This window comes from Streptomyces sp. NPDC087787, assembly GCF_044743035.1.
GTDB lineage: Bacteria > Actinomycetota > Actinomycetes > Streptomycetales > Streptomycetaceae > Streptomyces.
The window spans coordinates 1-57671 of sequence record NZ_JBIUVQ010000023.1; the positions used below are offsets into that span (position 1 = coordinate 1).

42 protein-coding genes and 2 pseudogenes (1 of these 44 running past the window's edge) are annotated in these 57671 nt (G+C 71.7%); 8 read left to right on the top strand and 36 right to left on the bottom strand.

What is annotated here, in order from left to right; genetic code table 11:
• Window positions 1-197 precede the first annotated feature (197 nt).
• The 3 genes from ACIOWN_RS29310 to ACIOWN_RS29320 all read right to left on the bottom strand — a co-directional run bounded on the left by ACIOWN_RS29310 (window position 198) and on the right by ACIOWN_RS29320 (window position 2835).
• Complete coding sequence (locus ACIOWN_RS29310) at window positions 198-395, bottom strand: acyl-CoA carboxylase epsilon subunit (RefSeq protein ID WP_401983788.1); 198 nt, start codon at window positions 393-395, stop codon at window positions 198-200.
• Between the two features lie 57 nt (window positions 396-452).
• Window positions 453-2036 carry an acyl-CoA carboxylase subunit beta gene (locus ACIOWN_RS29315; protein ID WP_362353557.1) on the bottom strand — a complete coding sequence of 528 codons (1584 nt, stop codon included), beginning with the start codon at window positions 2034-2036 and terminating at the stop codon, window positions 453-455.
• A 274-nt stretch (window positions 2037-2310) separates the two neighbouring features.
• Window positions 2311-2835, bottom strand: a complete 525-nt coding sequence (locus ACIOWN_RS29320; RefSeq protein WP_362353559.1) for a hypothetical protein — start codon at window positions 2833-2835, stop codon at window positions 2311-2313.
• Window positions 2836-3092: 257 nt separating this feature from the next.
• Between ACIOWN_RS29320 and ACIOWN_RS29325 the strand changes: the two genes are divergently transcribed.
• Complete coding sequence (locus ACIOWN_RS29325; protein ID WP_362353561.1) at window positions 3093-3701, top strand: YceI family protein; 609 nt, start codon at window positions 3093-3095, stop codon at window positions 3699-3701.
• 7 nt (window positions 3702-3708) lie between these two features.
• Here the strand turns inward: ACIOWN_RS29325 and ACIOWN_RS29330 are convergent, their stop codons facing one another.
• Both ACIOWN_RS29330 and ACIOWN_RS29335 read right to left on the bottom strand, forming a co-directional pair.
• Window positions 3709-5178, bottom strand: coding sequence for a hypothetical protein (locus tag ACIOWN_RS29330; RefSeq protein WP_401983791.1), 1470 nt, complete (start codon window positions 5176-5178; stop codon window positions 3709-3711).
• A 90-nt stretch (window positions 5179-5268) separates the two neighbouring features.
• Complete coding sequence (locus tag ACIOWN_RS29335) at window positions 5269-8286, bottom strand: glycoside hydrolase family 3 protein (RefSeq protein WP_401983793.1); 3018 nt, start codon at window positions 8284-8286, stop codon at window positions 5269-5271.
• 259 nt (window positions 8287-8545) lie between these two features.
• Between ACIOWN_RS29335 and ACIOWN_RS29340 the strand changes: the two genes are divergently transcribed.
• On the top strand, window positions 8546-10426 hold the full coding sequence (locus ACIOWN_RS29340) for a ricin-type beta-trefoil lectin domain protein (protein WP_362354177.1): 1881 nt from the start codon (window positions 8546-8548) through the stop codon (window positions 10424-10426).
• A 133-nt stretch (window positions 10427-10559) separates the two neighbouring features.
• The gene (locus ACIOWN_RS29345; protein ID WP_362354179.1) at window positions 10560-11165 is read left to right on the top strand and encodes a GPP34 family phosphoprotein; all 606 of its coding nucleotides are present in this window, start codon (window positions 10560-10562) and stop codon (window positions 11163-11165) included.
• Between the two features lie 173 nt (window positions 11166-11338).
• On the opposite strand, the gene cimA is transcribed toward ACIOWN_RS29345, so the two are convergent.
• From cimA to ureA, 6 genes are all read right to left on the bottom strand, one after another.
• Window positions 11339-12943 carry a citramalate synthase gene (cimA, locus tag ACIOWN_RS29350; protein ID WP_362354181.1) on the bottom strand — a complete coding sequence of 535 codons (1605 nt, stop codon included), beginning with the start codon at window positions 12941-12943 and terminating at the stop codon, window positions 11339-11341.
• Window positions 12944-13208: 265 nt separating this feature from the next.
• A complete protein-coding gene (locus ACIOWN_RS29355) occupies window positions 13209-14126 on the bottom strand; it encodes a hypothetical protein (RefSeq protein ID WP_362354183.1) in 918 nt (305 codons plus the stop codon).
• A 70-nt stretch (window positions 14127-14196) separates the two neighbouring features.
• Complete coding sequence (locus tag ACIOWN_RS29360; RefSeq protein ID WP_401983796.1) at window positions 14197-14823, bottom strand: TetR/AcrR family transcriptional regulator; 627 nt, start codon at window positions 14821-14823, stop codon at window positions 14197-14199.
• 110 nt (window positions 14824-14933) lie between these two features.
• Complete coding sequence (locus ACIOWN_RS29365) at window positions 14934-15983, bottom strand: agmatine deiminase family protein (protein WP_362354186.1); 1050 nt, start codon at window positions 15981-15983, stop codon at window positions 14934-14936.
• A gap of 29 nt (window positions 15984-16012) precedes the next feature.
• On the bottom strand, window positions 16013-17701 hold the full coding sequence (locus ACIOWN_RS29370) for an urease subunit alpha (RefSeq protein ID WP_362354188.1): 1689 nt from the start codon (window positions 17699-17701) through the stop codon (window positions 16013-16015).
• Window positions 17698-18381, bottom strand: a complete 684-nt coding sequence (gene ureA / locus ACIOWN_RS29375; protein ID WP_362354190.1) for an urease subunit gamma — start codon at window positions 18379-18381, stop codon at window positions 17698-17700. The genes ACIOWN_RS29370 and ureA overlap by 4 nt, the downstream gene beginning before the upstream one ends.
• 165 nt (window positions 18382-18546) lie before the next feature.
• Here ureA and ACIOWN_RS29380 point away from each other — a divergent pair.
• Window positions 18547-18803 (top strand): annotated as a pseudogene (locus ACIOWN_RS29380) (cytosine permease); the annotation flags it as partial.
• Between the two features lie 135 nt (window positions 18804-18938).
• On the opposite strand, the gene ACIOWN_RS29385 reads toward ACIOWN_RS29380, so the two are convergent.
• The 6 genes from ACIOWN_RS29385 to ACIOWN_RS29410 all read right to left on the bottom strand — a co-directional run bounded on the left by ACIOWN_RS29385 (window position 18939) and on the right by ACIOWN_RS29410 (window position 25397).
• Entirely contained in the window at window positions 18939-20027 is a 1089-nt protein-coding gene (locus tag ACIOWN_RS29385) for a branched-chain amino acid aminotransferase (RefSeq protein WP_362354192.1), read from the bottom strand.
• 281 nt (window positions 20028-20308) lie between these two features.
• A complete protein-coding gene (locus ACIOWN_RS29390; RefSeq protein WP_362354194.1) occupies window positions 20309-21352 on the bottom strand; it encodes a 3-isopropylmalate dehydrogenase in 1044 nt (347 codons plus the stop codon).
• Between the two features lie 79 nt (window positions 21353-21431).
• Window positions 21432-21563 carry a hypothetical protein gene (locus ACIOWN_RS29395; protein WP_100572114.1) on the bottom strand — a complete coding sequence of 44 codons (132 nt, stop codon included), beginning with the start codon at window positions 21561-21563 and terminating at the stop codon, window positions 21432-21434.
• Between the two features lie 260 nt (window positions 21564-21823).
• Window positions 21824-22687 carry an alpha/beta hydrolase gene (locus ACIOWN_RS29400; RefSeq protein ID WP_362354196.1) on the bottom strand — a complete coding sequence of 288 codons (864 nt, stop codon included), beginning with the start codon at window positions 22685-22687 and terminating at the stop codon, window positions 21824-21826.
• A 92-nt stretch (window positions 22688-22779) separates the two neighbouring features.
• Window positions 22780-24420, bottom strand: a complete 1641-nt coding sequence (gene pruA / locus ACIOWN_RS29405) for an L-glutamate gamma-semialdehyde dehydrogenase (protein ID WP_362354198.1) — start codon at window positions 24418-24420, stop codon at window positions 22780-22782.
• A 50-nt stretch (window positions 24421-24470) separates the two neighbouring features.
• The gene (locus ACIOWN_RS29410) at window positions 24471-25397 is read right to left on the bottom strand and encodes a proline dehydrogenase family protein (protein WP_100572117.1); all 927 of its coding nucleotides are present in this window, start codon (window positions 25395-25397) and stop codon (window positions 24471-24473) included.
• Window positions 25398-25560: 163 nt separating this feature from the next.
• Between ACIOWN_RS29410 and ACIOWN_RS29415 the strand changes: the two genes are divergently transcribed.
• The gene (locus tag ACIOWN_RS29415) at window positions 25561-26961 is read left to right on the top strand and encodes a helix-turn-helix domain-containing protein (protein ID WP_362354200.1); all 1401 of its coding nucleotides are present in this window, start codon (window positions 25561-25563) and stop codon (window positions 26959-26961) included.
• Here ACIOWN_RS29415 and ACIOWN_RS29420 read toward each other — a convergent pair.
• The gene (locus ACIOWN_RS29420; RefSeq protein WP_362354202.1) at window positions 26958-27551 is read right to left on the bottom strand and encodes a TetR/AcrR family transcriptional regulator; all 594 of its coding nucleotides are present in this window, start codon (window positions 27549-27551) and stop codon (window positions 26958-26960) included. The genes ACIOWN_RS29415 and ACIOWN_RS29420 overlap by 4 nt on opposite strands.
• Before the next feature lie 97 nt (window positions 27552-27648).
• On the opposite strand from ACIOWN_RS29420, the gene ACIOWN_RS29425 reads away from it, so the two are divergent.
• Window positions 27649-29220, top strand: coding sequence for an MFS transporter (locus ACIOWN_RS29425; RefSeq protein WP_401983800.1), 1572 nt, complete (start codon window positions 27649-27651; stop codon window positions 29218-29220).
• 101 nt (window positions 29221-29321) lie between these two features.
• On the opposite strand, the gene serA is transcribed toward ACIOWN_RS29425, so the two are convergent.
• The 6 genes from serA to ACIOWN_RS29455 all read right to left on the bottom strand — a co-directional run bounded on the left by serA (window position 29322) and on the right by ACIOWN_RS29455 (window position 39466).
• On the bottom strand, window positions 29322-30911 hold the full coding sequence (gene serA / locus ACIOWN_RS29430) for a phosphoglycerate dehydrogenase (RefSeq protein WP_362354206.1): 1590 nt from the start codon (window positions 30909-30911) through the stop codon (window positions 29322-29324).
• Between the two features lie 315 nt (window positions 30912-31226).
• Window positions 31227-32225 carry a ketol-acid reductoisomerase gene (ilvC, locus tag ACIOWN_RS29435; RefSeq protein ID WP_362354208.1) on the bottom strand — a complete coding sequence of 333 codons (999 nt, stop codon included), beginning with the start codon at window positions 32223-32225 and terminating at the stop codon, window positions 31227-31229.
• 118 nt (window positions 32226-32343) lie between these two features.
• The gene (gene ilvN, locus ACIOWN_RS29440; RefSeq protein WP_100572122.1) at window positions 32344-32868 is read right to left on the bottom strand and encodes an acetolactate synthase small subunit; all 525 of its coding nucleotides are present in this window, start codon (window positions 32866-32868) and stop codon (window positions 32344-32346) included.
• Between the two features lie 20 nt (window positions 32869-32888).
• Entirely contained in the window at window positions 32889-34736 is a 1848-nt protein-coding gene (locus ACIOWN_RS29445) for an acetolactate synthase large subunit (protein ID WP_362354210.1), read from the bottom strand.
• A 242-nt stretch (window positions 34737-34978) separates the two neighbouring features.
• Window positions 34979-38116, bottom strand: a complete 3138-nt coding sequence (locus tag ACIOWN_RS29450) for an EAL domain-containing protein (protein WP_401983802.1) — start codon at window positions 38114-38116, stop codon at window positions 34979-34981.
• A gap of 399 nt (window positions 38117-38515) precedes the next feature.
• Complete coding sequence (locus ACIOWN_RS29455; RefSeq protein WP_362354214.1) at window positions 38516-39466, bottom strand: 2-hydroxyacid dehydrogenase; 951 nt, start codon at window positions 39464-39466, stop codon at window positions 38516-38518.
• A gap of 78 nt (window positions 39467-39544) precedes the next feature.
• On the opposite strand from ACIOWN_RS29455, the gene ACIOWN_RS29460 reads away from it, so the two are divergent.
• Complete coding sequence (locus tag ACIOWN_RS29460; protein ID WP_401983804.1) at window positions 39545-40543, top strand: aldo/keto reductase; 999 nt, start codon at window positions 39545-39547, stop codon at window positions 40541-40543.
• Window positions 40544-40651: 108 nt separating this feature from the next.
• Window positions 40652-41809, top strand: a complete 1158-nt coding sequence (locus ACIOWN_RS29465) for a PQQ-dependent sugar dehydrogenase (RefSeq protein ID WP_362354218.1) — start codon at window positions 40652-40654, stop codon at window positions 41807-41809.
• A 147-nt stretch (window positions 41810-41956) separates the two neighbouring features.
• Here ACIOWN_RS29465 and ACIOWN_RS29470 read toward each other — a convergent pair.
• From ACIOWN_RS29470 to ACIOWN_RS29525, 12 genes and pseudogenes are all read right to left on the bottom strand, one after another.
• Window positions 41957-42157 (bottom strand): annotated as a pseudogene (locus ACIOWN_RS29470) (DUF6191 domain-containing protein); the annotation flags it as partial.
• On the bottom strand, window positions 42069-45119 hold the full coding sequence (locus ACIOWN_RS29475; protein ID WP_401983806.1) for an AAA family ATPase: 3051 nt from the start codon (window positions 45117-45119) through the stop codon (window positions 42069-42071). The pseudogene ACIOWN_RS29470 and the gene ACIOWN_RS29475, both read right to left, overlap by 89 nt.
• A 113-nt stretch (window positions 45120-45232) precedes the next feature.
• Window positions 45233-45418 (bottom strand): hypothetical protein, encoded by a 186-nt coding sequence (locus ACIOWN_RS29480; RefSeq protein WP_401983808.1) that lies wholly within the window; start codon window positions 45416-45418, stop codon window positions 45233-45235.
• Window positions 45419-45740: 322 nt separating this feature from the next.
• A complete protein-coding gene (locus ACIOWN_RS29485) occupies window positions 45741-47978 on the bottom strand; it encodes an MMPL family transporter (RefSeq protein ID WP_362354226.1) in 2238 nt (745 codons plus the stop codon).
• A gap of 266 nt (window positions 47979-48244) precedes the next feature.
• Window positions 48245-48688: a hypothetical protein gene (locus ACIOWN_RS29490; protein WP_362354228.1), complete on the bottom strand. Its 444-nt coding sequence runs from the start codon at window positions 48686-48688 to the stop codon at window positions 48245-48247.
• Window positions 48689-48808: 120 nt separating this feature from the next.
• Window positions 48809-50320 carry an Asp-tRNA(Asn)/Glu-tRNA(Gln) amidotransferase subunit GatB gene (gene gatB / locus ACIOWN_RS29495; RefSeq protein ID WP_362354230.1) on the bottom strand — a complete coding sequence of 504 codons (1512 nt, stop codon included), beginning with the start codon at window positions 50318-50320 and terminating at the stop codon, window positions 48809-48811.
• A 16-nt stretch (window positions 50321-50336) separates the two neighbouring features.
• Window positions 50337-50579: a hypothetical protein gene (locus ACIOWN_RS29500; protein ID WP_100572134.1), complete on the bottom strand. Its 243-nt coding sequence runs from the start codon at window positions 50577-50579 to the stop codon at window positions 50337-50339.
• Window positions 50576-52078, bottom strand: a complete 1503-nt coding sequence (gatA, locus tag ACIOWN_RS29505) for an Asp-tRNA(Asn)/Glu-tRNA(Gln) amidotransferase subunit GatA (RefSeq protein ID WP_326804222.1) — start codon at window positions 52076-52078, stop codon at window positions 50576-50578. Before gatA ends, ACIOWN_RS29500 begins: the two co-directional genes overlap by 4 nt.
• A 5-nt stretch (window positions 52079-52083) precedes the next feature.
• On the bottom strand, window positions 52084-52380 hold the full coding sequence (gatC, locus tag ACIOWN_RS29510) for an Asp-tRNA(Asn)/Glu-tRNA(Gln) amidotransferase subunit GatC (protein ID WP_100572135.1): 297 nt from the start codon (window positions 52378-52380) through the stop codon (window positions 52084-52086).
• 260 nt (window positions 52381-52640) lie between these two features.
• Window positions 52641-54887, bottom strand: coding sequence for a bifunctional diguanylate cyclase/phosphodiesterase (locus tag ACIOWN_RS29515; RefSeq protein ID WP_362354232.1), 2247 nt, complete (start codon window positions 54885-54887; stop codon window positions 52641-52643).
• A 261-nt stretch (window positions 54888-55148) separates the two neighbouring features.
• Window positions 55149-57344, bottom strand: coding sequence for an NAD-dependent DNA ligase LigA (ligA, locus tag ACIOWN_RS29520; protein WP_401983809.1), 2196 nt, complete (start codon window positions 57342-57344; stop codon window positions 55149-55151).
• Between the two features lie 15 nt (window positions 57345-57359).
• A protein-coding gene (locus ACIOWN_RS29525; protein WP_362354236.1) for a methionine synthase crosses the window boundary here: on the bottom strand, window positions 57360-57671 show its end. It continues 696 nt past the right edge of the window; 312 of the gene's 1008 nt are visible here — the last part of the coding sequence; the start codon falls outside the window, past its right edge; it ends in the stop codon at window positions 57360-57362.

The following is a 57671-nucleotide window of genomic DNA, read 5'->3' on the forward strand; positions in this document are numbered from 1 at the left end:
CCCGGCCGGGCCCCCCCCGGGGGGGGGGGGGCCCGCGGGGGGGGGGGGGGGGCCCCCCCCCCCGGGCCGCCCCCCCCCCCCGGGGGGGGGCCCCCCCCCCCCCCCCCCCGCGGCCGGTCCGGCCGGCGGCGTGCCTAGGGCCTCTCGTCTGGACCATGCCGGGCTCGCGGGGTCCGGCCTGATCCAAACGAAAGACCCTAGCCGTGCCAGCTGTGCGGGGCGCGGAAGCCGTTCTCGCGCTCCAGGCGGCGCCAGCCGGCCTTGGGGCGGCCGCGGTGGGCCGGGGTCGTGTCGCCGGGGCGGGCCGCGGCGCGGGCCAGGAGGAGGGCCGTGATGGCGGCCACTTCCTCGGGCTCGGCGTGGCCCTTCTCGACGCGGATGTCAACGTGGTCCATGGGTGTCAGTCTCCGTGGCTGAGGGGTCCGCGGGGTGGCCGCGGCACGTCCGCTGGGTTACTGCGGGGGGTTGCCGTGCTTGCGGGAGGGCAGGTCGGCGTGCTTGGAGTGCAGCATCGCCAGGGACTTGGCCAGGACCTCGCGGGTTTCCGCCGGGTCGATGACGTCGTCGACCAGGCCGCGCTCGGCCGCGTAGTAGGGGTGCATCAGCTCGGCCTTGTACTCCTTGACCATCTTCTGCCGCATGGCCTCGGGGTCCTCGGCCCCGGCGATCTGGCGGCGGAAGATGACGTTGGCCGCGCCCTCGGCGCCCATCACGGCGATCTCGTTCGTCGGCCAGGCGTAGGTGAGGTCGGCGCCGATCGACTGGCTGTCCATGACGATGTAGGCACCTCCGTACGCCTTGCGCAGGATCAGCGAGATCCTCGGCACGGTGGCGTTGCAGTAGGCGTAGAGCAGCTTGGCGCCGTGCCGGATGATTCCACCGTGCTCCTGGTCGACGCCGGGCAGGAAGCCGGGTACGTCCAGAAGAGTGACGATCGGGATGTTGAAGGCGTCGCACATCTGCACGAAGCGGGCGGCCTTCTCGCTGGCCTCGATGTCCAGGACACCGGCCAGGACCTGCGGCTGGTTGGCGATGATGCCGACGACCTGGCCGTCCAGTCGGGCCATCGCGCAGATGATGTTCCGCGCCCAGCGCTCGTGGACCTCCAGGTACTCGCCGTCGTCGACGATCTCCTCGATGACCTTGGTCATGTCATAGGGCCGGTTGCCGTCGGCCGGGACCAGGTCCAGCAGGACGTCGGAGCGGCGGTCGACCGGGTCGGCCGACTCCGCCCGCGGCGGGTTCTCCCGGTTGTTCTGCGGGAGCAGGGACAGGAGGTAGCGCACCTCGGCGATGCACGTCTCCTCGTCGTCGTAGGCGAAGTGACACACACCGGAGGTCTCGGCGTGCACGTCCGCGCCGCCCAGGCCGTTCTGGGTGATCTCCTCGCCGGTGACCGCCTTGACGACGTCCGGGCCGGTGATGAACATCTGCGAGGTCTCGCGGACCATGAAGACGAAGTCCGTGAGCGCCGGGCTGTAGGCGGCGCCGCCGGCGCACGGGCCCAGCATCACGCTGATCTGTGGGATGACCCCGGACGCCTTGGTGTTGCGCTGGAAGATGCCGCCGTAGCCGGCGAGGGCGGAGACGCCCTCCTGGATCCGGGCGCCGGCGCCGTCGTTGAGGGAGACCAGCGGGGCACCGGCCGCGATGGCCATGTCCATGATCTTGTGGATCTTCGTGGCGTGGGCCTCGCCCAGCGCGCCGCCGAAGATGCGGAAGTCGTGGGCGTAGACGAAGACCGTCCTGCCCTCCACCGTGCCCCAGCCGGTGATGACACCGTCGGTGTACGGCTTCTTGGCCTCGAGGCCGAATCCGCTCGCCCGGTGCCGGCGCAGCTGCTCGACCTCCTGGAAGGAGCCCGGGTCCAGGAGCAGTTCGATACGCTCCCGCGCGGTCAGCTTGCCCTTGGCGTGCTGTGCCGCGGTCGCCTTCTCGCTGGGGCCCGCCACCGCCTGCGCACGGATCCCGTGCAGTTCGGCGACCCGGCCGCGCGCGTCCGCCGGCTCACCCGTCGTCTCTTCCAAAACGGTCATGTAGCGACCTTACGAAGGACACCCGGGAAAGCGGGCCGTCGACTCCGTACAGTCTCCGACCCGTTTTCCTGGTGCGACTGAACAGAACCTTGGCGGCTTGCAGCCCTTCCAACTGCTCAGGGGGCTTCCGCGTTGTGGAGATGCCACAAAGTCAGGGCGTGCGAGCCTGCTCACATTCGGATGCGGCACATGCCCTCACTGGAGTGACGCGCAGACCCGGACGGCGGCGTCCCACGCAGAGCGTAGCCGCCGTCCGGGGTACAGCGGCGCCGGGTCAGCAGCCGCCGCAGTTGTAGTACAGGACGTCCCAGTGGTTGCCCTCGTCGGCGTAGATGTTGCCGGAGCCCGACTGGTACTGGGGGGCGCCGTCGCCGCGCAGGCCGATGTAGGTGAAGTAGTTCTTGATGTAGTTGGTCACGCAGGTGTTCTTGCCGTAGTCGAGCTTGTAGCCGTTCCAGTGGGAGTAGGTTCCGGAGGCATGGCCGGTCTCCGTGCCGCCGGTGATGTTGAGGGCGCAGCCGCTGGCCTTCTTGAGGGTCTGCGCCCCTTTCGCCGTGTCCAGGTTGAGCTGGTCGAAGGACGTACAGGTGGAGACGTTGCGGTCGGAGCAGTTGCCGGAGGAGGACCAGGTGACGCCCACGTCGCGGAACATCTGGGTCGCGGTGGCGTGGCTGATCTTGGTGGCGGCGGAGGCCTCGGTGGCCGTGCCGATGACCGCGACGCCGGGGGCGACGACGAGCGCGAGGGCGGTGACCGCCGCGCGGGCCTTGGTGAGCTTGCCGACCTTCGTGATCTTCATGGGGAACCCTTCCTGCTGTCGGCCGTGCGTCCTGTGGGGCGGCTGTGCAGGTGGTGCAGGGAGATAGTGCCCGAGGTCTACGCGCGTCCGCCAGAGGGCGTAAGCGATTACTGTCCGCCTCCCCGCGAACACGCACCGGATGATGTTGAAAGTCGAACGGAATAGGTCTACGGTCGTAACCGTTCACCTCGTTGAATCTTCAACTTACTCGGCTCTGCCTCAGCGCCGGGCGAACCCACCATCCCAAGGAGCACCTCATGGGCATCTTCGGCCGCAAGAACGACGCCACCGGCACCCCCGCCGCCCCCGCCGCCGTGAACCCGGCTCTGGCCGCGCTCACCGGCGAGTACACGATCGACCCGTCGCACACCACGCTCGGCTTCGTCGCGCGGCACGCCATGGTCACGAACGTCAAGGGCAAGTTCAACGACTTCACCGGTGCCCTGCACCTGGACGGCACCGACCCGGCCGCCTCGACCGCGTCCATCGACGTCAGGATGGACAGCATCGACACGGGCTCCGCGGACCGCGACGGCCACCTGAAGAGCGCGGACTTCTTCAGGACCGAGGAGTTCCCGCAGATGACCTTCCGCTCCACCAAGGCGGAGGCCCTGGGCGGCGACGACTACCGCATCACCGGTGACCTGACCATCCTCGGTGTCACCAAGCCGCTCACCATCGACCTCGAGTTCAACGGCGCCGCGAAGGACCCGTTCGGCAACGAGCGCGTCGGTTTCGAGGGCAAGGCCGAGATCCTGCGCTCGGAGTGGGGCCTGACCTGGAACGCGGCCCTGGAGACCGGCGGTGTCCTGGTGTCCGACAAGATCAAGCTGACCTTCGACATCTCGGCCGTCAAGAACGCCTGAGCCGGGCTCAGAACCCGCCCCCGAAGTCACCGCCTCCCCCACCGAAGTCGCCCCCGCCGTCGCCGAAGCCGCCGCTGAAGTCACCGGGGTCGAAGTCCGCGCCCGACAGGTCGCCGCCCTGGTGGCCGCCGTACGCGCCGAAGTCGCCGTAGCCGGTGCCGTAGTCGGCCGCGTACGACGGGGTGGCCATCATGCTGCCGAGCAGCGTGCCGACCAGAAGGCCGGGCAGGAGGCCGCCGCCGAAGTAGCCGCCCGCCCAGGGGCCGTACGCGGGGCCGGCGTCCCAGTAGGGGCGGCGGCCCCATTCGGTGTCGACCTCGCGCACACGCGGGTCGCGCCCGTCGGCAAGGCGGGCCTGGTCGGCCGCACACACGGGGACCTCGCGGGGTGAGCCGCCCGTGGGCCTCCAGGTGGCGTCGGTGACCGACGGGCCGTGGCGCGGGTCGAAGAAGCAGGGCGGACGGCGCTCGGGCAGCGGACGGCCCTCCCGGCGCGCGGCGAGCTGGGCGAGCGAGAACCGCCCGTCCTCCAGGGCCTGGGTCACCGCCCGCACGTCCTCCGGCCTGCGGGCGGCGGCCATGTACTGCTTGGCCTGTTCGTAGGCGTCCAGCGCGCGCTCGTAGTCGGCGCGCATGGCGTCGTCCGCGCCGGCCTCCGCCGGATGGAAGTCGAGGCGGTCCAGCTCCTCGCCGAAGGCGGTGATGTCCTCGTCGACCACGACGCGCAGCTTCTCCAGCGCGGCTCGCTGCTCCGCCTCCCGGCGGCTCCTGCCACGCCTGACCAGGGCGTACGCTCCCACGCCGCCCGCCACCAGGACCGCGGCGGCGGTGATCAGCGCCGTGTTCGGGACCGTGCCGCGGTGCCCGGTGTCACCCCAGGTGCGGGGCGCCGAGCCGCCCATGCCGGCCAGGGCACGGTCGGTGAAGTCGGTGAGCTGGGTCCTGGCGCTCTCCCCCTGGACGCTGGTGACCAGGTTGCCCACGGCCGTGCGCGACAGCACCGAGGAGTCGGCGCGGGCGTCGAACCTGTCGCCGAGGCGTACGGCGTAGGCGCCGGTGATGCCGGTGGCCGTGCGCAGCTCCGTGAACAGGTTCCGCGTCGGGTAGTCCGCCGGCAGTACGGCGATGAACAGGGGTTTTCCGGCGTCCTTGATCCGCCGGGTGAGCGCGGCGGCGTCGGCGCGCGAGAGTTGTGCGGACGCGGCCGGATCGACGTAGACCGGACTCCTGCGAAGCGCCTGGGCGATCGCGGAGACACTGGTCACCGCCGCGACCCGCGGCACACCGCCCGGCACCGCGACCGCGTCGGGCCGGACGTTCACGACCGGGACCGCCATAGGCCCGGCGGCAGCGGGCGGCGCTGTCCTCGCGCTCGCCGGGGCCTCTGCCGCGACGGCCGCCGGGGCCGCGACCATCACGGCGGCCGCGAGGGCGAGGAGAGGGCGGAGAAGGGCTCGGGTGGGGGCGGCGGCCTTCATGTTTCGAAGTTACCGGAATACGGACAAACCGGCCGCCATGAGCACAGGGGGCGTCCCGCGCACCCGCGCGGGACGCCCCCTGCTTTCGGCTCACGCGGCCGAGTAGGCCTTCGTGAGCTGATCCACCGCCGCTCCGTACCGTCCCGTCAGCAGCAGATGATCCGCGTCGGCGAAGGGCTTCGCCACCGCCGCGCTCATCCGCCCGTCCGCCTTCTGCTGAACGATCAGCCGGGCCTTGGTGACCAGCTCGCGGCCCACCGTGTCGGCGCCCACCCGTTCGGCCGCCCGCGCCGCCAGGCCCAGCGCCTTGAGCGTCGCCGTGCCGCCCGCCGGGACGGTGCTGAGCGTGGTCAGGCCCCAGCCGTACGGGAACTGCGGGTCGTACGCCGTGTCGCCCACGTTGATCGGGAGCTGCTCCTGCGACTTCGGCCAGGTCACCGGGAGCTGCCCGGTGAAGGGCCGGGTGCCGTAGAGCACGTCGGCCACGCCGTCGCCCTCGGTTCCCGGCAGCCAGGAGGCCACGAGGGCGTCGATCTTCCCGAGCCGGTCGCCGATGAGCTGCGGGCGCCCGGAGACGACCAGCACCACGCACTTCATGGTCCCGCACACCTTGTCCACGGCGGCCCGGTCGGCGGCCGAGAGCTGGAGGTCGTGGCCGTTGCCGACATCGCCCACGCCCTCGGCGTACGGGGTCTCGCCGACGACGACCACACCCACGTCGTGACCGGAGGTGGGCGCCGAGGCGTCCTTGGAGTAGGTGACGCTCCCGCCCGCCTTGCGCATGGCCTGGAGGATCGTCGTGCCCTGGGTGTGGGTGCCGGACTCGCCCTGCCAGCTGATGGTCCAGCCGCCGGTCTGGTTGCCGAGGTCATCGGCGTTGGACCCGGCCACGTAGACCTTGGCCTTCTTCTTCAGCGGCAGCAGGCCGCCCTTGTTCTTCAGCAGCACCTGGGACTCGGCGGCGGCCTGCCGGGCGACGGCGCGGTGGTCGGCGGAGCCGATCCGGGAGGCGCCGGAGGTGTCGGCGTAAGGGTGCTCGAAGAGGCCCAGTTCGAACTTCTTGGTGAGGATCCGGGAGACCGCGTCGTCGACCCGCGCGACGCCGATCCGGCCCGCCTTCACCTCGGCGATCAGGTTCGCCCGGAAGTCCTGGTACGCGTACGGCACCATGATCATGTCCAGGCCGGCGTTGACCGACGTGCGGACCTGCGTGGCGGCGTCGCCGGGGAGCTGGTCGATGGCGGCCCAGTCGCTGATGACGAAGCCGTCGAAGCCCATGCGGTCCTTCAGCACGCCGTTGATCATGTCGCCGCGGGCGTGCATCTTCACCGGGCCCTGCCCGTCGCCGGCGATGTCCAGCGAGGAGTACGACGGCATGACCGAGCCGATGCCCCGGGCGACGGCCGTCCGGTACGGCGCCAGGTGGATGTCCTCCAACTGCTGCCGGGTGACCTTGGTGACGCCCTGGTCGATGGGGTAGGAGCCGGTGGTGGAGGAGCCGTACAGGGTGCCGCCGTCGCCGACGAAGTGCTTGGCGGTGGCCAGCACCTTGTCGCCCCGGCTCAGGTCACGCCCGTCGGCGCGTCCCTGAAGGCCCTGGATGACGGTCTCCATGGAGTCCACCAGGGCCGGGTCCTCGCCGAAGGACTCGTAGGACCGGCCCCAGCGTTCGTCGCGGGTGACGCACAGGCAGGGCGCGAAGTCCCACTGGATCCCGGTGGCGCGGACCTCGCTCGCCGTCACCGCGCCGGTCTTCTCGGCCAGCCGCGGGTCGCGGGCGGCGCCGATGCCGATGTTGTGCGGCACGACCGTGGCGCCGGCCAGGTTGTTGTGCCCGTGCACCGCGTCCACGCCGTAGATGAGCGGGATCTGGAAGCGGGTGGCCCGGGTGCGCAGCTGGAAGTCGTCGATCATCTTCGCCCAGGCCTGCGGCGTGTTGGGCGTCGGGGTCGAGCCGCCGCCGGACAGCAGGGAGCCGAGGTCGTAGGCGGCGATGTCGCCGGGCGCGGTCATCGCCCCGCGCTCGGCCTGGGTCATCTGCCCGGCCTTCTCCTCCAGGGACATCCTGGAGAGCAGGTCCGCGACCCGCTTGCGCACCGGCAGCCTGCTGTCGAGGTACGGCAGCCCGTGCGCGTCGACGACGATCTGCGGGGCCTCGGCGGAGGCCTTGGCGCCGGTGACGGTGAGCTGGAGCGGGATCGTCCCGGCGGCCTTCGCGGCCCTGGCCTTGACGGTGGTGACCTTGAGGGTGCGGGAGGTGCCGGAGGCGGTGCCCGCGGGGAAGGTGAGGGTGCCGGAGACCGGGGTGTAGTCCTTGCCGGACTCGGCGGTGCCGGTGCCGGTGCGGTAGGCGACCGTCACCGGCTCGTCGAGCGGAGCTGCGCCGGTGGTGGCGACGGTGACCTTCACGGCCGCCGTGCCGCCCGCGGTGACCGGGTAGACCGGGGCGTCGGTGGTGACGGAGGCGCGCGCCGACTGGTCGGCCCTGCCGTACAACTGCACGTCGTCCATGGCGAACCGGCCCTTGACGCCGGTCGGCAGGGTGACGGCGTACCCCCACATCGCGGTGAGGCCGAGGACATGGTCGATGCCGCCGACCGGCTGGTAGTCCGTGCGATAGGTGAAGTCGGCGAAGGGCAGCTCGATCTGCTTCCAGCCGCTGAAGTCGTCGGTGAAGGAGGTCGTCCACAGCTCGGACGCCTCGCCGTGCGCGCCGCCGTCCTTGATCTCGAAGGCGATCTTCCTGCCGTTGTTCTGGCCCTCCCACCAGAACCGGATGCCCTGGTGGGCGGACCAGTCGTGGGCCGGCAGGGCGGCCGCGAAGTCGTGGGTGAAGCCGCCGTAGCCGCTGATGTCGTACGTACCGGAGAGGACCTTGGCGCCCTCGGGTGCGTCGGAGCGGTCGGCGAACCGCAGCGTGGGCGGATCGTCGCTGTCGCCGCCCCAGGTGAAGATGCCCTCGGCGGGCTGGGCGGCGAAGGGCACCTCGCCCTCGAAGCGGTCGACGGACACGGGGGCGGGCCCCGGGTCGCCGGCCGCGTGTGCCGACGTCAGCGGGATCAGCGCGGCGAGCAGGCCGGCGGAGACGAGCAGGGCGGTTCTTCGCATGGACGGACCTTCCCTCGGCTCTGGGACTTCCCCCAGGCTCATGATTCACTCACGACTTAGATCACGCCTTGAGTGAACTAGCGTGCGGCCACTGCCGTCAAGACTTCACGTCGGACTCGAGTGAATGCCAACTCAGGTCCTGATCAAGGAGGTTGTCGCTTCGGCTCCTGAACGCGCACCCTCTTGACTCGGCCCCGAAGCCGTCATTTACTCACCGCTCGCACGCCCCATCCCCCCACCTCACGAAGGGCGGCACCCGATGCACCCCTTTCTCGACGGACGCGGCCGCGGGCTGCGGCTGCTGCTCGCCGGACTGCTGTCCACGGCGGGCCTGACGGCCCTGGGCGCCCCGGCCGCGCACGCGGCGGGCGAACCCGTCACCGCCTGGCTCACCACAACCGACGACTCCGGCGGGCGGCACGTGGTCCGCGGCCTCGAACCGCAGACGCCGTTCGCCTTCCAGTCCGGCGCCGGAGGCGGCGGTGAGAACATCACCGTCGACGAGAACACCCGCTACCAGACCTTCACCGGCGGCGGCGCCTCCTTCACCGACACCGCCGCCTGGCTGATGAACAGCAGTGGCGCGCTGTCGCAGTCGACCCGGGACGCGACCATGCGGAAGCTGTTCTCCCCCACGGACGGGATCGGACTCTCCTTCCTGCGCAACCCGATGGGCGCCTCCGACCTGGCCCGCAGCGGCTACACCTACGACGACGTACCGGCCGGGCAGAGCGACCCGTCGCTCGCGAAGTTCTCCATCGCCCACGATCTGCCCGACGTGGTGCCGCTGACCCGGCAGGCGCTCCAGCTCAACCCGGCGCTCACGGTGATGGCCTCGCCCTGGACCGCGCCCGCCTGGATGAAGGACAGCGGGCAGCTCAACGGCGGCTGGCTGAAGGCGGAGGACTACGGGGCGTACGCCACGTACTTCGTGAAGTACCTCCAGGCCTACCGGGACCAGGGCGTCCCGGTGTCCTACGTGACCGTCCAGAACGAGCCCACCTGCTGCTCCGGCTACCCCTCGATGAGCTGGAACGCCAGTGGGCTCGCCTACTTCACCAAGAGCGAGCTGCTGCCCAAGCTCCAGTCCGCGGGCCTGTCCACCAAGGTGCTGGCGCACGACTGGAACTGGGACACCTACGACTCCTACGCCGCCCAGACGGTGGACGACGCGGCCGTCCGCTCGCACCCGAACTTCGGCGGCATCGCCTGGCACGGCTACGGCGGCAACGTCGCCATGCAGACCACCGTGCACAACCGGTACCCGCAGCTGGACGCCTTCGGCACCGAGCACTCGGGCGGCGCCTGGATCGGCCACCAGCAGCGCGAGGACATGCTCAACATCGTCGACTACACCCGCAACTGGGCGAAGTCGGTGACCAAGTGGTCGCTGGCGGTCGACCAGAAGGGGGGTCCGCACAACGGCGGTTGCGGCACCTGCACCGGGCTGATCACCGTGCAGAACGGCGAGGGACGGTCGGGGCAGGTCGACTACACGGTCGAGTACTACGACATGGGGCACCTGACGAAGTTCGTACGGCCGGGTGCGCAGCGGATCACGTCCACCGCCTCCTCGGCGCTGCCGAACGTCGCCTGGCGCAACCCGGACGGCGGCAAGGCCCTGATCGCCTACAACGACGCCACCACCGCCAAGACCGTCACGATCAACTGGGGTTCGCAGCACGCCACCTACTCGCTGCCGGGCCGGACGTCGGCGACCTTCACCTGGTCCGGGACGCAGTCGGGCGGCGGGAGCAGGTCGGGCGCGTTCGTCGGGCTCGCGGGCAAGTGCCTCGACGTGGCGGGCGGTTCGTCGGCGAACGGCACGGCGGTGCAGCTCTACGACTGCAACTCCAGCACGGCCCAGCAGTGGACGGTCCAGCCGGACGGGTCGGTGCGGGCGCTGGGCAAGTGCCTGGACGTGACGTCGGCGTCGACCGCCAACGGGGCGAAGGTGCAGCTCTACGACTGCAACGGCACCAAGGCCCAGCAGTGGTCGTACAACGCCTCGACCGGTGACGTGGTGAACCTCGCCGCGGACAAGTGCCTGGACGTGACCGACAACTCCTCGGCCAACGGGGCTCGCGCACAGATCTGGTCGTGCACCGGCGCGGCCAACCAGAAGTGGCGGTTGCAGTAGTGCCGCCCGGCCGGCCGGAATCCCCTCCGGCCGGCCGGACACCGGTCGCGGCACCGGGCCGGCGGCTCCCCGCGGACGTATGGTCGGAGGTGTCCCCGTGCCCGACATGACCACCCCGACCAGGAGCGCCGGCATGACCACACCCCGGGACCTGTTGATCATCAGCATGGACGTGCCGTCCGAGCGCCCCGTCGAGCAGGGCGATCTGTCGCTCGCGCTGGCGGGCGCCGAACTGGCCGACCTGCTGACCGCCGGGGCCGCCGGGCTGGACGGCGACCGCATCGTGCCGCTCCCCCGGCGGGACACCGGGGACCGGTTGCTGGACCGGGCGGCGGCGTCGTTGAAGGAGCGGCCGCCGCACGAGTCCGTCGAGGACTGGCTGTGGCGCCGCGGCGAGGGCCTGGCCGTGGCCTACATCGACGCCCTGGACGCGGAGGGGCAGCTCACCGGCCGGCGGCACCGCTGGATGCCCGCGCGCGGCGACCGGAAGACGCCCGCCGACACACCGGCGCGGCACGCGGCGGCCGAGCGCTGGGCCTCCCGCGACCCGGTCATCGCCGGGCTCGCGGCCGCCGTGGGCATCGAGGCGGAGCCGGGCGCCCCGCTCACCGCGCCGGACGACGACGCCCTGGTCACCGTGCTGGCCACCGTCAACGACGCGGTGACCGAGCTGGAGGCCGTGCGGCAGCGGCGGCGCATCGAGAACGCGGCCTTCGACAACATCTGGCGCGCTCCCTGAGGAGCCCGGCCGGCCCATGCCCAGCGGGTTTCCCTCGACGATGCCGTCCGAAGAACCGGTGCCCGGAGAGCCCGAGTCGTCCGGGTCCGTCCGTGTCCGTCCATGTCCGTCCATGTCCATGGTTCCCCTGTGCCGTGGCGGGCGGCGGACGGCGGGCACGGGCGTCCGTACGGCTACTTCGCCGGGTCCACCCCGGAGCGCAGCAGACCGTAGGTGTAGGCGTCCTCCAGGGCCTGCCAGGAGGCCGCGATCACGTTCTCGGCCACGCCCACCGTGGACCACTCGCCCCGGCCGTCCGAGGTGGAGATCAGCACTCGGGTGGTGGAGGAGGTGCCGTGCTTGCCCTCCAGGATGCGGACCTTGTAGTCGACCAGGCCTAGGGAGGCCAGCTCGGGGTAGATCTTCTCCAGGGCCACCCGCAGTGCGCGGTCGAGGGCGTTGACCGGGCCGTTGCCCTCTGCGGTGGCGACGATGCGCTCACTCTTGGCCCACAGCTTCACCGTGGCCTCGTTGGCGTGGGTGCCGTCGGGGCGGTCCTCGACGATCGCCCGCCAGGACTCCACGTCGAAGTACTTCAGCGGCCTGCCCTCGGCCTCGGCGCGCAGCAGCAGTTCGAAGCTCGCGTCGGCCGCCTCGTAGGTGTAGCCCTTGAGCTCGCGCTCCTTGACCCGCTCGACCACCCGGCCGACCAGTTCGCGGTCGCCGCCGAGGTCGATGCCGAGTTCCTTGCCCTTGAGCTCGATGGAGGCACGGCCCGCCATGTCGGAGACGAGCATGCGCATGGTGTTGCCGACCTGCTCGGGGTCGATGTGCTGGTACAGGTCCGGGTCGACCTTGATGGCGGAGGCGTGCAGGCCCGCCTTGTGGGCGAAGGCGGAAACACCCACATAGGGCTGGTGGGTGGAGGGCGTGAGGTTGACGACCTCGGCGATGGCGTGGGAGATGCGGGTCATCTCGCGCAGCCGGTCCTCGGGCAGCACCCGCTTGCCGTACTTCAGCTCCAGGGCCGCGACCACCGGGAAGAGGTTGGCGTTGCCGACCCGTTCGCCGTAGCCGTTGGCCGTGCACTGCACATGGGTGGCGCCGGCGTCGACGGCCGCGAGGGTGTTGGCGACCGCGCAGCCGGTGTCGTCCTGGGCGTGGATGCCGAGACGGGCGCCGGTGTCCGCGAGGACGGTGGAGACGACCGCCTGGACCTGGGCGGGCAGCATGCCCCCGTTGGTGTCGCAGAGGATCACCACGTCCGCGCCGGCCTCCGCGGCGGTACGGACGACGGCCTTGGCGTACTGGGGGTTGGCGCGGTAGCCGTCGAAGAAGTGCTCGCAGTCGACGAAGACCCGGCGGCCCTCGGCGCGCAGGTGGGAGACGGTGTCGCGGACCATCTCCAGGTTCTCCTCCAGCGTGGTGCGCAGCGCCAGCTCCACATGCCGGTCGTGCGACTTGGCGACCAGGGTGATCACCTCGGCACCGGACTCCAGCAGTGCCCTGACCTGGGGGTCGTCCGCCGCCTTGGCGCCGGCCCGGCGGGTCGCCCCGAAGGCGACGAGCTGGGCGTGCCGGAAGTCGATCTCCTTCTTGGCGCGGGCGAAGAACTCGGTGTCCCGCGGGTTCGCGCCGGGCCAGCCACCCTCGATGAAGCCCACGCCGAAGTCGTCCAGGTGTCGAGCGATGGCCAGCTTGTCGGCGACCGTGAGGTTGATCCCCTCACGCTGGGCGCCGTCGCGCAGGGTGGTGTCGAAGACGTGGAACGAATCGTCGAGCTGGCTGGTTGCGGTCATGGTCTCAAGGCTCCTGTTTGCAATCTCGGTCTTGCCGTCAATGACCGGCTCCACCGTTCCCCCAATGGTCCCTCGCGCAGCGGTCCCGGCTGTGGGTGGGCCGGGAAAACGAAAGACCCCTCGCGGGTGCGAGAGGTCTGCGCGCGGGTCGAGGACGACGATGGCCGCCCGTACCTGGTCGTACGTGGCGGTCACTGCGGACCGGCGCGCCTGCTGCCAATAATCATGGCGGACGAGAGCACGGGGGCAGTCTGGCACAATCCCGTCACTCGTGGACGCGCGTCTCAGGATGCGGGCGGCGGCCTGGACACCTCCCCGGCCTTCGGCACTTCGTCAGGTAGGTGGTGTACGTCAGTCCGGGCGTCGTACGAAGACGTCCGGGACGCCGTTGGTGTCGTGCGGCACCAGGTCGGCGGCCGGGGAGGAGAAGACGACGGCGTGGCCCCGGCGGTCCACCGCGCGGGAAGGGCGGTGGCGCCCGCCGGGGCCACCTGGTGCCCCGCCTGCCTGACGGCAGGGTGAGCAGGTCGAGTCCGCCGTCGCCGGACAGCAGCACGTGCCGCAGCGACCCGTCGGCTGCGACGGCCTCGGTGCCGGCCACCTGCCGGACGCGTCCGGTGCGCAGGTCCTGGACGTACGCGGTGGTCGGCCGGTCGGCCGCCGTGGCGTTGAACAGGGCGCTGCGGCCGTCGTCGGAGAGCCGGACGAGCGTGGCCGGGAATCCGCTGCCGACGGCGGATTCGTGTCCGTCGCGGACGACGTGGATCCGCCCCTCGGTGCCGTGGTCCGTGCGGGCCGCCACGCTGTAGGCGACCGTGCGGCCGTCGGCGCTGAGCCAGGCGTCGAGGATCATGCCCTCGCTCGGCAGCGGCGAGATCTCCCGGTCGGCGCCGGTGTCCAGGTCGCGGACGTGGAGCACGCGTGCGTAGTCGTCGCCGTGGCGGTTGCCGAGGGTGTACGCCACGTGCCGGCCGTCGGCGCTGATCGCGGCCGCGGTGCCCAGCTCGTAGGAGGTGTCCCGCAACGGCCCCTGGGGCCACAGCACCTCCGTGCGACCCGTGACGCGTTCGTACACGTACGGCTTGGGGTACCTGTTGCCGTTGGAGTAGGCGAGAACGTGCTCGGCCCCGCCGCCCTCGCCGCGCCCCCCTCCGCCGCGCGTCGAGCGGATCAGCACCGCCACCGACGGGCGCGAGAAACGCGCCGGCCGGTACGCGGCAATGCGCCGGTTTACGTACAACCCCGGCGGTTGGTCAGGCGTCCGCGAGCCCGGGCCGGTTCAGCGTGTCGTCGAGGAACTCCTTCACATGGCACATGACCTGGGGCCGGTCGGTACCGCGCAGCCCGATCGCGACGTGGATGGAGAAGCCGTCGAGGAGGGCGCGCAGCCGGGCGGCGAAGCGGTCCGCGTCGACCGGCCGGAACTCGCCGCGGGAGACACCCTCGGCGACCAGCGCGGCCAGGTCCCGGTGCCAGGCGCCCTCGATGGCGGCCTGCCGGTCGCGGGCGTCCTCGCCGGCGTTCAGCGAGCGGTTCCAGACCTCCAGCCACAGCGTCCAGTGCGGGTCGCGGTGACCGTCCGGCACGTACAGGTCCACGTAGGCGTCGAGACGTTCGCGGACCGGGGCGGCACGGGTCAGCAGCCGCCCGCGCTCGGCCCCGAGCCGGCTCTCGCTCCACTCCAGGGTCTGCAGCAGCAGTTCGTCCTTGGAGCGGAAGTAGTAGAGCAGATGGCCGCTGCTCATCCCGACCTCGCGACCGAGCGCCGCCATGGTGAGCTGCTCGAGACCGTGCTCGGCGATCATATCCATGGCGGCGGCGAGCACGTCCTCACGCGGCGGCGCGGGGGTACGCCTGCGGGGCGCCGGGGTGGTGCTCATGGCGTGTCCCCTGGGCCAGCCGCCAGCGGGGCGCGCGGCGGCTCGGTGAGGTGTCGGGCGCAGGCTGCGCGGACCAGTACGTTCACTCGTACGTTGTACCTGACCGGCTGCTACCCGACGACCGGCTTCGGCTGCTGCTGGGTGATGCAGTGGATGCCTCCGCCGCCGACGAAGATGTCGCGGGCGTCGACCGGGGTCACCGTGCGGTCGGGGAAGAGCCGGCGGAAGATGCCGGCCGCCTGCTCGTCGCGCGGGTCGTCGAAGGCGCACAGGACGACGCCGCCGTTGCAGAGGTAGTGGTTGATGTAGGAGTAGTCGGCCCAGTGCCCGTCGGCCTCCAGGACGGTGGGGGCGGCGACTTCGACGACCTCCAGGGGGCGGCCCCCGGCGTCGGTGGCCGACTTCAGGATGCCGATGACCTCCTTGGTCACCTCGTGGTCGGGGTGGGCCGGGTCCGGCTGGTGGTGGGCGACGACGACACCGGGTCGGGCGAAGGCGGCCACGATGTCGACGTGGCCGAGGGTGCCGTAGCCGTAGGGAGGGTAGTCGCCGGTCAGGCCGCGCGGCAGCCAGATCGCCTTGCGGGTGCCGAGGTGGGCGTGGATCTCCGCCTCGACCTGCTCCTTCGTCCAGTGCGGGTTGCGCTCGGGGCCGAGTTGCACGGTCTCGGTCAGCAGGACCGTGCCCTCGCCGTCGACGTGGATCCCGCCACCCTCGTTGACGAGCTTCGAGGCGTACGTCTTCGCGCCCGCGAGGTCCGAGACGTACGCGGCGATCTTCGCGTCGTGCTCCCAGCGGGCCCAGTCCTGGGCTCCCCAGCCGTTGAACGTCCAGTCGACGGCGGCGAGTTCACCCGCGTCACTGGTCAGGAAGGTGGGGCCGATGTCGCGCATCCACGCGTCGTCCAGGTCGCGTTCCACGGTGTCGATGCCGTCGCCCAGGAGGGTGCGTGCCTCGGCCGACTGGCCGGGGCCGCAGACCACCGTCACCGGTTCGAAGCGGCGTACGGCACGGGCCACCGACGCCCAGGCGGCGCGGGAGGCGGCGACGTCGTCGGGGGTGTCGAAGGTCGGGTTGGGACCCGGCCACGCCATCCAGGTGCGCTCGTGCGGCGCCCACTCGGCGGGCATGCGGAAGCCGTCGGCGGCGGGGGTGTTCATCTCGGGAGTCCTCGCAGGGGTCACGGAGGTCACAGGAAGTACAGGCGGTTGAGGGAGACCGAGTCGGCGGGCTCCGAGCGGACCGGTTCGCCGTCCAGGGTGACCAGGCCGGTGCGCTGGTCGACGTCGACGGATCCGGTACGGGAGTTGAGGCGCAGGTCGGCGGGGCCGATACCGCGAGTGCCGCGCACGGCGACCCGGCGCCGCCGGGTGGGCATCGTGTCGTGGCCCTGGTCCACGGCGGCCTGGGCGACGAACGCGACCGAGATCTCCGCCGGGGTGGCGCCGTGCGCCCCGAACTGCGGCCCCAGCACTAGGGGTTCGCAGGTGTCCGTGGCCGCGTTCGGGTCGCCCACCACGCCGTACGCGGGGAAACCCGACTTGAGGACCAGTTGCGGCTTGGCGCCGAAGAACTCGGGGCGCCACAGCACGATGTCGGCGAGCTTGCCGGTCTCGATCGAGCCGACCTCGTGGGAGAGGCCGTGCGCGATGGCGGGGTTGATCGTCAGCTTGGCGATGTAGCGCAGGACGCGCGCGTTGTCGTCGTCCGGGCCGTCGCCGTCGACCGGTCCCAGTTCGGCCTTCATCTTCCCGGCCATGGCGAAGGTGCGGCGCACGGTCTCGCCGGCCCGGCCCATGCCCTGGGCGTCGGAGGAGGTGATGCCGATCGCGCCCAGGTCGTGCAGCACGTCCTCGGCGCCCATGGTTCCGGAGCGGATGCGGTCGCGGGCCATGGCGGCGTCGCCGGGCAGGTCGGTCTTGAGGTCGTGGACGGAGACGATCATGCCGTAGTGCTCAGCGACCGCGTCCCGGCCGAAGGGCAGGGTGGGGTTGGTGGAGGAGCCGATGACGTTCGGGACGCCGGCCATCTTCAGCACGTTGGGGACGTGTCCGCCGCCGCAGCCCTCGATGTGGAAGGCGTGGATGGTGCGGCCCTCCAGAACGCGCAGAGTGTCCTCGACCGACAGGCACTCGTTCAGCCCGTCGCTGTGCAGGGCGACTTGTACGTCGTGCTCCTCGGCGACCCGCAGCGCGGTGTCGAGGGCGCGGGTGTGGGCGCCCATGTCCTCGTGCACCTTGAAGCCCGAGGCGCCGCCCTCGGCCAGCGCCTCCACGAGCGGGGCGGAGTGCGAGGACGAACCGCGGGCCAGGAAGCCGATGTTGACCGGCCAGGCGTCGAAGGCGCCGAACGCGTGCCGCAAGGCCCAGGGCGAGTTGACGCCCACGCCCCACACCGGCCCGAACTCCTGGCCGATGATGGTGGTCACGCCGGAGGCGAGGGAGGCCTCCATGATGCGCGGCGACAGCAGGTGCACATGGGTGTCCACGGCGCCGGCGGTGGCGATCAGCCCCTCGCCGGACACGATCGTGGTGCCCGTGCCGACGACGACGTCGACGCCGTCGAGGGTGTCGGGGTTCCCGGCCCGCCCGATGGACTGGATCCGCCCCTCGCGGATGCCTATGGAGACCTTGCGGATGCCCTGAACGGCGTCGATGACGACGACGTTGCTGATCACCACGTCGCAGGTCTCGCGGACCGCCGCCGCCTTCAGGTGCAGTCCGTCCCGGGCGGTCTTGCCGAAGCCGGCGAGGAACTCGTCGCCGTAGCGCTGCGCGTCGGACTCGACCCGGATCACGAGGCCGGAGTCGCCGAGACGGAGGCGGTCGCCGGCCCGGGGGCCGTGGGTGGCTGCGTACGCGTACGGGTCGATGCTCATCGGCCGGCTCCCAGGTATCCGCAGGCGGCGGCCCGGCGCAGGGCCTCTTCCCTGGCCCCCGGCGCGTCCAGGGGCCCGTCGACGAGGCCCGCGAAGCCGATCGCGATCCGCTCGCCGCCGACCGGCACGAGGCCGACCTCGACGCTCTCCCCCGGTCCGAACCGCACGGACGATCCGGCGGGCACCGCGAGCCGCATGCCGTAGGCCCGCTCGCGCGGGAAGTCGAGGCGCGGGTTGGCCTCGAAGAAGTGGAAGTGCGAGGTCACGGAGACCGGCACGGAAGCGGTGTTGGTGACCGTGAGCCGTACGGCCGCCTCCGGCTCGGCGTGCTCCGGTCCCGGCAGCAGCGCGCCCGGAGCCATCTCGGCGAGGCCGCCCCCGGCGATCGGGTCAAGGACCACCGCGAGCCGTGAGCCGTCGTCGAAGACCGCCTCGACGTGCACCTCGGTGACCACGTCCGCGACGCCGGGCAGGACGTCGTCCGGGCCGAGCACCGTGCGGGCGCGCTCGATCGCCTCGGCGAGGCGGGAGCCGTCGCGGGCGGCCTCGCACACCGTGTCGGCGATCAGGGCGGTGGCCTCCGGAACGTTGAGCCGCAGGCCGCGGGCCCTGCGGGCGCGGGCCAGTTCGGCGGCGCTGAACAGCAGCAGCCGGTCGCGCTCGGTGGGGGTCAGTCTCACGCCGCGGCACCTCCTTGCTCGTCACATTAGAGCAACACTCTAAACATGGGATGCACAGAAAGGAACCGTTGACGGCAAGCCACTCAGCCGTCACATCGAACGTCGCTCTAACTTCCGGGCGGCCGCCGAAGGAGACCTGCCATGCCGACAGAACAGTGTCTCGGGGTGGCGCCGGTCTCCCTGCGCACCGGCACCACCCTGTCGACCTCCTCCGGCGCCCAGTTCGGCGTGCGCGGCCGGCCGGTCGGCTCGGTGGTCGGGCCGACACCGAGCGCGGTGGCGTACGGCGTCGTCTCACCCTGCTCGCCGCGGCGACCGCCGCGGGCGCTGTGTACGGCTACCGGGTGCTGCTCGCCATGTACCGCGTGCTCGCGGTCGGCATGACCGCCCTGCTCATCCTCGGCGTGATCGCCTACGCCCCGCACGGCTGTTCCGGGAAGATCGATCCACAGGCCGCCAACGGCCGTTCCCCGCCCGCCGGTTCGCGAAGCCGGCGGACGGGGAACGGGAGGTGGGCAGCGGGAGGCGGCCGGTGAGGGGCGGGCCCCGGCGGGCGGCTACGCCAGCGCGTGCATCCAGCCGTGCTTGTCCTCGGTGACGCCGCGCTGGATGTCCAGCAGGGCCTGGCGCAGCTTCATCGTGACCTCGCCGGGCTCGCCGCCCGACTGCTTCCACTCGGCGCCCGCGCGCTTGACGGTGCCGACCGGGGTGATGACGGCGGCCGTGCCGCAGGCGAAGACCTCCGTCAGCGTGCCGTTCTCGGAGTCGCGCTGCCACTGGTCGATGGAGACGCGGGCCTCCTCGGCCTCGTAGCCGAGGTCGCGGGCGACCGTCAGCAGCGAGTCACGGGTGACGCCCTCCAGGATCGAGCCGCTGAGGGACGGGGTGACGATCCTGTCGCCGTAGACGAAGTACAGGTTCATGCCGCCGAGTTCCTCGACCCACTTGTGCTCCACGGCGTCGAGGTAGCAGACCTGGTCGCAGCCCTTGGCGGCGGCCTCGGCCTGGGCGAGCAGGGAGGCCGCGTAGTTGCCGCCGGTCTTGGCGTCGCCCGTGCCGCCCGGGACGGCGCGGACGCGGTCCTCGGAGGCCCAGATGGAGACCGGCTTCACACCGCCGGGGAAGTACGCGCCGGCCGGGGAGGCGATCACGAGGAACAGGTACTCGTTGGCGGGCTTGACGCCCAGCCCGACCTCGGTGGAGATCATGAACGGGCGCAGGTAGAGGGACTCCTCGCCGCCGTGCGCCGGCACCCATGCCTTGTCCTGGCGGACCAGGACGTCACAGGCCTCGATGAACGTCTCGACGGGCAGCTCGGGCATGGCCAGACGACGGGAGGACGCCTGGAAGCGCCTGGCGTTCCTCTCCGGGCGGAAGGTGGCGACCGAGCCGTCGGGCCGGCGGTAGGCCTTCAGGCCCTCGAAGATCTCCTGCGCGTAGTGCAGCACATGCGTGGCGGGGTCCAGGGGGATCGGCGCGTACGGAACGAGCTGGCCGTCGTGCCAGCCCCGGCCCTCCGTCCACCTGATGGTCACCATGTGGTCGGTGAAGTGGCGGCCGAATCCGGGGTTGGCCAGGATGGCCTCCCGCTCCGCGTCGGAGAGCGGGCCGGCCGATGGCTTGAGCTCGATCGTGGGCGTCGTCATGAGTGAGTGTCCTTCACCGAGTGTGTTGTGACGGGCCGCGCTCACGCCCGTCCGGCCGGTGGCCTGTGCTTGGACGTCCGAGCATTCCCTCATACCGCGGCACCGCGTTCGATTATCGCGCGGAGCCGACGGCGGAAGAAAACGGGGTGAATACGGCCCAGGGACTGATGGTGGCACCCGGCGGCGGACAGGGGGAAGCCGCCGGGCGCTGATGCGACCCGACAGCTTCGAAGTTTTCGAGTGGCTGGGGGCACCCCCTGCACGGAGTGCTTGGGGGAGGGTCAGCCCGCTACTCGTACGCGGAGCGCGTCACCGATCTCGGCGGTGCTCCGCGCGGGAAGCGCGCCCCGCTCCGCGAGGTCGGCGGAGACCGCGTCCTCGATACGGGTCGCCTCGGACTCGTAGCCGAGGTGGCGCAGCAGCAGGGCGACGGACAGGACCGTGGCGGTGGGGTCGGCCTTGCCCTGGCCCGCGATGTCCGGAGCCGAGCCGTGGACCGGCTCGAACATGGACGGGAACTCGCCGCTCGGGTTGATGTTGCCGGAGGCGGCGACGCCGATGCCGCCGGAGACGGCCGCGGCGAGGTCGGTGATGATGTCGCCGAAGAGGTTGTCGGTGACGATGACGTCGAACCGCTCGGGCTGGGTCACCAGGTAGATGGTGGCCGCGTCGACGTGGACGTACTCGGTGGTGACCTCGGGGTACTCCTCGGCCACCTTGTTGAAGATGTTCGTCCACAGGTGGCCCGCGAAGGTCAGAACGTTGTTCTTGTGGACAAGCGTGAGCTTCTTGCGCGGACGGGCCTGGGCGCGCGCGAAGGCGTCGCGGACCACACGCTCGACACCGAAGGCCGTGTTGACGGAGACCTCGGTGGCGACCTCGTGCTCGGTGCCCTTGCGGATGGTGCCGCCGTTGCCCGTGTACGGGCCCTCGGTGCCCTCGCGGACGACGACGAAGTCGATCCGCGGGTCGCCCGCCAACGGGGAGGCGACACCGGGGAGGAGCTTGCTCGGGCGCAGGTTGACGTGGTGGTCGAAGGCGAAGCGGAGCTTGAGCAGGAAGCCGCGCTCCAGGACGCCGGAGGGCACCGACGGGTCGCCGATGGCGCCGAGCAGGATGGCGTCGTGCCGCCCGAGCTGCTCCAGGTCGGCGTCGGTGAGGGTCTCCCCGGTGGCGTGGTAGCGCCGGGCGCCGAAGTCGTACTCCTTGGTCTCCAGCTTCACGTCCTGCGGTAGGGCGGCGGACAGGACCTTCAGGCCCTCGGCCACGACTTCCTGGCCGATTCCGTCACCGGGGATCACTGCGAGATCGATGCTGCGAGACATGCCGGCACCCTACTCCTCGTCCCATGGGATGACACGGAGCGTCCGCGATCCGGACACTCCGAGGATGACTCCCGGGGGCTCAGTGGCCCGTCTCGCCACCGTTGTCACGACGGTCGAGGGCGCGCTGGAGGGCGGCTGCGGCGTTCTTGCGGTCGGACTCGCCGGCACGGGTGGTGTGACGGACACGGCGGCGCAGAGCGGTTGCGGCCATGGGGAATCAGCTCCTTCGGCACACGTGGAGTGCGGATGAGAAAAGAGAGACGCCGGAAGGGGGCGGGGAGCGGTGCCGCAGGGGTGTCCTGCGCGGGGCCCGGCTCACGACCGCCATTCGCTTGATCAGCGAGACGTTCGGCTCCTTCAAAGCTAAGCGAGGAACGGGCGCCTGTCTCCACCATTACTCGGACTTCCTACTATCTGAGACGGCGCGTCGGCGGACCCCCCGCCGAGCTGCCCTTTTCTCCGAACAGGGGTTCACAGCGCCGCCGCCACCGCCCGGCGAAAGCCCTGGGGTTCCTCGACCCAGGGCATGTGCCCGGCATCCGGGAGGGCGACCCGGCGCACCCGGGGCAGGGCCCGCTCCAGGGAGTCGACCGCCGTGCGCGGGCGGATGTCCCTGCCGCCGTCGACGATCACGACCGGCAGGTCGAGGCGACGGCAGGCGGCGTCGAGCCCGGACCTGCCCCAGGTCCGCTTCCGCTCCGCGTTCAGTCCCTGGTTGCACTCGTGGTTGATGCCGAACCAGGGGTCGGCCATGCGCTCGGCGAGCACGAGTGCCCGCTTCTGGTCCGCGAAATCGGCCGACCACTGGAGCACGGCCCGTTCCCGGTCCTCCGCCTCCGTCCGCCGCGGCCGGTCCGTCAGCTCCTGCCACCGGGCGAGGCGTTCGGGGTGCTCGCCGAGCCGGGCCAGGAAGTTCCGGCGGTACGCGGGATGCCAGTCCTCGTCCGGCCCGATCCCCGTTCCGGCCACGTACACCAGCGCGCTCACCCGCTCCGGATGCGCCAGCGCGTAGCTCAGGGCGAGCTGTGCGCCCCAGGAGTGACCGAGCAGGGCCATCCGGTCCAGACCGAAGTGACGGCGCACGGCATCGAGGTCGGCGACGAAGCGCTCGCTCGTCCATGGACCCGCGCAGCGCTGCGAGCGTCCGCAGCCGCGCTGGTCCCAGCGGATAACCGGGGTCACGCCGGCCGGCAGCCCGGCCAGGTCCCCGAACATGTCCCACAGGCCGGGGCCGCCGTGGCACAGCACCAGCGGGGTGCCGTCCGGGCCCGAACGTTTTGCCCACAGACGCACTCCGTCGTCCGTCTCCACCATGTCCTCCACCGCTCGCGTCACGGGGAGAGTCTGCCCCGGCGGACATGGAGATGGAGACGGGCCGGGAAGCCTGCTCGGGGGCAGGCTTCCCGGCCCGTGCCAGGGAGGGCTGGTCAGCCCATGTGGGGGTAGCCGTAGTCGGTCGGCGCGACCAGGGTCTCCTTGATGGCGCGGGTCAGGGTCCAGCGCATCAGGTTCTGCGGGGCGCCCGCCTTGTCGTTGGTGCCGGAGGCACGGCCGCCGCCGAAGGGCTGCTGGCCGACCACGGCGCCGGTCGACTTGTCGTTGATGTAGAAGTTGCCGGCCGCGTAGCGCAGCTTCTCCATCGTGTACGCCGCCGCCGCGCGGTCGCCCGCGATGACCGAGCCGGTCAGGGCGTAGTCCGACACCGACTCCATCTGGGTCAGCATCTCGTCGTACTTCTCGGCCGAGCTGTCGTCGTAGACGTACACCGCGAGGATCGGGCCGAAGTACTCGGTGCGGAACACCTCGTTCTCCGGGTCGGTGCACTCGATGACGGTCGGGCGGACGAAGTAGCCGACCGAGTCGTCGTAGGTGCCGCCCGCGACGATCGTGCAGGACGGGTCCTGCCCGGCCCGGTCGATCGCGGCCTTGTTCTTCGCGAAGGAGCGCTCGTCGATGACCGCGCCGATGAAGTGCGACAGGTCGGTGACGTCACCCATGGACAGGGAGTCGACCTCGGCGGCGAACTCCTCCTTGAAACCGGAGTTCCAGATCGACGCCGGGATGTAGGCGCGGGAGGTGGCGCTGCACTTCTGGCCCTGGTACTCGAAGGCACCGCGGGTCAGCGCGGTCTTCAGCACCGCGCGGTCGGCCGACGGGTGGGCGACCACGAAGTCCTTGCCGCCGGTCTCGCCGACCAGGCGCGGGTAGGCGCGGTACTTCTCGATGTTGTTGCCGACCGTCTTCCACAGGTACTGGAAGGTCTTGGTCGAACCGGTGAAGTGGATGCCGGCCAGGTCGCGGTGGTTCAGGGCCACCTCGGAGACCTCGATGCCGTCACCGGTCAGGAGGTTGATGACGCCCTTGGGCAGTCCCGCCTCCTCCAGCAGCTTCATGAGCAGCACGGCGGCGTGCGTCTGGGTCGGGGACGGCTTCCAGATCACCACGTTGCCCATGAGGGCCGGCGCGGTGGGCAGGTTGGCCGCGATCGCCGAGAAGTTGAACGGCGTGATCGCGTAGACGAAGCCCTCCAGCGGACGGTGGTCCATACGGTTCCACACGCCCGGGGAGTTGGCCGGGGGCTGCTCGGCGAGGATCTGACGGGCGTAGTGGACGTTGAAGCGCCAGAAGTCCACCAGCTCGCAGGGGCTGTCGATCTCGGCCTGCTGCGCGGTCTTGGACTGGCCGAGCATCGTGGAGGCGGCGATCGTCTCGCGCCACGGGCCGGACAGCAGCTCGGCGGCGCGCAGGATGATCGCGGCGCGGTCGTCGAAGGACATCGCGCGCCAGGCCGGGGCCGCGGCGAGTGCGGCGTCGATGGCGTCCTGGGCGTCCGCCTTGGTGGCGTTGCGGTAGGTGCCGATGACGGCCTTGTGGTTGTGCGGCTGGACGACCTCGAAGGACTCGCCGCCACCCGGGCGCTTGACGCCGTCGATGGTGCAGGGCAGGTCGATCGGGTTCTCGGCCAGCTCCTTGAGCTTGGCCTCCAGGCGGGCACGCTCGGGCGAGCCGGGGGCGTAGCCGTGCACCGGCTCGTTGACGGGGGTGGGGACCTGGGTCACAGCGTCCATCAGTTCCGAACTCCTTGACTTGAGCGGGGTTGCGAGCGGGGTGCGGCGGCTCAGCCCTTGCTGACCATGCTCCGGAGGAAGAAGCGCAGGTTGGCCGGCTTCTCCGCGAGGCGGCGCATGAAGTAGCCGTACCAGTCGGTGCCGAAGGCGGTGTAGACGCGCATGCGGTGGCCCTCGGCGGCCAGACGCAGGTGCTCGTCGCTGCGGATGCCGTACAGCATCTGGAACTCGTACTCGTCGAGCTTGCGGCCGGCGGTGCGGGCCAGTTCCTGCCCGATCGAGATCAGACGCGGGTCGTGGGAGCCGATCATCGGGTACCCGTCGCCCTGCATCAGAACGCGCAGGACACGCACGTACGCCTTGTCGATCTCGTGCTTGTTCTGGTAGGCGACCTCGGCGGGCTCCTTGTAGGCGCCCTTCACCAGGCGGACCCGGCTGCCGTTCGCGGCGAGGCGGCGGGCGTCGGCCTCGGTGCGGAAGAGGTAGGCCTGGATGACGCAGCCGGTCTGCGGGAAGTCCTTGCGCAGTTCCTCGTGGATGGCGAACATCGAGTCGAGGGTGGTGTGGTCCTCGGCGTCCAGGGTGACCGTCGTGCCGATGGCGGCGGCGGCCTCGACGACCGGGCGGACGTTCTTCAGCGCCAGCTCGTGGCCGTGCTCCAGGGCCTGGCCGAACATGGACAGCTTCACGGACATCTCGACCTTCGGGCCGAGCTCCAGGTCCTTGATCCGGTCGATCAGCTCCAGGTACGCGTCCCGTGCGGCGGCGGCCTGCTCGGGGGTGGTGATGTCCTCGCCGACCACGTCCATGGTCAGTTCCAGGCCCCGGCCGGTGAGGTCCTCGATGATCGGGACGATGTCGCCCACGGTCTCGCCCGGGATGAAGCGGTCGACGACCTGCTTCGTCCCCGGGGCCGCCGAGATCAGGCGTCGCATCCGGTCGCTGCGCGACGCGGCGAGAATCACGGGACCCAGCACGGGGCACCTCCACACGAACAAGCAACAAGGCCGCGACCCCACGGTTCGGGGGCGGCACGGAGAACCACCGTGAAAGTAAAGGTTTCCTCAGATCGTCGGCCATCGACAGCTGTCACGCATCCGCGCCCGTGATCTCAGACAGATGTATGAAGGCTCCGCGGAAATGCGGGAGAATGCCCGAGTGACATCCAGTGACAGGGGTGACTACCAGGAGCTGGTCGACGAGATCTCGGAGCTGCTCGGCGCGCCGGCCACCCTGGAGAACCGGAACTTCGAGCTGATCGCCTTCGGCGCCTACGACAGCGAGGGCGACCTGGATCCGTCCGCCCTGGACCCGGTGCGCACGCGCTCGATCCTCACCCGCCGCTCCACGTCGGCGGTCCGCCACTGGTTCGAGGGCTTCGGCATCACCCGGGCGACCGGTCCGGTGCGGATCCCGCGGACCCCGGAGGCGGGCGTGTACCGGGGGCGGATCTGTCTCCCGGTCCGCCATCGTGGTGTCGTCCTCGGCTACGTCTGGCTCCTGGACTACGACCCCGGGCCCACCGAGCGGCAGCTGGCCGCGGCCATGCTGGTGACCGGACGGATCGGCGCGCTGCTGGCCGACGAGGCCCAGCACGGCGCGGACCTCACCCGGGAGCTGCGGGCGGTGCTGACCGCCGAACCGGGCTGGCCGCGGGACATGGCGGTGGCGGAGTTGCGGACGGCCCTGGGCGTCCGCGCGGACGGACCGCACACGGTGGTGTGCGTGGCCCCCTGGCCGTCGGCGGACCCGGACGACGCCCCCTCGGTGCGTACCCTGCCCGGCGCCAGGGCACTGTGCGCGATCCCCTGGGGTGGGGGCACCTCCCACACCCTCACGGCAGTGGGGGAGGCCGGGCAGAGCCTGGTGCTGCTGGTCGGCCTGCGCTCCACGGACACCCTGACACCGGCGGTGTCGGCGGCGACCCGCCTGCTGGAGCGGGCGGCGGCGCCGGGGCCGCCGGGCGGTGCCGGACGTACCGCCGCGGGAAGCGCACGCGGTGGCGCCGGGGCCGGACAGGCGGCACGCCCCGAAGGCGGCTCCGGCGCCGGGAGCGGCGGGGGCGCCCAGGACGCGGCGGCCGGGCGGGACGGCGGCCCGGGCCGGAGCACCGGGGGAGGTTCGCACGGCGGGGTGGCCGCCGGGATCGCCGCGGCGCGGACGGGGCTCGCCGGGCTTTGGACCGCGTGGGCGGAGGCCTCGGCGGCGGCGCGCGCCGCGCTGGCGGAGCCGCGGCTGGGCCCGGTCGCGCAGTGGGCGGCCATCGGGCCCTACCGGCTGCTCACCTCGCTGCCGCCGGAGGCCGCGCACGACCCCGCCCTGCACGCGCTGCTCTCCCCCGCCCACCGGGATCTGGCCCGCACCGCGGAGGTCTACCTCGACTGCGCGGGCCAGGCCGGGCGCACCGCCGCCGAGCTGGGCATCCACCGCCAGACCCTGTACTACCGGCTGTCCCGCGTGGAGCAGCTCACCGGCCTCGACCTGGACGACGGCGAGGACCGGCTGCTGCTGCACATGGCACTGAAGGCGGCGCGGCTCTAGGGATTGCGCCCGGTGCCCGCGATCACCCGGCGCAGGCCCTCGGTGAGCTGGTGGGCGTCGGTCGCCGTGTCGGGATCGAAGAGCCACTGCACCATGAGGCCCTGAAGGAGCGTCTGGTAGAGCCGGCCCTCGGTGTCAACGGTCTCCTTGTCGAGGTCGGCCTCCGGGACACCGTTGAACAGCGGGACGATCCCTGACCGGCCCTCCTCCTGCGCCTGGGCGAGCAGCTTGCGCACCGCGGGCACCCGGTCTCCCTGGAGGATGAGCTCGAAGCTCAGCAGCCAGACGGCACGTGTCTCCGGCACCGAGCGGATGATGTTCGCCCATACCTCCCGGAAGCGCTCCAGCGACCCGGGCGGCGCCTGGGCGACTCCGCCCGCGCCCCAGCCGGGTTCAGAACCTTCACCCATCCCCTCGATGAGGGAGATGTACGCCTGCACCAGCAGCGCGTCCTTCGAGCCGTAGTGGTAGCCGATCGACGCGAGGTTGGTCCCCGACTCCTTCACGATGTCCCGCGCGGTCGTGCGCAGGAACCCCTTCTGCAGCAGGCAGCGCTTGGCGCCCTCCAGCAGGTCCTCACGGTGTCCCATGCCGGCCACCCTACCCGCGATCCATACAGCCGTCCTAGACAACTGATTTATACGAGCGTTCTAGACAAGCGTTTTATACGCCCGTACATTGCTGGGCATGACGAACTCGACGAGCACCACCACGACCCCGCCGACCGCGGACCGGCCACGCGCCGGGCGACGGGAATGGACCGCTCTCGGCGTGCTGATGCTGCCGCTGCTGCTGGTCTCGATGGACGTCTCGGTCCTGTACTTCGCCATCCCGGCGATCAGCGCCGACCTGGAGCCCAGCGGCACCCAGCAGCTGTGGATCTTCGACATCTACGCCTTCGTCCTGGCCGGCCTGCTGATGACGATGGGCTCGCTCGGCGACCGCATCGGCCGCCGCAGGCTGCTGCTGGTCGGTGCCGCCGCGTTCGGAGCCGCCTCACTGGTGGCGGCGTACGCGGACAGCGCCGGGACCCTGATCGCCGCCCGAGCCGTCCTCGGTATCGGCGGGGCGACCCTGATGCCGTCCACGATGGCGCTGGTCCGCACGATGTTCATCGACCCCACCCAGCGCGCGAAGGCGATCGGCGTCTGGTCGGGCGTGATGACCGCGGGGATCGCGCTCGGCTCCGTGCTGAGCGGCGTGCTGGTCCAGTTCTTCTGGTGGGGCTCGGTGTTCCTGGTCAACCTGCCCGCGATGGTGCTGCTGCTGGTGCTCGGCCCGTTCCTGCTGCCCGAGTCGAAGAATCCCGAACCGGGCCGCTTCGACCTGCTGAGCGTGCCCCTGTCCATGGCGGCGGTGCTGCCCGTGATCTACGGCCTGAAGAAGATCCCGTCCGAGGGCGTCCACCCGCTGTACGTCGTCTCCGTCACCGTCGGCCTGCTCTTCACCGCCCTCTTCGTGCGCCGTCAGCGCACGGCGGCCTCGCCGATGATCCCGCCGGCCCTGTTCCGCGGCCGGGGCTTCGCGCCCGCGGTGGTCCTCAACCTCGTGTCGTCCTTCGCGATGATGGGCTCGGCGTTCTTCACCACGCAGTACCTCCAGTCGGTGCTCGGCAAAAGCGCGATGGAGGCGGCCCTGTGGGCGCTGCTGCCGTCCGTGCCGATCGGAATGGCCGCCCCGGCGGCCGCCGCGCTGGTCCAGAAGGGCGTCAACCGGGCCTACGTCGTGACGGCGGGCTTCGCGATCGCCGCCGCGGGATACGGCATGCTGGCCCTGGCAGGCCCGGACTCGCTCTGGCTGGTACTGGCCGCGGCCGGAGTCCTCGCCTCCGGCATCGTGGCGGTGCTGTCCCAGATGACCGACCTGGCGCTGAGCGCGGCCCCGGTGGAGAAGGCGGGCGCGGCCTCCTCGCTGCTTGAGACCGGCGCGGAGTTCGGCGGCGCCCTGGGCATGGCGGTCCTCGGCTCGATCGGCACGGCGATCTACCGCCATGGAGTCCCGTCCTCCGCCCCGGCCGCGGCGCACGAAACCCTGGGTGGCGCGCTGGCCGTCGCCGGCCACCTGCCGGGGCGCGCGGGAGACGCCCTGGCCACCGCCGCCCGGGAGGCGTTCACCAGCGGAATGCACGGCGCGGCGCTCACCGGCGCGGTGGTCCTGCTCCTCGCGGCGACCGGAGCGGCGACGACACTGCGCCGCGTCCACGTCCGAAAGACGGCGGCACCGGGCACGGAGACGGAGCCTACGAAGGCCGCGGCCTGAGAACACGAAAACGCCGGGCGGGCTCAAGCGGCCCGTCCGGCGTTCGAGGCATCCCGTTCAGGGGGACGGGGCCCGGGGGCAGCGCCCCCGGAACGGTGACCTCAGACCAGGTTCACCGAACGAGCAGACGTCGCCCCGATCTCCTCGGCGACCTCAGCCAGCACCCCGGCGGGCACGGTGTCGTCCACCGTCAGCACCGCCAGGGCCTCCCCGCCGGCCACCGCACGGGCGACCTGCATACCGGCGATGTTGATGCCTGCCTCACCGATGACGCGACCGACGGTGCCGACGACGCCGGGGCGGTCCTCGTAGCGCAGGACGACCATGTGGTCGGCGAGCGCCAGGTCGACGTCGTACTCACCGACGGCGACGATCTTCTGGAGGTGCTTGGGGCCGGCCAGCGTGCCGGAGACGGAGATCTCCTCGCCGTCCCCGAGCGTGCCGCGCACGGTGACGACGTTGCGGTGGTCGGTCGACTCCGAGCTGGTGGTCAGGCGCACCTCGACGCCCCGCTCCTGGGCGAACAGCGGCGCGTTGACGTAGGACACGGTCTCGTCGACGACGTCCTCGAAGACGCCCTTGAGCGCGGAGAGTTCCAGCACCTTCACGTCGTGCTGGGTGATCTCGCCGTACACCTCGACGTCGAGGCGGACCGCGACCTCGCCGGCGAGCGCGGTGAAGATGCGGCCGAGGCGCTCGGCGAGCGGCAGGCCCGGCTTGACGTCCTGGGCGATCACGCCGCCCTGGACATTGACCGCGTCCGGCACGAGCTCACCGGCGAGGGCGAGGCGGACGGACTTGGCGACGGCGATGCCGGCCTTCTCCTGGGCCTCGTCGGTGGAGGCGCCCAGGTGCGGGGTGCACACGACCTGGTCGAACTCGAACAGCGGCGAGTCCGTGCACGGCTCCTTGGCGTACACGTCCAGACCGGCGCCCGCCACCCGGCCCTCCTTGAGGGCCGTGTACAGCGCCTCCTCGTCGACGATCCCGCCGCGCGCGGCGTTGACGATGCGCACGCTCGGCTTGACCTTGTGCAGCGCCTCCTCGCCGATCAGGCCGAGGGTCTCGGGCGTCTTGGGCAGGTGCACGGTGATGAAGTCGGAGACCTCGAGCAGCTCGTCCAGCGTCAGTACCTTGACGCCCATCTGCGCGGCCCGCGCGGGCTGCACGTACGGGTCGTAGGCGACGACCTTCATGCCGAAGGCGGACATGCGCTGGGCCACCAGGGCGCCGATGCGGCCGAGGCCGACGACACCGAGGGTCTTCTCGGCGAGCTCCACACCGGTGTACTTGCTGCGCTTCCACTCGCTGTTCTTCAGCGCGGCGTTGGCCTGCGGGATGTTGCGGGCGGTGGCCAGGAGCAGGCCGCAGGCCAGCTCGGCGGCGGTCACGATGTTGGAGGTCGGGGCGTTGACGACCATCACGCCGGCCTTGGTGGCGGCGGAGACGTCGACGTTGTCGAGGCCGACGCCGGCTCGTGCGACGACCTTGAGCTTGTTCGCCGCGGCGACGGCCTCGGCGTCGACCTTGGTCGCCGAGCGGATCAGGATCGCGTCCACGTCGGCGATGGCGGGGAGCAATTCGGCCCGGTCGGCGCCGTTGCAGTGCCGGATCTCGAAGTCCGGGCCGAGCGCGTCGACGGTCGCGGGCGACAGCTCTTCAGCAATGAGTACGACGGGTTTCGAGCTCACGTGAGTCCTCACAGATCTGGGGGCACCTCCCATGCCTTGAAAAGCTAGGGGGGAGCATGCGGACGGCCGTGTCCCGACGGCCGCAGGCGGAGGAGGGGGCTAGCCGCGTGAAAGACGCACGACGCTGTGGGCCTGACGCGTTGTAGTTCCGAAGTGTAATGGCGCGGCGTGCATCGTATTGCGCCACTGCGGAAGGATCACCCGTCCGTGGCTGGACGGGCAGGACAACGCCGCGAACCGGCCACGGGGCGGCGGCGGGTCCGGGTTCGCCGAAGGGGCCGGAGCAGCAGTGCTCCGGCCCCTTCGGCGTGAGGCTCACGCCTCCTCGTCCACCCAGCTCATGAGCTTGCGCAGCTGCTTGCCGGTGGTCTCCAGGAGGTGCTCGGAGTCCTGCTTCTTGTACTCGTTGTACTTCTTCAGACCGCCGTGGTACTCGTCCATCCAGGTGCGCGCGAAGGAGCCGTCCTGGATCTCGGCGAGGACCTTCTTCATCTCGGCCTTGGTGGCGTCGGTGATGATGCGCGGTCCGGTGACGTAGTCGCCCCACTCGGCGGTCTCGGAGATCGACCAGCGCATCTTCTCCAGGCCGCCCTCGTACATGAGGTCGACGATCAGCTTCAGCTCGTGGAGGCACTCGAAGTAGGCGATCTCCGGCTGGTAGCCCGCCTCGACCAGGGTCTCGAAGCCGGCCTTCACCAGCGCCGCAGTGCCACCGCACAGCACGGCCTGCTCACCGAACAGGTCGGTCTCGGTCTCCTCGGTGAAGGTCGTCTTGATGACACCGGCGCGGGTGCCGCCGATGCCCTTGGCGTACGACAGGGCCAGCGCGAAGGCGTTGCCCGAGGCGTCCTGCTCGACGGCGACGATGCAGGGAACGCCGCGGCCCTCCTCGTACTGGCGGCGCACCAGGTGGCCCGGGCCCTTGGGGGCGACCATGCAGACGTCCACGCCGGCCGGGGGCTTGATGAAGCCGAAGCGGATGTTGAGGCCGTGGCCGAAGAACAGCGCGTCGCCGTCCTTCAGGTGCGGGGCGATGGACTCCTCGTAGACCTGGGCCTGGATCGGGTCCGGCACCAGGATCATGATGACGTCGGCCTCCGCGGCGGCCTCCGCCGGGGTGACCACGCGCAGGCCCTGCTCCTCGGCCTTGGCCTTGGAGCCGGAGCCCTCGTGCAGACCGACCCGGACGTCGACACCGGAGTCACGCAGCGACAGGGCGTGGGCGTGGCCCTGGCTGCCGTAGCCGATGACCGCGACCTTGCGGCCCTGGATGATGGACAGGTCGGCGTCAGCGTCGTAGAACAGCTCGGCCACTTTGGGTTCTCTCCTTGGTGTGCAGTTTGTGCTTCCCACCGTATGCCGGTGGGGGGACGGGAGGACGGGGAGTCTCGGTATCCGGGCGGCCGGTGTCACCCGACCGCCCGGACCCGGATCACGCGGAGCGGTCCAGGGCGCGCAGCGACCGGTCGGTGATCGAGCGGGCGCCGCGTCCGATCGCGATCGTTCCGGACTGCACCAGCTCCTTGATGCCGAACGGCTCCAGCATCCTGAGCATGGCCGACAGCTTGTCGCTGGAGCCGGTGGCCTCGATGGTCACGGCCTCCGGGGAGACGTCGACCGTCTTGGCGCGGAACAGCTGGACGATCTCGACGATCTGGGAGCGCGTCTCGTTGTCGGCGCGCACCTTCACCAGGACGAGTTCGCGCTGCACGGCCTGCGACGGCTCCAGCTCGACGATCTTCAGCACGTTGACCAGCTTGTTGAGCTGCTTGGTCACCTGCTCCAGCGGGAAGTCCTCGACGCTGACCACGATGGTGATGCGGGAGATGTCGGCGTGCTCGGTGACGCCCACCGCGAGGGAGTCGATGTTGAAGCCGCGGCGGGAGAACAGGGCGGCGATCCTGGCGAGGATGCCGGGCGTGTTCTCGACGAGGACCGAGAGGGTGTGCTTGGACATGTTTCTCACTCAGCTCTCTGTCAGTCGCCGTCGTTGTCGCCGAAGTCGGGACGGACGTCCCGGGCGGCCATGATCTCGTCGTTGGAGGTGCCGGCCGCGACCATCGGCCAGACCATCGCGTCCTCGTGGACGATGAAGTCGACGACGACCGGGCGGTCGTTGATCGAGTTCGCCTCCTCGATGACCTTGTCGAGGTCCTCCGGGGACTCGCAGCGGATGGCGTAGCAGCCCATGGCCTCCGACAGCTTCACGAAGTCGGGGACGCGGGTGCCCTTGGCCTCCGGGTTGACGTCGCCCGGGCCGGAGTGCAGCACCGTGTTGGAGTACCGCTGGTTGTAGAACAGGGTCTGCCACTGGCGGACCATCCCGAGGGCGCCGTTGTTGATGACGGCGACCTTGATCGGGATGTTGTTCAGCGCGCAGGTGGTGAGTTCCTGGTTGGTCATCTGGAAGCAGCCGTCGCCGTCGATCGCCCAGACGGTCTTCTGCGGCTGGCCGGCCTTGGCGCCCATCGCGGCCGGGACGGCGTAGCCCATGGTTCCGGCGCCGCCGGAGTTCAGCCAGGTGGCGGGCTTGTCGTACTGGATGAAGTGCGCGGCCCACATCTGGTGCTGGCCGACGCCCGCGGCGAAGACCGTGCCCTCGGGTGCGAGTTGCCCGATGCGCTCGATGACCTGCTGCGGGGAGAGCGAGCCGTCCCCGGGCTGCTCGTAGCCGAGCGGGTAGGTGTCGCGCCAGCGGCCGAGGTCGTTCCACCAGGCGGTGTAGTCGCCGCGGTGGCCCTCGCTGTGCTCCTTCTGGACGGCCTGGATCAGGTCGGCCAGGACCTCGCGGGCGTCCCCGACGATCGGCACGTCGGCGGCGCGGTTCTTGCCGATCTCGGCCGGGTCGATGTCGGCGTGGACGATCTTGGCGTACGGGGCGAAGCTGTCCAGCTTGCCGGTGACGCGGTCGTCGAAGCGGGCTCCGAGGGCGACGATCAGGTCGGCCTTCTGCAGCGCGGTGACGGCGGTGACCGCACCGTGCATGCCCGGCATTCCCACGTGCAGCGGGTGGCTGTCGGGGAATGCGCCGAGCGCCATCAGAGTGGTGGTGACGGGCGCTCCGGTGAGTTCCGCGAGGACCTTCAGCTCGGCGGTGGCGCCGGCCTTGATGACGCCGCCGCCGACGTAGAGCACGGGCCGCCGCGCGGAGGTGATGAGCTTGGCCGCCTCGCGGATCTGCTTGGCGTGCGGCTTGGTGACCGGGCGGTAGCCGGGCAGGTCCATGACCGGCGGCCAGGAGAACGTCGTCTGCGCCTGCAGCACGTCCTTCGGAATGTCGACGAGGACCGGACCGGGGCGACCGGTCGAGGCGATGTGGAACGCCTCCGCGATCGTCTTCGGGATGTCCTCGGCCTTGGTGACCAGGAAGCTGTGCTTGGTGATCGGCATCGTGATGCCGACGATGTCCGCCTCCTGGAAGGCGTCCGTGCCGATCGCCTTGGAGACGACCTGGCCGGTGATCGCGACCAGCGGCACCGAGTCCATGTTCGCGTCGGCGATCGGCGTCACCAGGTTGGTGGCACCGGGGCCCGAAGTGGCCATGCAGACGCCGACCTTGCCGGTCGCCTGTGCGTACCCGGTGGCCGCGTGGCCCGCACCCTGCTCGTGACGGACGAGCACGTGGCGCACCCGCTCGGAGTCCATCATCGGGTCGTACGCGGGAAGGATCGTGCCCCCGGGAATGCCGAATACGGTGTCGACCCCGACCTCCTCGAGAGAGCGAATGAGGGACTTCGCACCCGTGACGTGCTCGGGCGCCGACGGGTGTCCTCCGGATCGGGGCCGCGGCTGCGGATGAGGGGCCCCGGTGGCCTGCTCGGTCATCGGCATTCTCTTCTCGATGCTGAGGGTTTTTGCGAGGTTTGGGCGGAGTTCGGGTGCCGCACGCCAGGTGCTCGTGCAACAAAAAACCCCTCGTGCCGCAAGGCAAGCGAGGGGAAGCGCGCCGGTGTGGTCGCTGGGTTCCGGATCGTCGTCCGGTGATTCCCAGCTCAGCCGACGCGCTGTCCAAGTACGAGAATTCGGGTGCGCATGGAAATGACCCTCCCTCCGGCACGCACCCGGTGTCAAGTGGGTGGGACGGGAGTCTCATCATGTGAGCGCAGGGCCGTCCCGCCTCCGAAGACGACGGGCACTCCCGCCGCCGTGTAGGCGCCGGTGCTCCCGCCGGCGAACACCGGCTCGGCCGGGCCGTGCGGCACCTGGTAGTGGCCCAGGGTGAGGGCCCGGCGCAGCCGGTACTCGTCCAGCGGGCCGGAGAACACCATGCCCTGGCCGTGGGTGCACCCCATCGCGCGCAGGGCCACGGCCTGCTCCGGCAGGTCCACGCCGTCGGCCACGGAGCGGAGCCCGAGGTCGCCGGCGATCCGGAGCAGACCACTGGTGATCTTGTGCAGCCGGGCGGACTCGACGACGCCCTCGACCAGGCTGCGGTCGAGCTTCAGCATGTCGACGGGGAGCCTTCTGAGGGCCGTGACCGCCCCGTGGCCGCTGCCGAAGCCGTCCAGCGCGATGCGCACACCGAGCCGCCGCAGGGTGGCCAGGCGCCGCTCCAGCTCGTCCAGCGGCACCCGCGGGTCGGTGTCGGACAGCTCGATCACCAGGGCACCGGACGGCAGCCCGTGCCGGGTGAGCAGGGCCTCGACGGTGCCGGGCGGCAGCGAGCGGTCCACCAGACGGCGGGCGCCCATCCGGACCACCACGGACACGCCCGGGCCGGTCGCGGCGGCACGCTCGGCGGCCTGCGCCACGGCCTCCTCCAGCATCCAGCGGCCCAGTTCGGCCGTCCTGTCGCTGTCCTCGGCCACCCGCAGGAACTCCGCGGGGGTGAAGAGCACGCCCTGCGAGGACCGCCAGCGCGCCTGGGCGGCGACCGACGTGATCCGGCCGTCGTCCAGGCGGACCACCGGCTGGTGCAGCAGGGTGAACTCGCCTTCGTGCAGGGCGTTTCTGAGCCGGGTGGCCAGCTCCGCCCTGCGGACGACGTCCTGCTGCATCTGCGGCTTGTACAGCTCGACCCGGCCCTTGCCCGCGGCCTTGGCGCGATACATGGCGAGGTCGGCGTTGCGCAGTAATTCCCCTGCGCCGAGGCCGGGTTCGGCGAAGGCCACTCCGATGGACGCGGCCACGCGGACATCGTTGCCGTCGATGGCGTACGGCTGCGACAGCGTCAGCCTGAGGCGGTCGGCGAGCTCCAGGATGTGCCGTTCGCGGGCGGTGCGGTCGCGGGTGCCGTCCCCGACGATCAGGGCCGCGAACTCGTCGCCGCCGAGCCGGGAGGCCGTGTCCCCGTGCCGTACCGCCTCATGGAGTCTGCGGGCGGCCTGGACGAGCAGCTCGTCCCCGGCCTGGTGCCCGATGGTGTCGTTGACGCCCTTGAAGCCGTCGAGGTCGATGAAGAGCACGGCCGTGCCGTGGTCGGTCGAGCGGCGGCCGGACAGGGCCTGCTGGACGCGCCTGGTGAACAGCGCGCGGTTGGGCAGGTCGGTCAGGGGGTCGTGCTCGGCGTTGTGCTGGAGCTGCGCCTGGAGGCGCACTCTCTCGGTCACGTCCCTGCTGTTGAAGATGAGGCCGCCGTGGTGGCGGTTGATGGTCGACTCCACGTTGAGCCAGCCGCCACCGCCGGACCGGAAGCGACACTCGATGCGCGCGGCGGGCTCCCCGACCGGGCTGGCGGCCAGGAAGCGGCGCACCTCGTGCACCACGGAGCCCAGGTCCTCGGGGTGGATGAGCCCGGCGAGTTCGGTGCCGACCAGATCCTCCGCCGGCCGCCCGTACACCCCGGCGGCGGCCGGCGAGACGTACCGCAGGATTCCGTTGGGCGCGGCGATCATGATGACGTCGCTTGAGCCCTGCACCAGGGAGCGGAAGTGGTTCTCCTGCTGGGCGAGTTCCTGGGCGAGCGCGATGTTGTCGCGCAGCACGAGGCCCTGGCGCACCACGAGCACCAGCACGACGGCGCCGGCGGTGATCAGCACCACGCGGTCGACGCTGTGGCCGATCAGCGCGTTGTACAGGACCCCCAGCGTGCACACGGCCGCGGCGAGGTAGGGGGTGAGGGCGGCGAGGGAGCCGGCGTCGGGCCGGCCGGCCGGATACCGGTCGTGGTCCGCGCCCGCTGCGGGCGGTCCGCCGGGCACGGGACGAGCGGCCCCGGGCTGCCGGCGGCCGGGCGCATGGTCGTCCGGAACGCGCGCGTGGTCCTCGCGGCCGTGCCCGTAGGCGTCGGCCACGCGCGCGTGCGCGGCGGCGCACCACGGATCGGGGTCGGGCCCGTCCGGCTGGTGCCCCTCCGGCCGGTGCTCCTCGCCCTCGGAGGGCTCCGCCTCGTACGGGCCCGCCTCGCGGCCCGTGCCGTGCCGCTCGGCGGCCGGTCCTTCGGGGTGGGGTGCCGCCCAGGGGGCGTACGCCAGGAGCAGGGAGCCGGCGAACCAGCCGGCGTCGAGCAGTTGCCCCGAGCGGTAGCTGTTGTGCAGCAGCGGCGAGGTGAACAGGGCGTCGCACAGCACGGTCAGGGCGAGAGCGCCGATCGCCGTGTTCACGGCGGAGCGGTTGATCGAGGAACGCCGGAAGTGCAGCGCGAGCACCATGGACACCAGGGCGATGTCCAGCAGTGGGTACGCCAGCGAGAGCGCGGTGTGCGCGACGCTGGAGCCGTCGAACTTGGCCGCCTGGGCGAGTGCCAGGCTCCAGGAGAGCGTGAGCAGCGAGCCGCCGATCAGCCACGAGTCCAGCGCCAGGCGCGTCCACCCGGCCCTGTTCGCCGGCCGCTTGGCGAGCACGAGCAGGCCGACGATCGCGGGTGGCGCGAAGCACAGGAAGAACAGGTCGGCGTAGCTGGGACTGGGGACGGACGTGCCGAGGACGACCTCGTACCACCCCCAGACCGAGTTGCCCAGGGCCGCCATCGCCGAGGAGAGGGCGAACAGCAGCCAGGCGGTTCGAAAGCGGACGTGGCGGCCGCGGGCGTACAGCGCGCACGAGACGGCGGCGGTGCCGGCCGCGGCGCTCAGCCCGAAGTCGCCCATGAACAGGGCGACCTTGCTGGAACCCCAGCCGCAGGCGGCACCGATGGCGTATCCCGCGCACACCAGTGCCAGCAGAAGCTGCGGGGCCAGTCTCGGACGGCAGTCGGCGGCCGCCGGCCGGGACAGCAGCACCCCCGGCGTGGGCGGCGTCCGCAGCGCGCCGTCGAACGCGGTCATGGCAGGCGGTGGAGGGCTCACCGGGACCTCCCGGTCCGCGCGGCCGGGTCCCCCGGCTTCCGGTGCGCCGGGTGGGCATGCCTCCGGCGGCCGCCGGGCCTGTGGTGGTGATGGGTGTGGTAGCTGTGGTGGCCGCGTCTGCGCGCGGCCGTGCGCCAGGGCCGCCGGTGGCGTCCCCGCCGCGTCGGATCGTTCGTCCATAGGCCGTGCATCGCCCGTCGCCCCCCTCGCAGTCTGAAATGTCCATCCCCGGCGCCGAACGGTGCGCGGCGCAGCCCCCGTCGGGACGATACACCAGACTCGTCACTCAGGGACATAGTTCACCTACGCTCCGTGACGACCAGCGCGGATGCGGGTACGGAACGCGTCCGGAGGATCGCGCACCGTACCCGAAGCGGATCAGGCGCTTGCCGTGCCCGTTGTGAGGACCACGTTGGCGAGCGGCTCCCGGTTCACGAAACGGCGCAACTGGTCCGTCAGAAGGCGCTCGGCGCGCGGCCGGAAGGCGGATGTGGGGCCGCCGACGTGCGGGCTGATCAGCACGCCCGGAGCGCGCCACAGGGGGTGGTCCGAGGGCAGCGGCTCGGGATCGGTGACGTCGAGGGCGGCGGTCAGGCGGCCGCTGTCCAGCTCGGTGAGCAGCGCCTCGGTGTCGACCACGGCGCCGCGCGCGACATTCACCAGCAGCGCGCCGTCCTTCATCCGCGCCAGGAAGTCCGCGTTCACCAGTGCGCGCGTGGACTCCGTCAAGGGCGTGGACAGGACGACGACATCGGCCTGGGGCAGCAGGGCGTGAAGATCGGTGAGCGGGTGCACCGGACCGCGCTCCGTGGTGCGCGCGGAGCGCGCCACGCGCGCCACCCGCGCGACCTCGAAGGGCACGAGCCGGTCCTCGATGGCGGCCCCGATCGAGCCGTACCCGACGATGAGGACGTTCTTGTCGGCGAGGGCGGGGTGGAAGCCTCCGCCCCACTCGCCCCGGTCCTGGGCCCGGACGAACTCGGGTACGCCGCGCAGCGAGGCCAGGACGAGCGTCAGGGCGAGCTCGGCGGTACTCGCCTCGTGCACTCCGCGCGCGTTGCACAGCCGGACACCCGGCGGCAGGTGCCGCAGGCCCGGCTCCACCTGGTCGGTGCCGGCGGACAGCGTCTGCACGACCCGTACGGAACTCATTTGGGGCATCGGGCGCAGACCGACACCTCCTGGCCTCATGTACGGCACGACGTAGAAGACGCAGTCGGCGGGGTCCGCCGGGAACTCCTCGGCGCCGTCCCAGAAACGGTAGGAGGGCCCCTGCGGAAGCCCCGCGATCTCGTCCGGCGGAATGGGCAGCCATACGTCAGCAGTCATGCTCAGGAGGCTATGCCAGGGGCGTGCGGCGCCAGAGGTTAGGTTGGTGGGCCCCGAGAGAGGGAGGGTTACGGCCAAGTGGAGCGCAGGACGATCGGCGCGGCGGCACTCGCGGTGGGGGCCGTCGGACTGGGGTGCATGCCGATGAACTGGGCGTACAGCACGTCGCGGCACCGGGGCGCGGAGTCGCTCAGGGCCGTGCACCGGGCGCTGGACCTGGGCTCGACGCTCCTGGACACGGCCGACATGTACGGCCCGTTCACCAACGAGCTGCTGCTGGGACGGGTGCTGAAGGAGCGGCGGGCCGACGCCTTCGTCTCGACGAAGGTCGGTCTGCTGGTGGGCGACCAGCACATCGTGGCCAACGGCCGCCCCGGCTATGTGCGGCGGGCGTGCGACGCCTCGCTCAGACGGCTCCAGACGGACGTGATCGACCTCTACCAGTTGCACCGTGCCGATCCCGAGGTCCCGGTCGAGGAGACCTGGGGGGCGATGGCGGAGCTCGTGCGGGCCGGGAAGGTGCGGGCGCTCGGCCTGTGCGCGGTCGGAGCGCGCGGCCGGCGCCGGTCCGGTGCGCGGCTGCACGACGGAACGATCCGGCAGCTCGAGCGGGTGCAGCAGGTCTTCCCGGTCAGTGCGGTGCAGGCGGAGCTGTCGGTGTGGTCGCCTCAGGCGCTGGAGTCGCTGCTGCCGTGGTGCGCGGAGCGCGGGGTCGGCTTCCTGGCGGCGATGCCGCTGGGCAACGGCTTCCTGACCGGCACGCTCACCCCCGGCCAGGGGTTCGAGCCGGACGACGTGCGGGCCCGGCACCCCCGTTTCACCGCCGAGATGATGGCCGCGAACCAGCCGATCGTGGCCGGCCTGCGGCGTACGGCCGCCCGCCACGGCGAGGACGTCACCCCCGCCCAGGTGGCCCTGGCCTGGGTCCTGGCCCAGGGCCGCCACGTGATCCCGGTCCCCGGGACCAAGCAGGAGCGCTGGGTCGCGGAGAACGCGCACGCGGCGGGGCTGCGGCTGACCCCCGACGACCTGACGGAACTGAGCCGTCTGCCACCGGCCCGGGGTTCGTGGGACTGAGCCGGGCCCCGGACCGTCCACCGCGGGTGGGATTTTCGGTGATCGGGAGCCTGGGAGGCGTTCGCGGGGTAAGACAGGTGGAAGCCGCCGCGTGAAGGGACGAAGATCGTGCAACTTCGAGCTGTGACGGGCGTGCTGGCAGCCGCCCTGCTGCTGACGGCCGGCTGCTCCTCCGGAGCCTCCTCGGCCGGTGGGAACGGCGCGGCACCCGGTCGTACGACCGCGGTGGCCTCGCCCTCCGGGCAGGCCTCCACGGAGACCGCGCCGCCGGCCAAGGGCTCGGTGAAGGTCCTGCGCACGGTCGCGGAGGGCCTGAACAGCCCATGGGGACTGGCCCCGCTTCCCGGCGGTGGTCTCCTCGTCTCCTCCCGCGACCGGGCCACGATCACGCGGATCGACGAAAGAACGGGCCGGAAGACCGAGCTGGGCAAGGTGTCCGGGGTGTCTCCGGAGGGCGAGGGCGGGCTGCTGGGCATGGCGCTCTCCCCGGACTACGCCTCCGACCACATGATCTACGCCTACTTCACCTCTGCCTCGGACAACCGCATCGCCCGGATGCTGTACGACGACAGGAAGCCGCCCGGTATGCAACTGGGCGCACCCGACACGATCTTCAAGGGCATCCCCAAGGGGGTCATCCACAACGGCGGCCGCATCGCCTTCGGCCCCGACAGGATGCTCTACGCGGGCACGGGCGAGACCGGTGACCGGGGCCTGGCCCAGGACAGGACGTCCCTGGGCGGCAAGATCCTGCGGCTGACCCCGGACGGCCGGCCCGCCCCGGGCAACCCGTTCCCCGACTCCCCCGTGTATTCGTACGGCCACCGCAATGTGCAGGGCCTGGCCTGGGACGGCAAGCAGCGTCTCTTCGCCTCGGAGTTCGGCCAGGACACCTGGGACGAGCTGAACGCGATCAAGCCCGGCGACAACTACGGCTGGCCGGACGCGGAGGGCAGGTCGAGCGATCCGATGTTCCACAACCCGGTGACCCAGTGGCACACGGACGTGGCCTCCCCCAGCGGCATCGCCTACGCCCGGGGTTCCATCTGGATGGCGAGCCTGAAGGGCGAGCGCCTGTGGCGCATCCCCCTGCGCGGCACCGAGCTCTCGGCGGCCCCCGAGGCCTTCCTGACCGGTACCTACGGCCGTCTGCGCACGGTGGCCTCGGCGGGCGGCGACAAGCTCTGGCTGATCACCAGCAACACCGACGGCCGCGGCACTCCGAAGAAGGCCGACGACCGGATCCTGGAACTGGAGGTGAAGTAACCACCGCCCCCCGACCCCAGGCCCTGGCCCGGCCCTCACTCCCGGCCGGTTTCGGCCTCCTCCACGGGAGGCTCGGGCGGACGTACGACGACCTTTCCCGGAGGCGAGGTCGATCGGCCCGCGCCCGGGATCGTTGTCCCCGACGTCCTCCCGGGTCAGCTCCAGCCGGTTCTGCTCGTCCCGGGTGTGCTTGCGGCCGGGCGCGAACAGTTCCTCGAAAACGTTGAACACGACTTCCCTCCCGGTCGGTGCCTTGCCGTCAGCCCGCGACCAGCCGGTCCTCGGCCCCGGGGGGGAACATGCCCAGCCGGTGGGCCAGTGCCGCCGCCTCCCCGCGGCCCGAAACACCCATTTTGGCCAGGATGTTGGAAACGTGGACGCTGGCCGTCTTCGGCGAGATGAACAGTTCCTCGGCTATCTGCCGGTTGGTGCGGCCGGCGGAGACCAGCCGCAGGACGTCGCGTTCCCGGCCGGTCAGGCCCAGGGACTCGACGGGGTCGGCGGAATCGGAGGGGTGCTGCGGAGCGCCGGTCAGGGCGAGGCGGGCGCGCCGGGCCAGCAGGGAGACGGAGTCGGCGAGCGGGCGGGCGCGCAGGTGCTCGGCGACGGCGTGCGCCAGGCGCAACAGCTCGGTGGCCCGGTCCCGCTGGGCCTCGTCGGTGCCGAGCAGGACCTCGGCGAGGCGGCAGCGGACGCGGGCGAGGTCGTAGGGGCGCTCCAGCGTCTCGAAGGCGGCGACGATCCCGGCCCACTCCTCCGGGCAGCCGCGGCCCTCGGCGTGCAGCAGTTCGGCGCGCACCCAGCGTTCGTACGCCTGCCAGACGGGGACGTTGGTGGTCAGCGACTTGGCGGCGCCCCGGATCAGCTCCAGGGTCTCGGCGCGTCCGGGACCGGCGACGGGCAGCCCTGCCGCGCGGGTCTCCACCGTGGCGGCGGTGAGCAGCAGCGGCCAGCCGTAGCGCTGGGTGCCGGGCGGGAAGCCGTCGTCCAGGACGCGCTGGAGTTCGGCGCGGGCGTCCAGCAGGCGGCCCTCGCCCGCGGCGACCGCGATGGCGATGCGGGCGAGCGGCAGGGCGTGCTGGGGCGCGTTGTCGTGGGCACCGAAGTTGTCGAGGGCGTCGCTCAGTTGGCCCGAGGCTTCGGTCAGGTCGCCGCGTTCGAGGGCGAGTTCGGCGCGGACGCGGGCATGGAAGCCGCGCGGCTTGGCGCTCTGGCCCACCCGGCGGGACCGGGAGGCGGCCTCGGCGGCCTCCTCCCAACGCCCCAGGGAGAACAGCGACTCGGCGAGGTTGCCCCACACCCAGGCCTCGCTGTCCAGCAGGCCGAAGCGCCGGGTGAAGGCGATGCCCTGTTCCATGAGCGGCACGGCCTCGCGGGAGCGGCCGACGGACTCCAGCTCGGAGGGCAGGTTGACGTAGGAGCGGCCGGCGACGGCGGCCATGCGGTCGCCGACCGTGCGCCTGTTGACCTCGTACATTTCGGCGAGGCCCGCCTCGACGTCGCCGGCCTGGACCATGAGGCCGCCCAGGGTGAGCCGCGCGGTCATCTCGATCTCGCGGGCGCCGACCATGCGGGCGTACTCCACGGCCCGTTCGGCGGCGGAGAGGGCGTCGGGGCCCGGCACGTGGACCATGGACCACTGGGCGACGTTGGCCAGCACCTCCGCGTGGACCTCGGACGGCGGCAGCCCGCGCACGAGGTCCTGCGCGGTGCCCAGTTCCTGCCATCCGTCGCCGTGGGCCTTCGCCTGGACCAGTTTGGAGCGCTGGATCCAGAACCAGGCGGCGCGCAGGGGGTCGTCGTCCTTCACGAGGCGCAGCGCCCGCTTGATGATCTTCAGGGCGCGGTCCCGCTCCCCGCAGAAGCGGCCCGCGACGGCGGCCTCGGCCATCAGGTCGAGGAAGGTCAGCGGGGTGGTCGCCGGATCGCCGCCGCAGGGCGGGTAGATCTCGGTGCAGTCGGCGGGCCGCAGCCGGGCCCGTACCTCTTCCGGTGCGGCGTCCCACAGCTCCATCGCCCTTTCCAGCAGCCGCAGTTGCTCGCTGTAGGCGTGGCGGGCGCGGGCCGCGACGGAGGCGTCGAGGACGGCGGGCAGGGCCTTGGCCGGGTCGTGGGCGTGGTACCAGTAGCTGGCCAGCCGGGTGACCCGCTCGTCGCACGGCACGAGGGTGGGGTCGGCCTCCAGGACTTCGGCGTAGCGGCGGTTGAGACGGGTGCGCTCGCCGGGCAGCAGGTCGTCGCCGACGGCCTCTCGCACCAGGGAGTGCCGGAAGCGGTAGCCGTCCCCGGTCGGGGCGGCGATGAGGATGTTGGCGTTCACGGCGCCCCGCAGCGCCTCGATGAGGTCGTCCTCGGCGAGCCGGGCGACGGCCGCGAGCAGCCGGTGCTCGACGGTCGACCCGCCCTCGGCGGCGATCCTGACGATCCGCTGGGCGGGCTCGGGCAGCGTCTCGACCCGGACGAGCAGCAGGTCGCGCAGGGAGTCGCTGAGGCTGGTGCGGCAGCCCTCGTGAGCGGCGACGGCGAGTTCCTCGACGAAGAAGGCGTTGCCGTCGGAGCGTTCGAAGATCTCGTCGACCTGGGCCGGGTCCGGTTCGGTGGCGAGGATGCCGGCGATCTGCCGGCCCACTTCCTGCCGGGTGAGGCGGGCGAGTTCGAGGCGGCGGACCGTGCGGAGCCGGTCGAGTTCGGCGAGCAACGGCCGTAGCGGGTGGCGGCGGTGGATGTCGTCGGAGCGGTAGGTGGCCAGGACGACGAGGCGGCCGGTGCGCAGGGTGCGCAGGAGGTAGGCGAGCAGGTGCCGGGTGGAGGCGTCGGCCCAGTGCAGGTCCTCGAGGGCGACGACGACGGTGTGGTCGGCGGCGACGCGCTCCAGCAGGCGGGCGGTGAGTTCGAAGAGGCGGGCCATGCCCTCCTCGTCGTGCCGGCCGGTGCCTCGGGCGGGGGCCGGCTCGCCGAGTTCCGGCAGCAGCCGGGCGAGTTCCTCCTCCTGTCCGGCGGCCGCGGCGGCGAGTTCGCCGGGCAGTTCACGGCGCAGGGCGCGCAGGGCGGCGGAGAAGGGGGCGAACGGCAGTCCGTCGGCGCCCATCTCCACACAGCCGCCGAGTGCCACGACGGCGCCGGCGCGCGCGGCGGCGCCGGCGAACTCCTCGACCAGGCGGGTCTTGCCGACGCCCGCCTCACCGCCGAGCAGCAGGGCCTGCGGCTCTCCCCGGGCCGCGCGGGCGAGCGCGTCGTGCAGCGTGCTCAACTCGTCGGCGCGGCCGACGAACACGGGACTGACGGACCTGGTCTCCACATGCCCGAGCATCGCACGCGGGTCCGGCGGCGCGGCACCCGTTTTCCGCGCGGCGGGCGGAAGGCCCCGGTCCACCCCCGTGGAGCCGGGACCTTCCTGACCGCCGGGATCCCGCCGGCCCGTGTTCACGCCGCTCGGGTGAACCGGTGCCGGTGCGGGCGGTGGGTATGGGGCTCCGCCTCGGCGGTCCGTCCACCGGCCGAGCGGCGGGCGGCACGGCGGGCGCGCAGGAACGCACGGACCAGGCGGTCCCGCTCGGCGATGCGGCCGAGTTCGGCGGAGCGGAGCAGGTGCAGTTCGTAGTGGAACACGGTGTCTCCCTGGTGAGCGGTGGTTCCGGCGTCGCTTTCCGCGATGCCTCCACTGTCGTCTCCCAGGGGGTGCGGCCACATCGGGAGAGTGCCGCATCTTCCCCGTGCGGGGTGCCTTAGGCGCGTGTGCGGCGGGCCGCGGCGGGTCTAAGGCACCGGGCGGGACGGGTAAGGCGGCCACGACCCGGCCGGGACCGGCGTAAGGCGCGGACGGCGGAGCCCCGGCCGTCTCAGTGACCCTCGCGCGCGTGCCTCACGCCGCTCGGGGGCGGGCACCGACCGCTCCGGCGCGCCACGGCTCCGGGGACGCGGTTCGGCTCCGTCACGCAGGGGTGTCGCGTACGTCCTGCCGCGTCTCCTTCGCCAGTTCGCCCACGACGTCCGTGAGCCTCTCGTGCGCGGCGCGGCACTCGGGCGGCTCGATGCTGATCCGGGGCAGTACGCGGTCGAGCCGGCGCGGCAGCCACCAGTTGGCGCGGCCGAGCAGGTGCATCAGGGCGGGCACGAGCAGGGTGCGCAGCACGAAGGCGTCGAGGGCGACGGCGGAGGCGAGCGCGATGCCGAACATGGCGATCACGCGGTCGCCGCTGAGCACGAAGGCGAGGAAGACCGAGATCATGATGACCGCGGCGGAGTTGATCACCCGGCTGGTCTCGGCGAGGCCGACGCGGACGGCCCGCCGGTTGTCGCCGGTCTCCAGCCACTCCTCGTACATCCGGCTGACCAGGAAGACCTGGTAGTCCATGGAGAGCCCGAAGAGCACCGAGACCATGATCACGGGCAGGAAGGGCTCGATCGGTCCCGCCCGGCCGAGGCCGAGGAACTCGCTGCCCCAGCCCCACTGGAAGATCGTGACGACGACGCCGAACGCGGCGGCGACGGCGGCTATGTTCATCGCGGCGGCCTTCAGCGGGATGCCGAGGGACCGGAAGGCGAGCAGCAGCAGGACGCAGCCGAGGCCGACCACCACGCCGACGAACAGCGGCAGTCTGCCGATGATCACGCCGGCGAAGTCGTCGTATCCGGCGGTGACCCCTCCGACGTGCAGGTCGAGCGCGGTGCCGGTCTCGGCGCGCGGCAGCACATCGGTGCGCAGCCGCTGGACGAGGTCGCTGGTGCGCTGGGACTGCGGCGCGGAGTCGGGAACCACGGTCAGATAGGCGACGGTGCCGCTGGAGTTGTAGGTCGCCGGAGTCACCGCGGCGACGCCCTCGGTGCCGCGCAGGGTGGTGTCGAGGTTGTCCAGGGCGAGTCTGCCCTCGGCCCCGTCCACCCGGGTCACCAGGGTGAGCGGCCCGTTGACGCCCGGCCCGAAACCCTCGGCGACGAGGTCGTACGCCTTCCGGGTGGTCGAGGTGCCGGGGTCGTTGCCCTGGTCGGAGGTGCCGAGATGCAGGGAGAGCGTGGGCAGCGCCAGCACGGTGATGACGGCGAGGGCCACGACGCCGAGCGCCTTGGGGTGGCGTTCGACGAAGGCCGACCAGCGGGCGGCGAACCCTGTGGGCACCTCTGGTTCGGGCCCGTGCTCGGCCAGCCGGCGCCGTTCGCGGCGGCTGAGGGCCCGCGGGCCGACGAAGGACAGCAGCGCGGGCAGCAGGGTCACCGAGGCGGCGACGGTGAGGACGACGGTCAGGGAGGCGGCGATCGCCACGCCGTTGAGGAAGCCCAGTCTGAGGATGAGCATGCCGAGCAGGGCGATGCACACCGTGGCGCCCGCGAAGACGACGGCGCGTCCGGTGGTGGCGACGGCGTTCGTGACCGCCTCCGTGGGGGTGAGCCCGCGTTTCAGCCCGCGCCGGTGCCGGGTGACGATGAACAGCGCGTAGTCGATGCCGACGCCGAGGCCGATCAGCATGCCCAGCATGGGCGCGAAGTCGGCGACCGTCATGGCGTGCCCGAGGAGGCCGATGGCGGCGTGCGCGGTGCCCACGCTCAGCAGCGCGCTGGCGATGGGCAGCACGGCCGCGGCGAGCGAGCCGAAGGCGATGAGCAGCACCCCGGCGGCGACGAGCACGCCTACGATCTCGGCGGTGTGGTCGCCGGAGGCCGCGGTGAGGCTGATCGCGCTGCCGCCGAGTTCCACCTGGAGCCCGTCGGTGCCGGCCGCCTTGGCCGCTTCGACCACGGCCTCGGCCTGGGGCTTGGTGATGTCCTGGGACGGGCGGGTGAAGGTGACGGTGGCGTACGCGGTGCGCCCGTCGTGGCTGATCCGGTCGGAGCCCTGGGCGCCCTGGTCCGTGTAGGGACTGGCCACGGACGCCACCTGGGGCAGCGCGGCGATCCTGTCCAGGGTGCGGGTCATCGTCTGCTCGACGTCCGGGGCGCGCACCGTGCCGGACGCGGTGTGCCAGACGACCGTGTCACTGTCGCCGCCGAGTCCCGGGAAGCCCTCCTTGAGCAGCTGGGTGGCGCGTCCCGACTCGGTGCCGGGGACCTCGTAGTCGTTGGAGTAGGCGGAGCCGGTGACCGAGGCGGCCGCGGTGATCCCGCCGAAGGCGAGCAGCCAGAGCAGTACGACGACGAGGCGGTGCCGGACACACCAGCGCGCTAGGGCTGCCACGAACGTGCTCCCAGGGTGATTTGTGGATCTTTGACCGGGAACAGACATCCGTGATCGGAACGGCCCGCAAAGAACGCATGAGCAATCTGAAGCCACTCTTGCAGGCAAAAATGATCGTTTAACCCGTTCGTGGGACGATTCACATCAGTGCGACCCAATTCACAGGACAATCGGAGGGACTCCGTCGCCCCGCCGGACGTTTGCCGCGCGGCCCTCGCGAATCCATCGCCGCTACACCGCCGGTCCACCGCCGGTCCACCGCACGGTCAGTCGAGCTGGTCGCCGAGCGCCATCACCATCGTCCCGGCGATCAGCAGCCACAGCGCCCGCCGGGTGCGTCCCCGGGCGCCGATGAGGGCCGCCACGGCGCAGACGGCGGCGCCCGCGGCGTAGGCGGCCGGGACGAGCGCGGAGGCCGCGGACAGCCGCAGCAGCGAGGCGGCGAGTCCGGCGAGCGTCAGCAGGGCCCCGGTGCCGGCAGCGGTCCACCGGGCACGGCGCGCGACCTCGGCGGGGTCCTCCGGTTCGTCCTCGCCCTCGGCGTCGCTCCCGGCACCGTCTACGGCGGCGGCCCCGGCGCCGTCCTCGTCCACCGCATCGCCCTCGCCCACGTCGACGTCGCCCTCGGGGTGGTCCTGCGGTCCGGGCGCCTCGATGTCGTCGGCCCCGGATATCTCGGGGTGCGTTCTGGAATCGGCGCGTCCACTCATGGCGCGCGAGCGTAGCGCCTCCGTCCGGCGGCACCGACGGGGGGTGGGCCGCGGACCCCGCGCGGGCATGACGCGGGGGGTGCACCGGAACCGGTGCACCCCCCGAGACGGTTCGCGGGCTCAGCCCTCGACGCCGAGCTTCTCCAGGATCAGCTCCTTGACGCGGGCCGCGTCGGCCTGGCCGCGGGTGGCCTTCATGACCGCGCCGACCAGGGCGCCGGCCGCGGCCACCTTGCCGCCGCGGATCTTGTCCGCGACGCCCGGGTTGCCGGCGATGGCCTCGTCGACGGCGGCGGTCAGCGCGCCCTCGTCGGAGACCACCTTCAGGCCGCGCTTGTCGACGACCTCGTCCGGGGTGCCCTCGCCGGCGAGGACGCCCTCGATGACCTGGCGGGCCAGCTTGTCGTTCAGTTCGCCCCCGGCGACCAGCTCGGTGACCCGGGCCACCTGCGCCGGCGTGATCGACAGCTCGTCCAGCGCCTTGCCGGACTCGTTGGCGGCACGCGCCAGCTCGCCCATCCACCACTTGCGGGCGGAGGCGGCGTCCGCGCCCGCGTCGATCGTGGCGACGATGAGGTCCAGGGCACCGGCGTTGAGGATGGCCTGCATCTCGGTGGCCGAGACGCCCCACTCCTCGCGGAGCCGGTTGCGGCGCACCAGCGGCAGCTCGGGCAGCGCGGCGCGGATCTCCTCGACCCACTCGCGCGAGGGCGCCACCGGGACCAGGTCCGGCTCGGGGAAGTACCGGTAGTCCTCGGCCTCCTCCTTGACGCGGCCGGAGGTCGTGGACCCCGTGTCCTCGTGGAAGTGGCGGGTCTCCTGGATCACCGTGCCGCCGCCGTTCAGCACGGCGGCGTGGCGCTGGATCTCGAAGCGGGCCGCGCGCTCCACGGACCGCAGCGAGTTGACGTTCTTCGTCTCGGAGCGGGTGCCGAACTTGTCGGCGTCCTTGGGCATCAGCGACAGGTTGACGTCGCAGCGCATCTGGCCCATCTCCATCCGGGCCTCGGACACGCCGAGGGCCCGGATGAGTTCGCGCAGCTCGCGGACGTAGGCCTTGGCCACCTCCGGGGCCCGCTCGCCGGCGCCGGTGATCGGCTTGGTGACGATCTCGATCAGCGGGATGCCGGCGCGGTTGTAGTCGAGGAGCGAGTGGGACGCGCCGTGGATGCGGCCGGTGGCGCCGCCGACGTGCGTCGACTTGCCGGTGTCCTCCTCCATGTGGGCGCGCTCGATCTCCACGCGGAAGGTCTCGCCGTCCTCGAGCTGCACGTCGAGGTAGCCGTTGAAGGCGATCGGCTCGTCGTACTGGGAGGTCTGGAAGTTCTTCGGCATGTCCGGATAGAAGTAGTTCTTCCGGGCGAAGCGGCACCACTCGGCGATCTCGCAGTGCAGCGCGAGGCCGATCTTGATGGCGGACTCCACGCCGGTCGCGTTGACGACCGGGAGCGCGCCGGGCATGCCGAGGCAGGTCGGGCAGGTCTGGGTGTTCGGCTCGGCGCCGAGCGCGGTCGAGCAGCCGCAGAACATCTTGGTGGCGGTGCCGAGTTCGACATGGACCTCGAGGCCCATGACGGGGTCGTACGACGCCAGCGCGTCCTCGTACGACACCAGGTCGGTCGTGGTGGTCACGGTGAAAACTTCCCTCTCAGCCCAGCAGGACGTCGTCGTCGCCCAGCCGCTTCAGCTCGCGGTAGAGGATGGCGAGGCCGGTGACGATCGCGACGGCGGACACGGTGGCGTCGATCAGGCGCAGCGTGTCGTGCTCGGCGCGGGCCTTCTTGATCTGCTTGGCGACACCGACCGCGCCGAACGCGGTGGTGGCCATGGACAGGTACGTGCCGGACTTGGACTTCTTGAAGCCCTTGGCCTTGGCGAGTGCCTTACTCACAGCGACGGAGCCTCCTCGAGCAGCGGGTGACCCCACTTTTCCACGAAGGCGGCCTCGACGGCGGCACCCACCTTGTACAGCCGGTCGTCCTTCATCACCGGGGCGATGATCTGCAGGCCCACCGGGAGGTTGTCCTCCGGGGCGAGACCGCAGGGCAGCGACATGGCCGCGTTGCCCGCCAGGTTGGTCGGGATGGTGCACAGGTCGGCGAGGTACATCGCCATCGGGTCGTCGGCGCGCTCGCCGATCGCGAAGGCGGTGGTCGGGGTCGTCGGGGAGACGATCACGTCGACCTGCTCGAACGCCTTGTCGAAGTCCCGCTTGATCAGGGTGCGGACCTTCTGGGCGCTGCCGTAGTAGGCGTCGTAGTAGCCGGAGCTCAGCGCGTACGTGCCGAGCATGATCCGGCGCTTGACCTCGGCACCGAAGCCCTCCTCACGGGTGAGGGAGGTGACCTCCTCGGCGGAGTGCGTGCCGTCGTCGCCGGTGCGCAGGCCGTAACGCAGGCCGTCGAAGCGGGCCAGGTTGGACGAGCACTCGGACGGCGCGATCAGGTAGTACGCCGACAGCGCCAGGTCGAAGGACGGGCAGTCCAGCTCGACGATCTCGGCGCCCAGCTCCTTGAGCAGCTCGACGGACTCGTCGAACCGCTGGATGACGCCGGCCTGGTAGCCCTCGCCGCGGAACTGCTTGACGACACCGACGCGCATGCCGGCGACGCTGCCGTTGCGGGCGGCCTCGACGACCGGCGGGACCGGCTCGTCGATGGAGGTGGAGTCGAGCGGGTCGTGCCCGGCGATCACCTCGTGCAGCAGGGCCGCGTCCAGGACCGTACGGGCGCAGGGGCCGCCCTGGTCGAGGGAGGAGGAGAAGGCGACCATGCCGTAGCGGGAGACCGCGCCGTACGTCGGCTTCACGCCGACCGTGCCGGTGACGGCGGCCGGCTGGCGGATGGAGCCGCCGGTGTCGGTGCCGATGGCGAGCGGGGCCTGGTAGGAGGCGAGCGCGGCGCTCGAACCGCCGCCGGAGCCGCCGGGGATCCTGGTGAGGTCCCAGGGGTTGCCGGTGGGCCCGTAGGCGCTGTTCTCGGTGGAGGACCCCATGGCGAACTCGTCCATGTTGGTCTTGCCGAGGATCACCACGTCGGCGTCCTTCAGCCGCTTGGTGAGCGTCGCGTCGTAGGGCGGGATCCAGCCCTCGAGGATCTTGGAGCCGACCGTGGTCGGCACGCCCTCGGTGGTGAAGATGTCCTTGAGCGCGAGCGGCACGCCGGCCAGCGGGCCGAGCTTCTCGCCGCGCTCGCGCTTCGCGTCGACGGCGCGGGCCTGCGCGAGCGCGCCCTCGCGGTCGACGTGCAGGAAGGCGTGCACCTTCTCGTCGACGGCCTCGATCCGGGCCAGGTGCGCCTCGGCGACCTCGACGGCCGTGAGCTCGCCGGAGGCGATCTTCTCGGCGGTCTCGGCGGCGGTGAGCCTGATGATGCTGTTCATGTCCGTCACGGCTCTCACTCCTCGCCCAGGATCTGCGGCACCTTGAAACGCTGCTGCTCCTGGGCCGGGGCGCCGGAGAGCGCCTGCTCGGAGGTGAGCGACGGACGGACCTCGTCCGCGCGCATGACGTTGGTCAGCGGCAGCGGGTGGGAGGTCGGCGGTACGTCTTGGTCGGCGACCTCGCTGACGCGGGCCACCGCGCCGATGATGTCGTCGAGCTGTCCCGCGAGGTGGTCTAGTTCCTCGGGCTTCAGCTCCAGACGCGCCAGCCGGGCGAGGTGGGCGACCTCCTCGCGCGTGATGCCAGGCATGCAGCGATCCTCTGGGGTGAGTGTGTGTGCTTTGGCCCAATCCTATGGGGCCGGGCGGGGTGGCCGTGAAACGGTTTCCCGGACGGCGCCGCGCGGGGCCGGCGTCCAGCGCCGCGCGTCCCCGGCGCGACCGCTCAGGAAGTGGCTGTCGTACGGGTCCTGCGCCTCCGGCAGGCTCTCCGGGGCGGCCTCGCCCGGGCGGACGCGCGGGAGGTGGCGGAAGTACGCGAAGCGCTCGACGCCCGGAGTGACAGGGATCGTCACTCGTCGGCCGCCGCCGCGGGCAGCGCCGCGGCGGGCCGCTGCCAGCCGCGCGACCCGCGCGCCCGCAGCCACGCCGTCGTCTCCTCCGGCGGCATCGCGGCCGCGACGAGCCAGCCCTGTACGGCGTCGCAGCCGAGGTCCCGCAGCCGCTCCCAGGTCTCGTCGTCCTCGACGCCCTCCGCGACGACCAGCAGACCGAGGGAATGCGCGAGGTCGACGGTGCAGCGCACGATCTCGGCGTCCTCCGTGTCGACCGCCAGCCGGGCCACGAACGAGCGGTCGATCTTCAGCTCGCTCACCGGCAGCCGGCGCAGGTGCACCAGCGAGGAGTAGCCGGTGCCGAAGTCGTCCAGCGACATCTTCACGCCGTGCCCCGTCAGGGCGTGAAGGGTGTCGGCGGCCCGCTGCGGGTCCTCAAGCAGGACGTGCTCGGTGATCTCCAGCTGGAGCGCTCCGGCCGGCACGCCGTGCCTGGCCAGCCGCGCGGCCACAGAACCGGCGAACCCGGGTATGTGCACATCGCGCGGGGAGACGTTGACCGCGACCGGCACGTACAGGCCCTGGGCCCGCCACCGGGCGACCTGCGCGAGCGCGGTCTCCAGCACGTACTCCGTCAGATGGGGCATCAGGCCCGAGGACTCGGCGATCGCTATGAACTCGTCCGGCGGCACCTTGCCGCGCTCGGGGTGCACCCAGCGGACCAGCGCCTCCAGGCCCGCGACCTGCCCGTCGAAGCGGACCTTCGGCTGGTAGTGCAGCTGGACCTCGTGGGCGTCGAGGGCACGGCGCAGATCGCCCAGCAGCCCCAGCCGGTCGGGGGTGTTGGAGTCCCGCTTGGACTCGTAGACCTCCACGCCCGTGCGGTCCCGCTTGGCCTGGTACATCGCCACGTCCGCCCGGCGCAGCAGGCCTTCGGCGTCCAGGGCGTGGTCGGGGAAGACGGCGACTCCCGCGCTGGCCTCCAGGACCAGGGTGAGCCCGTCGAGGTCGAGCGGGGAGCTGAGCACGGTGACCAGGGCGCGCGCGATCCGGGTCGCGGACGTCGTGGAGTCGGCGACCGGCAGCAGCACGGCGAACTCGTCTCCGCCGAGCCGCGCGGCCTCCGCCCCGCGCGGCAGCGCCTGCCGCAGCCGGTCGGCGATCTGCAACAGCAGCCGGTCCCCGGCGAGATGACCGAGGGTGTCGTTGACCGAACGGAACCGGTCCAGGTCGATCAGCATCAGCGCGGACCGGGCACCGATGCGTTCGGCGTCGTCCAGGGCGGTCCAGATGCGCTCCAGGAGCCACTGCCGGTTGGGCAGTCCGGTCAGCGGGTCGCGGAGCTGCTCCTCGGCCCGGGCGCGGGCTATCCACAGGGAGGAGTCGAGGGCGATGAGCGGGACGGCGAACAGGGGCAGCAGGACGGGTTTGGCCACGGCCACGACGCAGACCAGCGGGGAGATGCCGAGCAGGGCGACGGCGACCAGGCCCTGTCTGATCACGGCAGTGCGGGCGACGGTGGGCGCGCCGGGGCCGCGGAGGTGGTGCACGAACCAGAGCAGGCCGCGGGTGACGAGCAGGTAGGCTCCCGCCGCCAGCACGACCGGGGCCACGGTGGAGGTCGTCCAGCCGGCCGGGTTCCAGGGGCTCTCCACGGTCGGTGTGCGGCCGAAGGCGCCCAGCACCAGGCCGCCGGCGCCGATACCGAGGATGTCCACCGCCCCGTGCAGCACGCCCTGCCGCCAGCTGTGGCGCCTGGCCGCCGCGACCAGGACGACGACGGTGAGGCTGACCATGCCTGCGGGCACCCAGCCGTAGAGCAGCAGCACGGCGACGGTGAGGGTGGCACCGGAGCCGGTGCCGCCCCACCAGCGGGCCCGGCCGAGCATGACCAGGTGACCGACGATGACGCCGGTGAGCAGGGCCAGGCACCAGCCGGCCGTGCCGGACGGGAAGAGCGCGTGCTGGTCGGTGAACGCCCGGTACACGCCGACGCCCAGCACGGACGCGGCAGCGGCGACGATCGACGCGGGCAACACGGAGCGGGACGGGTGCCGTTCGGGTTCGGTGCCGGACGGTCCGGAGAAGCGTTCGACGGCCGTGTGTGCGGAGGCGCGGGCGCGCGCGACGGTGTACTGTCCCGCAACGCGTCCGGCGTGCTCCGTCGCGCCCGGACGCGCCGGCGTCCGCTCCCGTCTCCCCCGCCACGCGCCGGCCATCCGGCGCAGCCGTGAGTGCGGGGCGGCGCTCTCGGTCGGTTCCATTCCCGTCCCTCTCACAGCCGGCGGTTGCCCACGCCACGCGGCCCGATGCCCCACAACCTCTGGACGGCACCGCGCTGAAAGACCCTTCCACGTACTCCTGACGAGCACGGGGATGCCCCGGCCGCGGTTGGGCACGGCGGGCGCACAGCTCAACAGTAGGCCGCGGAAGGCTTCCACGGGCAGCGGTCGTCGACGGTTGCCCGAATGCGCCCCGGCCGCCCGTATGCATCTGGTATGCGCCGAACGGGCGGAGTTCAACCGCTACTCGTCGGCCGGAAGCGCGACTTCGGCCGCCGCGTCCGGTCCGCGCTCCAGGAGGACGCCGAAACCGTCCTCGTTCAGCACGGGCACCTTGAGTTGCATCGCCTTGTCGTATTTCGAACCGGGGTTGTCGCCGACCACCACGAACGAGGTCTTCTTCGACACCGAACCGGTCACCTTCGCCCCACGGGTCTGCAGCGCCTCCTTGGCGCCGTCGCGGGTGAACTGCTCCAGGGTCCCGGTCACCACGACCGTCAACCCCTCGAGCGGGCGCGGGCCTTCGTCCTCGCCGGAGCTCTCCTCCTCCATGCGGACGCCGGCCTCGCGCCACTTGCGCAGGATCTCCTGGTGCCACTCCTCGGCGAACCACTCCTTGAGCGAGGCGGCGATGATCGGGCCGACGCCCTCCGTGTTCGCCAGCTCCTCCTGGGCGGCCTGCTCGATGCGGTCGACGGAGCGGAACTCCCGGGCCAGCGCCTGGGCCGCGACCGGTCCGACATGACGGATCGACAGTCCGGTGAGGACGCGGGCGAGCGGGCGCTGCTTGGCGGCCCGGATGTTCTCCAGCATCGCCAGCGCGTTCTTCTTCGGCTCGCCCTGCTGGTTGGCGAAGACCGTGACGACCTTCTCCTCGCCGGTCTTCGGGTCGCGCTTGGGCAGACCGCTGTCCTGGTCGAGGACGTAGGCCTTGATGGGGAGCAGTTGCTCCACCGTCAGGTCGAACAGGTCGCCCTCGTCCTTCAGCGGCGGCTCCGCGGGCTCCAGCGGCTTGGTGAGGGCGGCCGCGGCGACATAGCCGAAGTGCTCGATGTCCAGCGCCTTGCGCCCCGCCAGATAGAACAGGCGCTCACGCAACTGGGCCGGGCACGCACGCGCGTTGGGGCAGCGCAGATCGACGTCGCCCTCCTTCATCGGCCTGAGCGGCGTACCGCACTCGGGGCACTCGGACGGCATCACGAACTCGCGCTCGCTGCCGTCGCGCAGGTCGACGACCGGCCCGAGGATCTCCGGGATGACGTCACCGGCCTTGCGCAGCACGACCGTGTCGCCGATGAGCACGCCCTTGGCCTTGACGACGTCCTGGTTGTGCAGAGTGGCGAACTCGACCTCGGAGCCGGCCACCGTGACCGGCTCGACCTGCGCGTACGGCGTGACCCGGCCGGTCCGGCCCACGCCCACCCGGATGTTGACGAGCTTGGTGTTGACCTCCTCCGGCGCGTACTTGTACGCGATCGCCCAGCGCGGCGCGCGGGAGGTGGAGCCCAGCCGGCCCTGGAGCGGAATCTCGTCGAGCTTGACGACGACGCCGTCGATCTCGTGCTCCACGGAGTGGCGGTTCTCGCCGTAGTGCGCGATGAACGCGCGGACGCCGTCGAGGTCGTCGACGACCCTGTTGTGCCGGGAGGTGGGCAGGCCCCAGGACCTGAGCAGTTCGTAGGCCTCGGAGAGGCGGGTGAGGCCCTCGAACCCCTCCAGGGCGCCGATGCCGTGGACCACCATGTGCAGCGGCAGTGTCGCGGTGACCTTGGGGTCCTTCTGGCGCAGTGAACCGGAGGCGGAGTTGCGGGGGTTGGCGTACGGCTTCTCGCCGGCCTCGACACGGCGGGCGTTGAGGCCCTGGAAGGCCTCCATCGGGAAGTAGACCTCCCCGCGGATCTCCACCAGGCCCGGCACGTGGTCGCCGTTCAGCCGGTGCGGGATCTCGGCGATCGTCATCACGTTGGGCGTGATGTCCTCGCCGACGCGGCCGTCGCCGCGGGTGGCCGCGCGGGTGAGCCTGCCGTCCTCGTAGGTCAGGTTGACCGCGAGGCCGTCGACCTTGAGCTCGCACAGGAAGTGATGTCCGGTGGTGCCGACGTCCTTGGCGACCCGGTCCATCCAGGCGGCGAGCCCCTCGTCGTCGAAGACGTTGTCCAGGGACAGCATCCGCTGACGGTGCTCGACCTCGGCGAGGCCGGTCTCGTACGCCACGGCGACCTTCTGGGTCGGCGAGTCGGGCGTGCGCAGCTCCGGGTACTCCTCCTCCAGCGCCTCCAGTGAGCGCAGCAGCTGGTCGAACTCGGCGTCGCTGATGACGGGAGCGTCCTTGACGTAGTACCGGAAGCGGTGCTCCTCGACCTGCTCCGCGAGCCGCGCGTGCTTCTCCCGTGCCTCGGCGGGCACCGTTGTCTCCGCTTGCTGCTTGTCGCCGGCCACCGTGTTGTCCTCCCGTTACTCTGGGTTGTCCGCGAGCGATCTCGCCGCCCGGACGCAGTGGGCGAGCGCCTGGCGCGCGTACGCGGGGGAAGCGCCCGCGAGTCCGCACGCCGGGGTGACCGTGACCGCCTCGGCGAGAAGCTCCGGCCGCAGCCCCAGCCTGCGCCACATCGTCCTGACACCCATGACGCTACCGGCAGGGTCTGACAACGGGCCGTCCGTGCCGGGGACGACACCGGCGAGGAGCCGGGTGCCCGCCTCGACCGCCTCCCCGATCGCCTCGTCGTCACGCTCGGTGAGAAGCGAGACGTCGAGGGAGACCGCCGC

What these genes read in the sequence shown, in the direction of transcription:
- ACIOWN_RS29315 (WP_362353557.1), bottom strand. Translation starts at nt 2,036, where the DNA reads ATGACCGTTTTGGAAGAGACGACGGGTGAGCCGGCGGACGCGCGCGGC.
- ACIOWN_RS29425 (WP_401983800.1), top strand. Translation starts at nt 27,649, where the DNA reads ATGACGAACTCGACGAGCACCACCACGACCCCGCCGACCGCGGACCGG.
- gatC (WP_100572135.1), bottom strand. Translation starts at nt 52,380, where the DNA reads ATGCCTGGCATCACGCGCGAGGAGGTCGCCCACCTCGCCCGGCTGGCG.
- ACIOWN_RS29450 (WP_401983802.1), bottom strand. Translation starts at nt 38,116, where the DNA reads ATGACCGCGTTCGACGGCGCGCTGCGGACGCCGCCCACGCCGGGGGTG.
- ACIOWN_RS29395 (WP_100572114.1), bottom strand. Translation starts at nt 21,563, where the DNA reads ATGGCCGCAACCGCTCTGCGCCGCCGTGTCCGTCACACCACCCGTGCC.
- ACIOWN_RS29390 (WP_362354194.1), bottom strand. Translation starts at nt 21,352, where the DNA reads ATGTCTCGCAGCATCGATCTCGCAGTGATCCCCGGTGACGGAATCGGC.
- ACIOWN_RS29360 (WP_401983796.1), bottom strand. Translation starts at nt 14,823, where the DNA reads ATGAGCACCACCCCGGCGCCCCGCAGGCGTACCCCCGCGCCGCCGCGT.
- cimA (WP_362354181.1), bottom strand. Translation starts at nt 12,943, where the DNA reads ATGACCGCAACCAGCCAGCTCGACGATTCGTTCCACGTCTTCGACACC.
- ilvN (WP_100572122.1), bottom strand. Translation starts at nt 32,868, where the DNA reads ATGTCCAAGCACACCCTCTCGGTCCTCGTCGAGAACACGCCCGGCATC.
- ACIOWN_RS29370 (WP_362354188.1), bottom strand. Translation starts at nt 17,701, where the DNA reads ATGAGCATCGACCCGTACGCGTACGCAGCCACCCACGGCCCCCGGGCC.
- ACIOWN_RS29335 (WP_401983793.1), bottom strand. Translation starts at nt 8,286, where the DNA reads ATGCGAAGAACCGCCCTGCTCGTCTCCGCCGGCCTGCTCGCCGCGCTG.
- ACIOWN_RS29345 (WP_362354179.1), top strand. Translation starts at nt 10,560, where the DNA reads ATGACCACACCCCGGGACCTGTTGATCATCAGCATGGACGTGCCGTCC.
- ACIOWN_RS29415 (WP_362354200.1), top strand. Translation starts at nt 25,561, where the DNA reads ATGCGGGAGAATGCCCGAGTGACATCCAGTGACAGGGGTGACTACCAG.
- ACIOWN_RS29455 (WP_362354214.1), bottom strand. Translation starts at nt 39,466, where the DNA reads ATGACTGCTGACGTATGGCTGCCCATTCCGCCGGACGAGATCGCGGGG.
- ACIOWN_RS29340 (WP_362354177.1), top strand. Translation starts at nt 8,546, where the DNA reads ATGCACCCCTTTCTCGACGGACGCGGCCGCGGGCTGCGGCTGCTGCTC.
- ACIOWN_RS29475 (WP_401983806.1), bottom strand. Translation starts at nt 45,119, where the DNA reads ATGCTCGGGCATGTGGAGACCAGGTCCGTCAGTCCCGTGTTCGTCGGC.
- ACIOWN_RS29420 (WP_362354202.1), bottom strand. Translation starts at nt 27,551, where the DNA reads ATGGGACACCGTGAGGACCTGCTGGAGGGCGCCAAGCGCTGCCTGCTG.
- ACIOWN_RS29330 (WP_401983791.1), bottom strand. Translation starts at nt 5,178, where the DNA reads ATGAAGGCCGCCGCCCCCACCCGAGCCCTTCTCCGCCCTCTCCTCGCC.
- ACIOWN_RS29325 (WP_362353561.1), top strand. Translation starts at nt 3,093, where the DNA reads ATGGGCATCTTCGGCCGCAAGAACGACGCCACCGGCACCCCCGCCGCC.
- ACIOWN_RS29515 (WP_362354232.1), bottom strand. Translation starts at nt 54,887, where the DNA reads ATGGAACCGACCGAGAGCGCCGCCCCGCACTCACGGCTGCGCCGGATG.
- ACIOWN_RS29445 (WP_362354210.1), bottom strand. Translation starts at nt 34,736, where the DNA reads ATGACCGAGCAGGCCACCGGGGCCCCTCATCCGCAGCCGCGGCCCCGA.
- ACIOWN_RS29490 (WP_362354228.1), bottom strand. Translation starts at nt 48,688, where the DNA reads ATGAGTGGACGCGCCGATTCCAGAACGCACCCCGAGATATCCGGGGCC.
- ACIOWN_RS29310 (WP_401983788.1), bottom strand. Translation starts at nt 395, where the DNA reads ATGGACCACGTTGACATCCGCGTCGAGAAGGGCCACGCCGAGCCCGAG.
- ACIOWN_RS29365 (WP_362354186.1), bottom strand. Translation starts at nt 15,983, where the DNA reads ATGAACACCCCCGCCGCCGACGGCTTCCGCATGCCCGCCGAGTGGGCG.
- ACIOWN_RS29385 (WP_362354192.1), bottom strand. Translation starts at nt 20,027, where the DNA reads ATGACGACGCCCACGATCGAGCTCAAGCCATCGGCCGGCCCGCTCTCC.
- ACIOWN_RS29320 (WP_362353559.1), bottom strand. Translation starts at nt 2,835, where the DNA reads ATGAAGATCACGAAGGTCGGCAAGCTCACCAAGGCCCGCGCGGCGGTC.
- pruA (WP_362354198.1), bottom strand. Translation starts at nt 24,420, where the DNA reads ATGGACGCTGTGACCCAGGTCCCCACCCCCGTCAACGAGCCGGTGCAC.